53 protein-coding genes and 3 pseudogenes (1 of these 56 running past the window's edge) are annotated in these 56,447 nt (G+C 70.9%); 21 read left to right on the top strand and 35 right to left on the bottom strand.

Translation table 11 applies throughout. The features are described 5' to 3' along the window. From ACWD68_RS03140 to ACWD68_RS03110, 7 genes are all read right to left on the bottom strand, one after another. A protein-coding gene (locus ACWD68_RS03140) for an SNF2-related protein (protein WP_451804913.1) crosses the window boundary here: on the bottom strand, positions 1-177 show its 5' end (the start). 2,817 nt of this gene lie to the left of the window's left edge; the window shows 177 of its 2,994 coding nt (coding positions 1-177); it begins with the start codon at positions 175-177; the stop codon falls past the left edge of the window. Positions 178-303: 126 nt separating this feature from the next. Then, positions 304-885, bottom strand: a complete 582-nt coding sequence (locus ACWD68_RS03135; protein WP_451804735.1) for a sugar kinase — start codon at positions 883-885, stop codon at positions 304-306. Continuing rightward, a complete protein-coding gene (locus tag ACWD68_RS03130) occupies positions 882-2,066 on the bottom strand; it encodes an ROK family glucokinase (RefSeq protein WP_451804734.1) in 1,185 nt (394 codons plus the stop codon). The genes ACWD68_RS03135 and ACWD68_RS03130 overlap by 4 nt, the downstream gene beginning before the upstream one ends. A 129-nt stretch (positions 2,067-2,195) precedes the next feature. Then, positions 2,196-3,017: an ATP-binding cassette domain-containing protein gene (locus ACWD68_RS03125; protein WP_451804733.1), complete on the bottom strand. Its 822-nt coding sequence runs from the start codon at positions 3,015-3,017 to the stop codon at positions 2,196-2,198. Beyond that, positions 3,014-4,069 (bottom strand): ABC transporter permease, encoded by a 1,056-nt coding sequence (locus tag ACWD68_RS03120; RefSeq protein ID WP_451804732.1) that lies wholly within the window; start codon positions 4,067-4,069, stop codon positions 3,014-3,016. The genes ACWD68_RS03125 and ACWD68_RS03120 overlap by 4 nt, the downstream gene beginning before the upstream one ends. Further along, a complete protein-coding gene (locus ACWD68_RS03115) occupies positions 4,066-5,070 on the bottom strand; it encodes a sugar ABC transporter substrate-binding protein (protein WP_451804731.1) in 1,005 nt (334 codons plus the stop codon). The genes ACWD68_RS03120 and ACWD68_RS03115 overlap by 4 nt, the downstream gene beginning before the upstream one ends. A 293-nt stretch (positions 5,071-5,363) precedes the next feature. Beyond that, positions 5,364-6,101, bottom strand: a complete 738-nt coding sequence (locus tag ACWD68_RS03110) for a GntR family transcriptional regulator (RefSeq protein ID WP_451804912.1) — start codon at positions 6,099-6,101, stop codon at positions 5,364-5,366. 128 nt (positions 6,102-6,229) lie between these two features. Between ACWD68_RS03110 and ACWD68_RS03105 the strand changes: the two genes are divergently transcribed. Beyond that, positions 6,230-7,243 carry a Gfo/Idh/MocA family protein gene (locus ACWD68_RS03105; protein WP_451804730.1) on the top strand — a complete coding sequence of 338 codons (1,014 nt, stop codon included), beginning with the start codon at positions 6,230-6,232 and terminating at the stop codon, positions 7,241-7,243. Positions 7,244-7,446: 203 nt separating this feature from the next. On the opposite strand, the gene ACWD68_RS03100 is transcribed toward ACWD68_RS03105, so the two are convergent. The 4 genes from ACWD68_RS03100 to ACWD68_RS03085 all read right to left on the bottom strand — a co-directional run bounded on the left by ACWD68_RS03100 (position 7,447) and on the right by ACWD68_RS03085 (position 11,257). Continuing rightward, the gene (locus tag ACWD68_RS03100; protein ID WP_451804729.1) at positions 7,447-7,938 is read right to left on the bottom strand and encodes a hypothetical protein; all 492 of its coding nucleotides are present in this window, start codon (positions 7,936-7,938) and stop codon (positions 7,447-7,449) included. A gap of 31 nt (positions 7,939-7,969) precedes the next feature. Continuing rightward, positions 7,970-9,145 carry a cytochrome P450 family protein gene (locus ACWD68_RS03095; protein ID WP_451804728.1) on the bottom strand — a complete coding sequence of 392 codons (1,176 nt, stop codon included), beginning with the start codon at positions 9,143-9,145 and terminating at the stop codon, positions 7,970-7,972. 43 nt (positions 9,146-9,188) lie between these two features. Then, positions 9,189-9,860: a response regulator gene (locus ACWD68_RS03090; RefSeq protein ID WP_451804727.1), complete on the bottom strand. Its 672-nt coding sequence runs from the start codon at positions 9,858-9,860 to the stop codon at positions 9,189-9,191. 122 nt (positions 9,861-9,982) lie between these two features. Then, a complete protein-coding gene (locus ACWD68_RS03085) occupies positions 9,983-11,257 on the bottom strand; it encodes a sensor histidine kinase (protein WP_451804726.1) in 1,275 nt (424 codons plus the stop codon). A 179-nt stretch (positions 11,258-11,436) separates the two neighbouring features. On the opposite strand from ACWD68_RS03085, the gene ACWD68_RS03080 reads away from it, so the two are divergent. Continuing rightward, positions 11,437-11,643, top strand: coding sequence for a hypothetical protein (locus ACWD68_RS03080; protein WP_451804725.1), 207 nt, complete (start codon positions 11,437-11,439; stop codon positions 11,641-11,643). 94 nt (positions 11,644-11,737) lie between these two features. Here the strand turns inward: ACWD68_RS03080 and ACWD68_RS03075 are convergent, their stop codons facing one another. Then, complete coding sequence (locus tag ACWD68_RS03075) at positions 11,738-12,550, bottom strand: AIM24 family protein (protein WP_451804724.1); 813 nt, start codon at positions 12,548-12,550, stop codon at positions 11,738-11,740. A 133-nt stretch (positions 12,551-12,683) separates the two neighbouring features. Here ACWD68_RS03075 and ACWD68_RS03070 point away from each other — a divergent pair, with 133 nt between their 5' ends. Further along, positions 12,684-13,433 carry a 3-oxoacyl-ACP reductase family protein gene (locus tag ACWD68_RS03070; RefSeq protein WP_451804723.1) on the top strand — a complete coding sequence of 250 codons (750 nt, stop codon included), beginning with the start codon at positions 12,684-12,686 and terminating at the stop codon, positions 13,431-13,433. Between the two features lie 161 nt (positions 13,434-13,594). On the opposite strand, the gene alc is transcribed toward ACWD68_RS03070, so the two are convergent. Together alc and allB are read right to left on the bottom strand one after the other, a co-directional pair. Next, a complete protein-coding gene (gene alc / locus ACWD68_RS03065) occupies positions 13,595-14,725 on the bottom strand; it encodes an allantoicase (RefSeq protein ID WP_451804722.1) in 1,131 nt (376 codons plus the stop codon). Positions 14,726-14,852: 127 nt separating this feature from the next. Continuing rightward, positions 14,853-16,193 (bottom strand): allantoinase AllB, encoded by a 1,341-nt coding sequence (allB, locus tag ACWD68_RS03060; RefSeq protein ID WP_451804721.1) that lies wholly within the window; start codon positions 16,191-16,193, stop codon positions 14,853-14,855. Positions 16,194-16,526: 333 nt separating this feature from the next. Here allB and ACWD68_RS03055 point away from each other — a divergent pair, with 333 nt between their 5' ends. Next, positions 16,527-17,330 (top strand): IclR family transcriptional regulator, encoded by an 804-nt coding sequence (locus ACWD68_RS03055; RefSeq protein ID WP_451804720.1) that lies wholly within the window; start codon positions 16,527-16,529, stop codon positions 17,328-17,330. Between the two features lie 302 nt (positions 17,331-17,632). Here the strand turns inward: ACWD68_RS03055 and ACWD68_RS03050 are convergent, their stop codons facing one another. After that, complete coding sequence (locus ACWD68_RS03050; protein WP_451804719.1) at positions 17,633-17,929, bottom strand: DUF5955 family protein; 297 nt, start codon at positions 17,927-17,929, stop codon at positions 17,633-17,635. Between the two features lie 237 nt (positions 17,930-18,166). Between ACWD68_RS03050 and ACWD68_RS03045 the strand changes: the two genes are divergently transcribed. Beyond that, positions 18,167-18,766, top strand: a complete 600-nt coding sequence (locus ACWD68_RS03045; protein ID WP_451804718.1) for a nucleotidyltransferase family protein — start codon at positions 18,167-18,169, stop codon at positions 18,764-18,766. 246 nt (positions 18,767-19,012) lie between these two features. Beyond that, on the top strand, positions 19,013-20,647 hold the full coding sequence (aceB, locus tag ACWD68_RS03040; protein ID WP_451804717.1) for a malate synthase A: 1,635 nt from the start codon (positions 19,013-19,015) through the stop codon (positions 20,645-20,647). 7 nt (positions 20,648-20,654) lie between these two features. Here the strand turns inward: aceB and ACWD68_RS03035 are convergent, their stop codons facing one another. From ACWD68_RS03035 to ACWD68_RS03025, 3 genes are read right to left on the bottom strand one after another with little or no spacing between them, the layout of a single operon-like run. Next, positions 20,655-20,951 (bottom strand): SelT/SelW/SelH family protein, encoded by a 297-nt coding sequence (locus tag ACWD68_RS03035; RefSeq protein ID WP_451804716.1) that lies wholly within the window; start codon positions 20,949-20,951, stop codon positions 20,655-20,657. Next, positions 20,948-21,862: a HipA family kinase gene (locus tag ACWD68_RS03030; RefSeq protein ID WP_451804715.1), complete on the bottom strand. Its 915-nt coding sequence runs from the start codon at positions 21,860-21,862 to the stop codon at positions 20,948-20,950. Before ACWD68_RS03030 ends, ACWD68_RS03035 begins: the two co-directional genes overlap by 4 nt. A gap of 41 nt (positions 21,863-21,903) precedes the next feature. Beyond that, a complete protein-coding gene (locus ACWD68_RS03025) occupies positions 21,904-23,433 on the bottom strand; it encodes an IucA/IucC family protein (protein ID WP_451804714.1) in 1,530 nt (509 codons plus the stop codon). A 92-nt stretch (positions 23,434-23,525) separates the two neighbouring features. Here ACWD68_RS03025 and ACWD68_RS03020 point away from each other — a divergent pair, with 92 nt between their 5' ends. Genes ACWD68_RS03020 through ACWD68_RS03010 form a run of 3 tightly spaced genes read left to right on the top strand, consistent with a single transcriptional unit; the run spans position 23,526 to position 27,199 of the window. Further along, positions 23,526-25,040, top strand: a complete 1,515-nt coding sequence (locus ACWD68_RS03020) for an IucA/IucC family protein (protein ID WP_451804713.1) — start codon at positions 23,526-23,528, stop codon at positions 25,038-25,040. Positions 25,041-25,094: 54 nt separating this feature from the next. Further along, positions 25,095-26,357 carry a VWA domain-containing protein gene (locus tag ACWD68_RS03015; RefSeq protein WP_451804712.1) on the top strand — a complete coding sequence of 421 codons (1,263 nt, stop codon included), beginning with the start codon at positions 25,095-25,097 and terminating at the stop codon, positions 26,355-26,357. Then, positions 26,357-27,199 carry a hypothetical protein gene (locus ACWD68_RS03010; protein WP_451804711.1) on the top strand — a complete coding sequence of 281 codons (843 nt, stop codon included), beginning with the start codon at positions 26,357-26,359 and terminating at the stop codon, positions 27,197-27,199. Before ACWD68_RS03015 ends, ACWD68_RS03010 begins: the two co-directional genes overlap by 1 nt. A gap of 72 nt (positions 27,200-27,271) precedes the next feature. On the opposite strand, the gene ACWD68_RS03005 is transcribed toward ACWD68_RS03010, so the two are convergent. Further along, entirely contained in the window at positions 27,272-27,910 is a 639-nt protein-coding gene (locus ACWD68_RS03005; RefSeq protein ID WP_451804710.1) for a winged helix-turn-helix transcriptional regulator, read from the bottom strand. Positions 27,911-27,994: 84 nt separating this feature from the next. Here ACWD68_RS03005 and ACWD68_RS03000 point away from each other — a divergent pair, with 84 nt between their 5' ends. The 4 genes and pseudogenes from ACWD68_RS03000 (at position 27,995) to ACWD68_RS02985 (ending at position 31,570) form a co-directional block, all read left to right on the top strand. Next, positions 27,995-29,203 carry a pyridoxal phosphate-dependent aminotransferase gene (locus tag ACWD68_RS03000; protein ID WP_451804709.1) on the top strand — a complete coding sequence of 403 codons (1,209 nt, stop codon included), beginning with the start codon at positions 27,995-27,997 and terminating at the stop codon, positions 29,201-29,203. 111 nt (positions 29,204-29,314) lie between these two features. Then, the gene (locus ACWD68_RS02995; RefSeq protein WP_451804708.1) at positions 29,315-29,965 is read left to right on the top strand and encodes a histidine phosphatase family protein; all 651 of its coding nucleotides are present in this window, start codon (positions 29,315-29,317) and stop codon (positions 29,963-29,965) included. Positions 29,966-30,017: 52 nt separating this feature from the next. Continuing rightward, positions 30,018-30,653 (top strand): hypothetical protein, encoded by a 636-nt coding sequence (locus ACWD68_RS02990; RefSeq protein ID WP_451804707.1) that lies wholly within the window; start codon positions 30,018-30,020, stop codon positions 30,651-30,653. Between the two features lie 496 nt (positions 30,654-31,149). Beyond that, positions 31,150-31,570, top strand: a pseudogene (locus ACWD68_RS02985) (acyl-CoA thioesterase). Between the two features lie 33 nt (positions 31,571-31,603). On the opposite strand, the gene ACWD68_RS02980 reads toward ACWD68_RS02985, so the two are convergent. Then, positions 31,604-32,005, bottom strand: coding sequence for a winged helix-turn-helix transcriptional regulator (locus ACWD68_RS02980; RefSeq protein WP_451804706.1), 402 nt, complete (start codon positions 32,003-32,005; stop codon positions 31,604-31,606). 211 nt (positions 32,006-32,216) lie between these two features. Here ACWD68_RS02980 and ACWD68_RS02975 point away from each other — a divergent pair, with 211 nt between their 5' ends. Beyond that, positions 32,217-33,758, top strand: a complete 1,542-nt coding sequence (locus ACWD68_RS02975) for an MFS transporter (protein WP_451804911.1) — start codon at positions 32,217-32,219, stop codon at positions 33,756-33,758. Between the two features lie 81 nt (positions 33,759-33,839). On the opposite strand, the gene ACWD68_RS02970 is transcribed toward ACWD68_RS02975, so the two are convergent. Next, positions 33,840-34,478, bottom strand: coding sequence for a TMEM175 family protein (locus ACWD68_RS02970; protein WP_451804705.1), 639 nt, complete (start codon positions 34,476-34,478; stop codon positions 33,840-33,842). A gap of 219 nt (positions 34,479-34,697) precedes the next feature. On the opposite strand from ACWD68_RS02970, the gene ACWD68_RS02965 reads away from it, so the two are divergent. After that, positions 34,698-35,513: a chitosanase gene (locus ACWD68_RS02965; RefSeq protein WP_451804704.1), complete on the top strand. Its 816-nt coding sequence runs from the start codon at positions 34,698-34,700 to the stop codon at positions 35,511-35,513. Positions 35,514-35,643: 130 nt separating this feature from the next. Here the strand turns inward: ACWD68_RS02965 and ACWD68_RS02960 are convergent, their stop codons facing one another. From ACWD68_RS02960 to ACWD68_RS02930, 7 genes are all read right to left on the bottom strand, one after another. Next, on the bottom strand, positions 35,644-36,978 hold the full coding sequence (locus ACWD68_RS02960; RefSeq protein ID WP_451804703.1) for a nucleobase:cation symporter-2 family protein: 1,335 nt from the start codon (positions 36,976-36,978) through the stop codon (positions 35,644-35,646). A 462-nt stretch (positions 36,979-37,440) separates the two neighbouring features. Continuing rightward, positions 37,441-38,817 carry an 8-oxoguanine deaminase gene (locus ACWD68_RS02955; RefSeq protein WP_451804702.1) on the bottom strand — a complete coding sequence of 459 codons (1,377 nt, stop codon included), beginning with the start codon at positions 38,815-38,817 and terminating at the stop codon, positions 37,441-37,443. A 182-nt stretch (positions 38,818-38,999) separates the two neighbouring features. Then, positions 39,000-39,923, bottom strand: a complete 924-nt coding sequence (pucL, locus tag ACWD68_RS02950) for a factor-independent urate hydroxylase (RefSeq protein ID WP_451804701.1) — start codon at positions 39,921-39,923, stop codon at positions 39,000-39,002. A 5-nt stretch (positions 39,924-39,928) separates the two neighbouring features. Beyond that, positions 39,929-40,330, bottom strand: coding sequence for a hydroxyisourate hydrolase (gene uraH / locus ACWD68_RS02945; protein WP_451804700.1), 402 nt, complete (start codon positions 40,328-40,330; stop codon positions 39,929-39,931). Next, on the bottom strand, positions 40,327-40,842 hold the full coding sequence (gene uraD, locus ACWD68_RS02940; protein ID WP_451804699.1) for a 2-oxo-4-hydroxy-4-carboxy-5-ureidoimidazoline decarboxylase: 516 nt from the start codon (positions 40,840-40,842) through the stop codon (positions 40,327-40,329). The genes uraH and uraD overlap by 4 nt, the downstream gene beginning before the upstream one ends. 174 nt (positions 40,843-41,016) lie before the next feature. Beyond that, complete coding sequence (locus ACWD68_RS02935) at positions 41,017-41,385, bottom strand: helix-turn-helix domain-containing protein (RefSeq protein ID WP_451804698.1); 369 nt, start codon at positions 41,383-41,385, stop codon at positions 41,017-41,019. Then, positions 41,382-41,642 carry a hypothetical protein gene (locus ACWD68_RS02930; protein ID WP_451804697.1) on the bottom strand — a complete coding sequence of 87 codons (261 nt, stop codon included), beginning with the start codon at positions 41,640-41,642 and terminating at the stop codon, positions 41,382-41,384. The genes ACWD68_RS02935 and ACWD68_RS02930 overlap by 4 nt, the downstream gene beginning before the upstream one ends. Before the next feature lie 216 nt (positions 41,643-41,858). Between ACWD68_RS02930 and ACWD68_RS02925 the strand changes: the two genes are divergently transcribed. The 4 genes from ACWD68_RS02925 (at position 41,859) to ACWD68_RS02910 (ending at position 46,081) form a co-directional block, all read left to right on the top strand. Further along, entirely contained in the window at positions 41,859-42,698 is an 840-nt protein-coding gene (locus tag ACWD68_RS02925) for a TIM barrel protein (RefSeq protein ID WP_451804696.1), read from the top strand. 44 nt (positions 42,699-42,742) lie between these two features. Beyond that, positions 42,743-43,639, top strand: a complete 897-nt coding sequence (locus ACWD68_RS02920; RefSeq protein ID WP_451804695.1) for a 2-hydroxy-3-oxopropionate reductase — start codon at positions 42,743-42,745, stop codon at positions 43,637-43,639. A 311-nt stretch (positions 43,640-43,950) separates the two neighbouring features. Continuing rightward, a complete protein-coding gene (locus ACWD68_RS02915) occupies positions 43,951-45,408 on the top strand; it encodes a catalase (RefSeq protein ID WP_451804694.1) in 1,458 nt (485 codons plus the stop codon). Positions 45,409-45,850: 442 nt separating this feature from the next. Continuing rightward, positions 45,851-46,081 carry a hypothetical protein gene (locus ACWD68_RS02910; RefSeq protein WP_451804693.1) on the top strand — a complete coding sequence of 77 codons (231 nt, stop codon included), beginning with the start codon at positions 45,851-45,853 and terminating at the stop codon, positions 46,079-46,081. Between the two features lie 430 nt (positions 46,082-46,511). On the opposite strand, the gene ACWD68_RS02905 is transcribed toward ACWD68_RS02910, so the two are convergent. The 3 genes from ACWD68_RS02905 to gcl all read right to left on the bottom strand — a co-directional run bounded on the left by ACWD68_RS02905 (position 46,512) and on the right by gcl (position 49,302). Beyond that, the gene (locus ACWD68_RS02905; protein WP_451804692.1) at positions 46,512-47,036 is read right to left on the bottom strand and encodes an alpha/beta fold hydrolase; all 525 of its coding nucleotides are present in this window, start codon (positions 47,034-47,036) and stop codon (positions 46,512-46,514) included. After that, on the bottom strand, positions 46,952-47,419 hold the full coding sequence (locus ACWD68_RS02900; protein WP_451804691.1) for an alpha/beta fold hydrolase: 468 nt from the start codon (positions 47,417-47,419) through the stop codon (positions 46,952-46,954). The genes ACWD68_RS02905 and ACWD68_RS02900 overlap by 85 nt, the downstream gene beginning before the upstream one ends. A gap of 98 nt (positions 47,420-47,517) precedes the next feature. Beyond that, positions 47,518-49,302, bottom strand: a complete 1,785-nt coding sequence (gene gcl / locus ACWD68_RS02895; protein ID WP_451804690.1) for a glyoxylate carboligase — start codon at positions 49,300-49,302, stop codon at positions 47,518-47,520. A 203-nt stretch (positions 49,303-49,505) separates the two neighbouring features. On the opposite strand from gcl, the gene ACWD68_RS02890 reads away from it, so the two are divergent. Next, positions 49,506-50,453, top strand: coding sequence for a hypothetical protein (locus tag ACWD68_RS02890; protein ID WP_451804689.1), 948 nt, complete (start codon positions 49,506-49,508; stop codon positions 50,451-50,453). 45 nt (positions 50,454-50,498) lie between these two features. Here ACWD68_RS02890 and ACWD68_RS02885 read toward each other — a convergent pair whose 3' ends face one another. The 4 genes and pseudogenes from ACWD68_RS02885 to ACWD68_RS02870 form a co-directional block, all read right to left on the bottom strand. After that, positions 50,499-52,106 carry an AMP-binding protein gene (locus tag ACWD68_RS02885; protein WP_451804688.1) on the bottom strand — a complete coding sequence of 536 codons (1,608 nt, stop codon included), beginning with the start codon at positions 52,104-52,106 and terminating at the stop codon, positions 50,499-50,501. Further along, a pseudogene (locus tag ACWD68_RS02880) lies at positions 52,103-52,453 on the bottom strand (AMP-binding enzyme); the annotation flags it as partial. The pseudogene ACWD68_RS02880 and the gene ACWD68_RS02885, both read right to left, overlap by 4 nt. Before the next feature lie 129 nt (positions 52,454-52,582). Next, positions 52,583-54,424 (bottom strand): annotated as a pseudogene (locus ACWD68_RS02875) (recombinase family protein); the annotation flags it as partial. A 124-nt stretch (positions 54,425-54,548) separates the two neighbouring features. After that, entirely contained in the window at positions 54,549-54,713 is a 165-nt protein-coding gene (locus ACWD68_RS02870) for a hypothetical protein (protein ID WP_451804687.1), read from the bottom strand. Between the two features lie 473 nt (positions 54,714-55,186). Between ACWD68_RS02870 and ACWD68_RS02865 the strand changes: the two genes are divergently transcribed. Then, on the top strand, positions 55,187-55,375 hold the full coding sequence (locus ACWD68_RS02865; protein WP_451804686.1) for a hypothetical protein: 189 nt from the start codon (positions 55,187-55,189) through the stop codon (positions 55,373-55,375). The last annotated feature ends 1,072 nt before the right edge of the window (positions 55,376-56,447 follow it).

The following is a 56,447-nucleotide window of genomic DNA, read 5'->3' as shown; positions in this document are numbered from 1 at the left end:
GGGCAGCGGCGCGGGCAGGAAGACGGCGGCGAGCCGCACGGAGGGCGGCTGGTCGGGAAGCGGCCGCGCGGTGAGCTCCCGTGCCGGGGGGTCCGCCGCGTACGCGGAGCGTGCCCGTGCCGGGGGCGCACCCACGGAACGCACCCGCTCGGCCACCACGTCCACCCCGTCCCGCATACGCCCGGTCACCTCCCGCCCCTCGGTCGAATCAGTTGTCTTCGACTCTACGGGCGGGGTCTGACAATCGGCTCCCAGGGCCGCGCCGGGCGGGCGCGGGGGCGGAGGCGGGCAGTCCGGGGCGGGCTACGGGATCGTGCGCGAGACGACGTACACCATGGGGTGTCCGGGCTCGGAGCGGTTCACGACGATGTCCTGGGTGGGTGCGGGGTCCTTCTGCTTGTGGACGAGTCCCCACCAGGGGCCGGGCCCCGTGAACTCCCAGCCGACGACCTTCTGGTCGCGGCCGCCGATGGTGATGTCGCCCTTCTCCAGGGCGTCACGGCTGGTGCCGACGTCCGCGAGGAACTTGTCGAGGCCCGCCTCGTTCGTGCCGAACTGGACGTACAGCCGACTGGTCTTCCAGTTGTTCGTCTCGTAGTACGCGACGTCGGTGGACCTGCCCGGGATGGGCACCTGGTAGAGGCGGCGCTGGACGCGTGAGGGCCAGCCGGAGGTGAGGCCGGTCGCCGAGTACTTCTCCTCCTTGTCCTTGCCGCTGTTGCGGCTCTGGTTGGCGGAGATCACCAGGTAGCCGGCCGGTACGCCGATGAGCAGCACGATGATCAGCAGTGTCAGGGCGCGGCGGCGGAACTTGTGGCGCGGGTCCTCCGGCGGCCGCCGCGGCTCGTCCGGGGGCGACGCCTGGCGTGGCAGCGAGGCCGTCACAGCGACTCCTGGGTGGTGCGACGGGACTCGGCGTAGCGCTCGTACCGCTCGTAGCGCTCCACGCGGCGGCGCTTGGCGCGCCGGAAGCGGCGGGCGACCAGGCGCGCGAGGTCGGCGGCGCCGACCATGCCGGCCTCGGGGCCGAGCTGGGCGCGCGCGATCCGGGCCTCGGGGCGGTAGCCGCGGCCCGTGAGGTGCCGGCGGAAGGCCTCGCGCGCGGGGCCGATCAGCAGGTCGTCGGCCGCGCTGACACCGCCGCCGATGACGAAACAGGAAGGGTCGAGGGCGGCTGCCAGGTTGGCGATGCCGACGCCGAGCCACTGACCGATGTCCTGGAGGAGTTCGACGCACATGGCGTCGCCCTCGCGGGCCAGCTCGGTGATCATCGGGCCGGTGATCTCCCCGATGTTGCCCTTGACGTGCTCGATGATCCCGTACGCCACCGGGGAGTCGGCGGCGGCGAGCTCGCGGGCCTCGCGGACCAGCGCGTTGCCTGAGCTGTACTGCTCCCAGCAGCCGCGGTTGCCGCACGGGCAGCGGTGGCCGCCGGGCACGACCTGCATATGGCCGAACTCGCCGGCGACACCGAACTTGCCGCGCTTGACCTGGCCGTCCTCCAGGATCGCGCCGCCGATGCCGGTACCGAGCGTGATCATCACGAGGTGGTCCTCGCCGCGCCCGGCGCCGAAGCGCCACTCGGCCCAGGCGGCGGCGTTGGCGTCGTTGTCGACCAGGACGGGCACGGCGAGCCGCCCCGCGAGGCGGTCGCGCAGCGGCTCGTTGCGCCAGGACAGGTGGGGAGCGAACAGGATGCGGCTGCGCTCGGCGTCGACCCAGCCGGCCGCGCCGATGCCGACGGCGTGCACGTCGTGCCGGTCGGAGAGGTCCAGCACCAGTTCGACGATGGTGTCCTCGACGACCTTGGGACTCTTGGACTTGTCCGGCGTCTCGGCGCGGACCTTCTCCAGGATGTTGCCGTCGGCGTCCACGACGCCCGCCATCACCTTCGTCCCGCCGATGTCGATGCCGACGGTGGGGACGCGGGGTGCCGTCAGATGGGAACGGCGCTCGCGTGTCCCCACGGTCCGCAGGACGGTGGCCCGCGCGGAGCCCATGGAGGTGCCCCCTGCCCGAGCGGAGCCGAGAGCTCGGGGGAGCGCGAGGTCGCGGTAGGTGCTCATCGCGCCGATTCTGCCCTACGCCGCACCGGGGCCGCACCGTGGAAGCGCGGGGACGCGCGCGACGCGTGGGCCGCCTGCGGCCGGTCCCGGCCGGTCGCGGGAGCCGTAGGGGTCACGGCACGGCCCGCCTCACACGGCGCGGTTCTCCAGTTCGTGCCGCAGGTCGTCCAGCTCGCTCCCGCCCGCCATCTGGCGCGTCAGCTCGTCCAGCGTGATCCCGTCCCGGGTGTAGCTGCCCGACATGGTGCCGCGCTTCAGCAGGACGAAACGGTCGCCCACCAGGTACGCGTGATGCGGATTGTGGGTGATGAACACGACACCCAGTCCGGCGTCCCGTGCGGCGGCCACATATTTGAGGACCACACCGGACTGCTTCACGCCGAGGGCGGCGGTGGGCTCGTCGAGGACCAGGACCTTGGCGCCGAAATGGACGGCACGGGCGATCGCCACGCACTGCCGCTCGCCTCCGGAGAGGGTGCCGATCGGCTGGTCGACGTCACGGAGGTCGATGCCCATGCGCAGGAGTTCCGCGTGGGTCGTCCGCCGCATGAGGTCGACGTCCAGGTGCTTGAACGGGCCGAAGCCCTTCCGTGGCTCGGAGCCGAGGAAGAAGTTCCGCCAGACCGGCATCAGCGGAACGACGGCGAGGTCCTGGTAGACGGTGGCGATGCCCCGGTCCAGGGCCTCGCGCGGGGACGACAGCCGGGTCTCCTCGCCGTCGATGCGCAGCGTGCCCCCGTCGTGCTGGTGACGGCCCGCGATGATCTTGATGAGGGTGGACTTGCCCGCGCCGTTGTCGCCGAGCACGCAGGTGACGCCCCCCGCGCGAACTTCCAGCGAGACGCCTTCGAGGGCGCGGATATTGCCGTAGTACTTACTGACGTCGTCGAGCTCGACGAGCGCCGTGCCGTCCGTGGCGGCGGGTTCCTCGGTCGTCTTGTCCGTCGTCACTTCGTCGCCTCCGCGCGCTTGCGGACCCAGTGGTTGAGCAGGGTCGCGAGGAGCAGCATCACTCCCAGGAAGAACTTGAACCAGTCCGGGTTCCACTCGGCGAAGACGATGCCCTTGCTGACCATGCCGAAGATCAGCGCGCCGACGGCCGCGCCGACCGCGGAGCCGTAGCCGCCGGTGATCAGACAGCCGCCGATGACGGCCGCGATGATGTAGATCAGCTCGTTGCCGACGCCCTCGCCGGACTGCACGACGTCGAACGAGAACAGCAGGTGCTGGCCGGAGATCCAGGCGCCGAAGGCGACGCCCATGTAGAGGCCGATCTTGGTCCTGTCGACCGGGACGCCGACCGCGCGGGCCGCCTCCTCGCCGCCGCCGACGGCGTAGATCCAGTTGCCGACGCGGGTGCGCAGCAGGATCCAGGTGGCCACGGCGACCAGGACGAGCCACCACAGGATGGTGATCTTGAAGTCGACGCCGCCGATGGTGATCGTCGAGGCGAAGACGTCCTTGGCGGAGGAGAAGCCCTCCATGTCGGAGATCGACTTGGTGGAGACCGTTCCGCTGATCAGCTTGGTGAAACCGAGGTTCATGCCGGTCAGCATCAGGAAGGTACCGAGCGTGATGATGAAGCTCGGCGGGTCGGTACGGGTCAGCATCACGCCGTTGAAGACGCCGATGGCGAGGGTGGCGAAGAGCGAGACGACCACGCCGACCCAGACGTTCGCCGTCATCTGATAGCTGAACATCGACGAGATCAGCGCGGAGCTGGTGACCATGACGCCCGCGGAGAGGTCGAACTCGCCGCCGATCATCAGCAGCGCGACCGGGACGGCCATGATGCCGATGGTCGACGCCGCGTACAGGACGGTACTGAGGCTCGCGGCCCGTACGAAGCTGTCCGCGAAGATCGCGAAGAAGAGGAAGACCGCGACCGCGCCGACCACGGAGCCGAGCTCGGGGCGGCTCATCAGCTTGCGCAGGGGCGAGGTCCTCAGGAGCCGCTCGTCGGTCTTGGGGCCGGGCGTCGGCGCGGGTGCCGTGGCGGTCATCGGGTCCCCCGATCCGCGTACCGCTCCAGCTCGGAGGCCTGGTCCTTGGTGATGATCTGCGGTCCGGTGAGGACGGGCTTGCCGCCGCCGAGGACGTCCGCGTTGTACTTGTAGAGCCAGAGCAGGTCCACGGCCTCGTAGCCCTGGAGGTAGGGCTGCTGGTCGACGGCGAAGCCGAGGGTGCCGTCCTTGAGCCCGGCGGCCACCTTGGCGTTCAGGTCGAAGGTGTCGATCTCGGCCTTGCTGCCCGCGTCCTCCTTGGCCTTGACCGCGGTGTCCGCGAACGGCGCGCCGAGCGTGACGACCGAGTCGATGGACCCGTCGGCCTGGAGCTTGGCGCCGATGGACGACTGCACGTCGGGCATGCTGGTGCCCTGGACGTAGAGGTTCTGCACGGTGCCGTCGAACGTCTTCTTGACGCCCGCGCAGCGCTGCTCGTGGCCGACGTTGCCCTGCTCGTGCAGGACGCACAGGGCCTTCTTGCGGCCTCGCTTGTTCAGCTCCTCGCCGACCGCCTCACCGGCGATCGTCTCGTCCTGGCCGATGTGGGTGAGCGCGCCGAAGGCCTTCGACTCCTCGGAGCCGGAGTTCACCGTGATCACCGGGATGCCGGCCTTGCGGGCGCGCGCGACCGCGGCCTTCATGGCGTCCGGCTTGGCCAGCGACACGATGATGCCGTCGACCTTCTTGTCGACCGCGGCGTCCACGAGCTGTGCCTGCTGCTGGGCCTCGTCGTCGTGCGAGTACAGGAAGTTGATGTTGTCCTTGTCGGCGGCCTGCTGGGCGCCCTTCTGCACGATGTCCCAGAAGGTGTCGCCATCGCCCGAGTGGGTGATCATCGCGAAGGTCCACCGGGGTGTGTCCACCACGGCCCTGCCATGGGCCTCCGCCGCCTTGCGGGCGTCCTCGGCCCGCTTCCCGCCGGTGCTGCTGCATCCCGCGAGGGACACCGTCAGCGCCCCTGCCAGCGCGATGGTCACCCAGGTCCGAGTCCGTGCCACGAGGCCTTGCCCTTCTTGCCGTGCTCCTTGGTGCGCCGGGCCAAGGAGATCGGCCCGGGGGCCCTTCCGCGGGCCCTTCGGGGCCGGTGTCGAACCGGCCCAAACGACCAAGTATCGATCACGGGGATCATCCACCCGACCAGCGGGTCCCGCGCGCGGTGCACTTCAGGGGCGTGGCGGGGCCGTTCAGGTGGTGTCGACGGGGGCACTCGGAGGCCTGCGCACGAGCCCGTCAGGATCCGGGGACGTACCCGCCACGCCGGTCGCCGTCACGGCGCTCGCCGGCGAGCGGGTCACGGCCGTACGAGGAGCTGGAACTCGAAGGAGTACCGCGAGGCGCGGTAGATGTGGGAGCCGAACTCGACGGCGCGGCCGGTGTCGTCGAAGGTGGTGCGCTGCATGGTGAGCAGCGGAGCCCCGGCCGGTTCGCCGAGCCGTTCACCCTCCTCCGCGCTGGCCGCGCGGGCGCCGACGGACTGGCGGGCGCTGTGCAGGGTGATGCCGGCACCGCGCATCAGCCGGTACAGGCCGGTGGCCTCCATCCGGTCGCTGTCGAGTTCCAGCAGGTCGGGGGGCAGGAAGTTGCAGAGGTACGCCATCGGCTCACCGTGCGCGAGACGGAGCCGCTCGACACGGTGGACCTCGCTGTCCTCGGCCACCCCGAGGGCGGCGGCGACCTCGGTGGACGCCGGTTCGACGGTGTTGACGACCACCTGGGTCGCGGGACGCTGGCCCGCCGATTCCAGGTCGTCGTAGAGGCTGCTGAGTTCCAGGGGGCGCTTGACCTGGCTGTGCACGACCTGGGTGCCGACGCCGCGGCGCCGCACGAGCAGGCCCTTGTCGACGAGGGACTGGATGGCCTGGCGGACCGTGGGACGGGACAGGCCGAGCCGCGCGGCGAGCTCGATCTCGTTGCCGAGCAGGCTGCCCGGGGTCAGTGCTCCGTGCTCGATGGCGGCCTCGAGTTGCTGCGACAGCTGGAAGTACAGCGGGACCGGGCTGCTGCGGTCGACGCTGAGCTGGAGCGACACGGTCGGATCCACATCTGGTTTGGGCACGGCCCGAGCGTAGCTCCGGGAGATGTTGACGGGAAGTTGTGAAGTTCGATTGTCCGGACAAAGCATTGACAGCACGGCGGGTCGGCCCTCACTTTGTTCCCATGCGCATCGGACTCATCGGAGCGGGTCGTATCGGTACATTTCATGCGACCACTCTCAGCCGTCACCGTGAGGTCGGCGGCTCCCTCATCGTCACGGACGCGGACCCCGCACGGGCCCAGCGACTGGCGGACCGGCTGGGCGCGACAGCGGCGCCCAGCGTGAACGAGATCTTCACCTGGGGCGTGGACGCGGTGGTCATCACCGCCGCGACCTCGGCCCACTCCGAACTGATCGGTCGGGCAGCACGCTCCGGGCTCCCGGTCTTCTGCGAGAAGCCCATAGCGCTCGATCTGGCGGGCACGCTGTCCGCGCTCGCCGAGGTGGACGCAGCCGGAACGGTTCTGCAGATGGGATTCCAGCGCCGCTTCGACGTGGGCTACACGGTCGCCCGCGAGGCGGTGCGGTCGGGCCGGCTCGGCCGGCTGCACACCGTACGCGCGATGACGTCCGACCAGTCGCCGCCGCCGGCCGACTATCTCCCGCTCTCCGGCGGGCTCTACCGCGACTGCCTGATCCACGACTTCGACATGCTGCGCTGGGTCACCGGCCGCGAGGTCGTCCAGGTCTACGCGACCGGCTCCGACGCCGGGCCCGCGATGTTCCGCGAGGCCGGCGACATCGACACCGGCGCGGCCGTCCTCACCTTCGACGACGGCATGCTCGCGACGGCGACGGCAACCCGGGTGAACGGCGCGGGCTACGACGTCCGCATGGAGCTCTCCGGCGAACTGGACCAGATCACCGTCGGCCTGGACGACCGTACGCCGATCGCCTCGACCGAACCGGCCGGACCGCCGCCCGCGGACAAGCCGTGGACGGGCTTCCTGGAGCGCTTCGGCCCCGCGTACGAGGCGGAGCTCGCCGCGTTCGTCGAGGTGGTCCGCGGTGAGCGCCCGAACCCCTGCGACGGCCGCGAGGCGCTGGAGGCGCTGCGCATCGCCGAGGCCTGTGAGCTGTCGCGGCGCGAGCGACGCGCGGTCTCACCGGCGGAGATCCCGGGCGTCCGGGACTGAGGGAGGCGCGCAGTCCGCACCACTCCGCACCCAGAGACACGCCGCGTGTCAAAGGGGCCGACGGCGGGGATCAGGAGTACGACCGCAGGCCCCGGTGTGCGACCGCGGGGGCCGGGAATCGACGACCTCGGTGCTCGGGTTTAGGGCCGACAGCCCCTCACAGCCGTCGGCCCAAGCACGAGCCCCGGCCGCCGCGCGGTCGCTCATCCGAGCAGCCGCACGGCCGGGGTCTCCCGGTCGACGCCGAGCAGTCGGTCGCAGTGCTTGCACGTCAGCCGGTGCGGCCGCACCAGGTTGGTCTGGATGCTGCCGGTGCCCGACTCCTTCGCGTCCGGACAGTAGTAGGCGAGGGGCAGCCGCACCCAGGGGTGGCTGGTGGGCGCGGCGGCCTTGATGCCGTCGCGGGTGTCGGTGAAGGGCGCCCACCAGAAGTCGATCAGAGCCCGGACCGCCAGCCGCTCCGGGCCTCTCGTCGTGTCGAACCCCGTGAGCCTGGCGGCGGTGTGGTGGCGCTTGAATCCGCTGCGGCTTCCGGAGCACAGCGCCTGCTCGGCCCCGCGGTCGAACACCGTCGTCCGCCCGATCCGCTCACAGATGAAGCAGTCCAGGCTGAACTCCAACTGGGAGCGCCAGTAGAGCCGGTGGGAGTCCTCCAGGCCGGTCAGCTCCGCGGTGATCTCCGCCGTACGCAGCACGGTCCACGCTCCTCACGCGGCACCGGGCCGCTCACCAGCGCACCGGCATACGGCGCACGCCTCGCATCAGCATGCCGGGCAGCCATCCGCTCGGCGGTCCGTCGAGCGCCAGGTCCGGGCACCGATCCAGCAGGGAGCGGAGCGCCACGCGGGCTTCGATCCGGGCCAGCGGCGCGCCCAGACAGTAATGGATGCCGTGCCCGAAGGCGAGATGTCCGCGGGCCTCGCGCCGGATGTCGAAGCGGTCGGGCGCCGGATAGCGCACCCCGTCACGATCCGCCGCTGTGAGGCCGATCATCACCGCCTCACCGGACGCGATCGCCGTGCCGCCGATGTCGAGGGGCTCCGCGGCGTAACGGAAGGTCGCGTTCTCCACCGGCCCCTCGTAGCGCAGCGTCTCCTCGATCGTGCCGTCGAGGAGCGTCATGTCGGCGCGCAGTGCGGCGAGTTGGTCGGGATGGCCGAGCAGAGCCCGGACCGCTCCCGCGATGAGGTTGACCGTCGTCTCGTGCCCGGCGACCAGGAGCACGAACGCCATGCCGCCCAACTCCCGCGACGACAGCCGGTCACCGTCCTGCGCGGTGGTACGGATGAGCCCGCTGAGCAGGTCGTCCGCGGGACCCGTGCGCCGCTTAGACTCGATCAACTCACCTAGATAGGAAGCGAGTTCGACGAAGGCACGGTTCTCGCTCTCGGCGCTGGTGGGCGCGACCGCCTCCGTGGACAGCGCGCGGAAGGCGGCCCGGTCCGGCTCGGGCACCCCGAGCAGCTCGCAGATGACGGTCAGCGGGAGCGGATAGGCGAACGACTCGACGAGGTCGGCGCGGCCGCGCGGCACCATCGCGTCGAGCAGTCCGTCGGTGATCTCCTGGATCCGCGGGCGCAGTGCCGCGACCCGGCGGCCGGTGAACTCGCCCGCGATGAGCGTCCGCAGCCGGGTGTGCTGCGGCGGGTCGGCGACCAGCAGATGCTTGCCGATCAGCTCCTCGTCGAGGAACGTGACCCCGATCTTCTCCGCGTCCTTGGCCAGCCGCGGGTCGGCGAGCGCGGTCCGCGCCTCCTCGTACCCGACGACGAGCCAGGTCTCGTGGTGAACGTCCGGCGACGGCAGCCGCACCCGGTGCACCGGACCGAGCGCGCGCAACTCCGCGTAGACCGGGTGCGGGTTCTCGGTGAACCGCGCCCCGTACTCCCCCAGGTCGATCACGACTCCCCCTCCCGTCACCCCCACCAACGCCCGAGGGCCCCGATCAGTGCCCGCCCTCGTCCAGCAGTCCGGCGTCGTACGTCAACAGGGCGATCTGTACACGGTTGTTGAGATCGAGCTTGGCCAGGATCCGCGAGACGTGCGTCTTGACCGTGGCGACACTCATGAACAGTTCGGCGGCGATCTCCGCGTTCGAACTCCCCCGCCCGACGGCCACGGCGACCTCGCGCTCCCGCTCGTTCAGTCCAGCCACCCGTGAACGCGCCCCGGATCTGCGGGTGTCGAGGGAGGAACCCGCGGCGTGCTCCATCAACTGACGGGTGACGGTGGGCGACAGCACCGGGTCTCCGGCCGCGACCCGGCGCACCGCCGCCAGGATCTGCGCGGGCGGTGTGTCCTTGAGGACGAAGCCGGCCGCGCCCGCCCGCAGCGCGCGCAGCACCTGGTCGTCGGCGTGAAAGGTCGTCAGGACCACGACCTGGGGCGCCTCTTCGCGTCCGCGCAACCGCTCGGTTGCCGTCAGTCCGTCGACGGTCGGCATCCTGATGTCCATCAGGACGACATCGGGCCGGGTGCGGTCGACGAGTGCCTCCACCTCGCCACCGTCGGCGGCCTCACCGACGATCTCGACGTCCTCGGCGCCGCCCATCATGAGGGACAGCCCCGCTCTCACCAAGGGGTCGTCATCGACGAGCAGCACACGAATCGCAGTCATGGAATCCACCTAACCAGCTCCCCCAGCAGTCCATGGCCCCCTCCACCCCTACCCGACCCACCCACCGGACCCGCCCGGGAACCGCCGAGGCCCCGCATCCGAGAACCGCCGAGGCACCACCCTCACCCACCCCACGGCAACCACGCCCGAACCCGAAACCCCCCGTCCCCCACCACCCCGTGCTCGAGCCGCCCTCCCGCCAGAGTCGCCCGCTCCGTCAACCCGATCAGCCCCTGCCCGGACCCCGGCACCTTCGGCACCTCACCCGGCGGCGCGGGATGGGCGACGGTCACGGTCAAGCCGTCCCCGGCGGCCCCCCGCACCGTCACCGTGACCTCCGCGCCGGGCGCGTGCTTGCGGGCGTTGGTCAGCCCCTCCTGGGCGATGCGGTACGCGGTACGGCCGACGGACGCGGGCACCGCGGCCGGGTCGGCGACACGGTTGTCGAGAACGACCTTCGTGCCGGCGGAGCGCGACTCGGCGACCAGCCCGTCGAGCGCCGCGAGCGTCGGCTGCGGCCGCCCCGCGTCTTCGGAGTCCCCGGCCCGCAGCACCCCGATGATCTCGCGCAGATCCTGCAGGGCCTCGTGCGCACTCTCCCGGATGACCCCCGCGGCCCGGGCGACCTCCTCCCGGGGCGCGTCGGGCCGGAACTCCAACGCCCCCGCGTGCACGCTCAGCAGCGTGAGCCGGTGCGCGAGCACGTCGTGCATCTCGCGCGCGATCGCCTCGCGGGCCAGCCGCTGCGCCTGCTCGGCCCGCAGCGCCGCCTCGGTCTCGGCCCGCCGCGCCCGGTCCCGCAGACTCAGCATGAGCTGCCGCTTGGACCGGACGAACATGCCCCAGCCGACCAACGCCGAGGTGAGCAGAGCGGTGACGGCGACGGCGGCGAGGTAGGGCAGGTCCGGGTCGGGCCGCAGCCAGAAGAACGCCGGGATCAGCGCGAGCTGGACGCCAGCGACGCAGGCCACGTACCGGAAGGGCCGGTGCACGGCGAGGGTGAAGAGGGCGACCAGGCCCGCGCCGCCCGACGTGTTCGCGACGAGCCCGACCGGGATCATGGCAACGGCGAGCCCCAGCGGCCAGCGTCGGCGCAGCCAGACCGCCGCACAGGCGAGCGCGCCGATCCACTGGTCGGCGACGGCGAGGCCGTGCGGGGTGTTCGGGTCGTCGGTCAGGGTGTTCGCGGCCGCGAGGCCGACGGCGACGGCCAGCAGGAAGCAGCCGAAGTCGACGATCCAGTCGCGCACCGTGCGCCGCGGCCGTCCGGAGCGCCCCGCACGCTCCGCGTCGGGGTCGAGTTCCGCAACCACGGCCGAGGGCAGCAGCCAGCGTCGGCCCCGCAGGGTCGACGCGGGTACGTCACGCGGCGCGGGCGCCGGATTGTCACCACTCACGGTCGACAAATCTACGCAGCCGAACTCGCCGCCACCTCCCCGCGAGCACGGTCACCGACCAAAGTCGGCCCACTTCAGACTTTCGTCGGGCCGAGGGCGCGGCACCCCGCGACTTCGGTCGGACGGGCCTCGCCCCGCGGCCGATGTACCTGGGAGGTCCGCGGGGCGAGAGTCGTCCCATGAAGCAGATTCTGGAGGTGCTCGGTTTCATCGCGCTGGTGCAGGGCGCCCTCGGCATGGTCCAGGCGATCACCGGATGGCCGCACGGGTGGGGACTCGTGCAGCGGCTCGGGTTCCTCGACGGCTACGAGATCTATGCGAGCGCCGCCCTCCTCGTGCTGGCGTTCGCACTGTTCGCGGCCGCGGAGAGCCAGAAGCCCGGCTGACTTCGGCCACCGGCATGCCGGAGCGCGGTGGGAACGGCGCCCTCGGCGAAGAGGCGGCGGCCCGGCAGCCGCGTGAGCGTCGGTCGTGACCGGATCACCCCGCGTTGGTCGAGAAGAGGCCGCCCGTCGGGCCCTGCTTGTCGCCGCCCTGGGCCTTTCTCAGGGCGTTGGCGAGGCTCTCGATGGTGAGCGACTGGAGGATCACCCGTCCGTTGCCCTCCAGGGTGGCGAGCGACAGGCCCTCGCCGCCGAAGACCGCGTTCATCATCCCCTGCCGGTTGAGGCCTCCGATGCGCTGGATCCCGTACTGGATCCCCTCCTCGAAGGCGACGACACAGCCCGTGTCGACCTCGATGCGGCCGCCGAAGTCGGCCGGGTTCAGGTCGATGAAGTTGCCCGCGCCCGCGATGATCACCGTGCCCTGCCCGGTGAACTTCTCCAGGACGAATCCCTCGCCGCCGCTTCGTCCGGTCCGGCCGCCCTGGAAGGCGATCCCGAACCGCACGGTCGACTCCGCCGCCACGAAGGCGTCCTTCTCGGCGAACCACGCGCGCGTGCCGTCGAGCTCCAGGGCGCGCATCTCACCGGGCAGCACGCCCGCGAACCCGACGGTGCCCTCACCGCCTGTCGAGGTGAAGTACTGGAAGGCCAGGGACTCGCCCGCGAGGGCGCGCTGGCCGGCCTGCATGGCGGTGCCCACGGCCTGCCGCAGCATGCCGCCCATGCCGCCGCCACCGGCCTGCTGCTGGCCACCGCCGCCCGACGGCCCGGAGAGCCGCGTCTCCATGGTCACGTTGGTCGTCTTGAACAGGAACTTCCCCGCCTCGCAGTACACGGTCTGGCCGAGGCCCAGGTTGACCACCGCCATCTGCATGGCGGTGCCGACGATTTCTTGCTGAAGAGTCACACCAGAGGAACGCGGGAGGCGGAGCGAAGAGTTCCGCGCCATCGGGTGAGGCGGTGTGCCCGGTGCGGGCGCTGGTGAATTCGGTGTCCGTACGCCGCCAGCGCCGGACGCGTGCGACCGCTGGGATGGACACATGACTTCTCAAGGAACCATGAACGGCAAGGTGGCCCTCGTGACCGGTGGCAGCCGGGGCATCGGGGCCGCGACGGCCCTGCGCCTCGCCTGCGAGGGCGCGGACGTGGCCATCACCTATGTGCGGGGCAAGGAGGCGGCGGCCGACGTCGTACGAGGCATCGAGGCGCTCGGACGCAGGGGACTCGCCCTGTGCGCGGACTCCTCGGACGCGGTGGAGGCCGGCGGGGTCGCCGACCGGGTCGTCGCGGAGTTCGGGCGGCTCGACGTGCTCGTGAACAACGCGGGGGTGGGTGTCCTGGGCCCCTTGGACTCCCTGTCCCTGGCGGACGTCGACCGGGCGCTCGCCGTCAATGTCCGGGGGGTCTTCCTGGCCTCCCGGTCGGCCGCGCCGCACCTCGGGGACGGCGGGCGGATCATCACGATCGGCACCTGCATGACACAGCGGGTCCCCGGCCCCGGCGGAACGCTCTACGCGACGAGCAAGTCGGCGCTGATCGGCCTGACCAAGGCGCTGGCGCGGGAACTGGGCGACCGCGGGATCACCGCCAACATCGTCCATCCCGGACCGATCGACACGGACATGAACCCGGCGGACGGCCCGTACGCACCGGGCCAGGCCGCGATGACCGCCGTGGGCCGCTTCGGCGCCGCCGACGAGGTCGCGTCGATGGTCGCGTATCTGGCGGGAAGCGAGGCGGGCTACGTGACGGGGGCCGAGTTCGCGGTGGACGGAGGCCACGCGGCGTAGCGCGTGGGGCCGCACCCGGCCCCCGGCGCAGGCCCGCACCGGGAACAGGCCGACCCCGGGGCGGACTCGTCATGGCCCCGGAGCAGGCCGGCGGGAACCCCGACACGGCCTGTGACGCGGCACCAATCCGTCCGGCAACCGCGGCGACGGAGCCCGGAGGCTCAGCCGCCCAGCTCCTGGTGGCGTGCCACCAGGCGGGACGCGCCCTCCTCCGTCAGGGAGCCGAACAGGCGCAGGCGGGAGATGCCGCCGTCCGGGAAGATGTCCACGCGCGCGTGGGTGCCGACGACGGGTGCGGCCAGGGTGAAGCGGTGGTTGGTGTCGGGCTGCAGGCGGGTGCGCGGCAGGACCTCGGTCCACTCCCCCTCGTCGCCGTTCTTCACCGACACCGAGGCCCACCCCGCGCTGTTGCCCTTCAGGTACGCCGTGTCGATCTCGAGGGCGCGGATCTCGGACTGGGCGACGAGCCGGTAGCGGATCCAGTCGTTGCCGTTGTCGCGGCGGCGGCGCGTCTCCCAGCCGTCGTCCATCTTGCGGGAGCGCCCCGGCTGGATCGTGTTGGTGGCGGGTGAGTAGAAGAGGTTGGAGGCGTCCTCCGCCTGTCCGCCGTTCTCCAGGGCGACCACGTCGAAGGTGCCGAGGGCGGACAGCCAGCGCGGGTCGGGCACGACCTCGCCGTACACACGCAGTCGCGCGATGCCCCCGTCGGGGTGCTGGTTGACGCGCAGGTGGGTGAAGCGCTGCTCGACGGAGACGGCGAATCCGTTGGCCGCGTGACCGCCGACCGCGGTGCGCGGTACGAGGGTCGTCCACTTCACGCCGTCCGCGAGGAGTTCCTCCGGAGACGGCGAACCGGGCACCGACGCGCCCTCGACCGACACCGCCTGCGGGTAGTTGCCGCGGAAGTGGGCCGTGTCGACCACGATCCCGCGGATCACGCCGGGGGCGCCGAGGCGCACCAGGGCCCAGTCGCGGTCCTCGGCGGTCGGCCACGGGTGCTCGGCCGAGGCGCCGCGGCGCCGCCGGGTCTCCCAGCCGTCCATGATCTTGCCCTTGTGGCCGAAGTGCTCGGGGTCGAACTCGGCGGCCGCGGACACGAGGAGGTTCTCGCGCTGGGCGAAGAACTCGTCGTTGGCTGCCACGACCCCGGCGCCGAGCTGCCGGTCGGCGAGGTTGGCGTACTGGGTGAAGGGGAAGTCGGCGGTGCGGTAGTCCGCGTACGGGTCGCCGCCTCCGTAGGGGTTCGCGTCTCCGGTGAAGGTGGCCAGAACGGTTGGGCGCTGCGCCGTCACGATGATCGATCTGCCTTTCGGGGTCGGCCGTTGCGGGTGCGGATGCGGTGCGGGTGCCGGAGTGCGGTGCGGCGGTCCGTGGTGCGGATCAGTGGGTCGGTGCGGGTGGGTCGGTGAAGGTGCGGGGTTATGGGTGGCGGGTGAGGAGGTGGCCGGTGGGCTCGGCGAACCGGCCCTCGGCGACGATGCGTTCGCCGCGCAGCCAGGTGGACTTCACGACGCCGGTGAGGGTCCTGCCCGCGTAGGCCGTCACCCGGTTGCGGTGCTGGAGCGCGGCGGGATCGACGGTGAAGGTCTCGTCGGGGGCGAGCACCGCGAAGTCGGCGTCGCGGCCCGCCTCGACCGAACCCTTGCGGTCGCCGAGGCCGACCAGCTCGGCCGTGCGGGTGGACATCCAGCGGACCACGTCCTCCAGGCCGTGGCCGCGCCGCCGGGCCTCGGTCCAGACGGCGGACAGGCTCAGCTGAAGTCCTGAGATGCCGCCCCACGCGGTCGCGAAGTCGTCCGTCTTGAGGTCGGCGGTCGACGGCGAGTGGTCGGTGACCACGCAGTCGATCGTGCCGTCGGCCAGCGCCTGCCACAGCAGGTCCTGGTTGGCGGCCTCGCGGATGGGTGGGCAGCACTTGAACTCGCTGGCGCCGTCCGGGACTTCCTCGGCGGTCAGGGTGAGGTAGTGCGGGCAGGTCTCCACCGTGAGCCGGACGCCCTCGGCCTTCGCGGCGGCGATCAGCGGGAGCGCGTCGCTCGACGACAGATGCAGCACGTGCACGCGCGCGTCGAGGCGCTTGGCCTGCGCGATGAGACTCGCGACGGCCGTGTCCTCGGCGTCGCGGGGGCGCGAGGCGAGGAAGTCGGTGTACCTCCGGCCGCCCTTCTGCGGGGCGGACGCCAGGTGGTGCGGGTCCTCGGCGTGCACGATCAGCAGGCCGCCGAAGCCGGCGATCTCGGCGAGTGACCGGGCGAGCTGGTCCTGGTCCAGTTCGGGGAACTCGTCGACTCCGGAGGGCGAGAGGAACGCCTTGAATCCGAAGACTCCGGCATCGTGCAGGGGCCGCAGGTCCTTGACGTTGCCGGGGAGCGCGCCGCCCCAGAAGCCGACGTCGATGTGCGCCCTGGAGCGGGCGACGTCCTTCTTCGTACGGAGGTTGCCGACCGTCGTCGTCGGCGGGAGGGAGTTGAGCGGCATGTCGATCAGGGTGGTGATGCCGCCGGCGGCCGCGGCGCGCGTCGCGGTCCAGAAGCCCTCCCAGTCGGTGCGGCCGGGGTCGTTCACATGGACGTGGGTGTCGACGAGGCCGGGCAGCAGGACGTCGTCGCCGAAGTCCTCGAGCCGGGCACCGGGCGGCACCTCGGTGTCGTGCGGCAGCACGGCCGTGATCTTCCCCTCGGCGACCGCGACCGAAGCGGCGCGCGTCCCTTCGGGAGTGATGACGCGCGTCGAGCGCAGTACCAGTTCGACGTCGGACACCCGGACCCCTCTCTCTGCCGCCGTTGAATCCCGCCGCCGGTTTACTTCCACGTAACGAAATTCAACGTTCTGTTGAAGGAGTCTTCACTCCGGCCCTCGTGCCGTCAAGGGTTCACTTCTCCACTCTGCCTCCGACCTGCCCGGCTCTGGATGTTTCCACAAAGTGGAAGTAGAATTCCGACAAGCAGAAGGTGGTTGTGCACAACCGGGGAGTCGACCGACTGCCGGGTAGGCTGCGTCTCTGCCCGCCCGCCACCCGCCACCGCCCCGCTCGAGACGCTTCGGGTCACCCTCTCGATCCTCTCGATTCTGCGCCCCGAAAGGACCGCCGCCGTGCCGCCGTCCAGCGCCAGCACCACCGACGCCAAATCGTCCGCTCCGAGTGGCGGTGTCCAGTCCCTCGAGCGCGCCTTCGATCTGCTGGAGCGCATGGCGGACGCCGGGGGCGAGGTCGGCCTGAGCGAGCTCTCCGCGAGCAGCGGGCTGCCGTTGCCCACCATTCACCGGCTGATGCGCACCCTGGTGGCCTGCGGATACGTACGCCAGCAGACCAACCGCAGGTACGCGCTCGGCCCCCGTCTGATCCGCCTCGGCGAGTCCGCCTCCCGGCTGCTCGGCACCTGGGCCCGCCCCTACCTGGCGCGCCTGGTCGAGGAGACCGGCGAGACCGCGAACATGGCGCTGCTCGACGGGGACGAGATCGTCTACGTCGCCCAGGTGCCGTCCAAGCACTCCATGCGCATGTTCACCGAGGTGGGCCGCCGGGTGCTGCCGCACTCCACGGGCGTCGGCAAGGCGCTGCTGGCCCACACTCCGGACGCCGAGGTGCGCGCGCTGCTCTCGCGTACCGGGATGCCCGCCGCGACGGAGAAGACGATCACCACGCCGGACGGCTTCCTCGCCGCGCTCGAAGAGGTGCGCCGGGCCGGCTACGCGATCGACGACAACGAGCAGGAGATCGGCGTCCGCTGCCTGGCCGTCTCCGTGCCCGATTCCCCGACCGCCGCCGCGATCTCGATCTCCGGTCCGGCCGGCCGGGTCACCGAGGCCGCCACCGACAAGATCGTGCCGGTGCTCCAGCAGGTCGCGGCCGAGCTGTCGGAGGCCCTGGCCAGCTCGGGCCCCGGCGCCGCCTGACCGGGGCACCGCTCCCGGGCCCGCAAGAAAGGTCCCGGGCCCGGCTGGGTTCGACCCGGCAGCTTCGACGAGTTCCTCCAGGTGGCCGTCCGCCATCTCCCGCACTGCACCGCGCCCGCCTCGCCGAGGTGGGCGCGGTCCGCGTCCGGGCGAAGCCGGGCGTGGACTCCCGCACGTCGGCGGTGGTGACGGTCACCGGGCGGGGTGTCCTCCGCGGGCGGGGCCATGACGGGGCCGGAAGCGCGGGGACCGGACGGGCCCGACGACGTTCCCGTCCGGGCGGGCGCGGTGCCCGCCCGTGGTCAGCGACGGCTTCGGTGCGGGGGTTCTCCGAAGAGTTCCACCGCGGTGCGGACGTCCGCGAGGCGGGTCGCCAGGGCACTGACCGAGCCGATCGCGCCCGCGACCAGGAGGAGGGAGCGGCGCAGCCGGGGGATCTCGGGCCGGCCGGCGGCGGCCATCGCGGCGAGGGCCGCGAGCTCGTCCTCGGCGATGCCCCGGTCGGGGAACTCGGCCGGATGCGCGGCGAGTTCACGGCGCAGCCGGGAGACGGCGGTGCGCAGTTCCGCCACCCTCGGGTCCTCGTCGCTGCCGGTCACTGGCCTCTGCCCCAAGCTCCGCAACACAGCTCTCCCTCTGGCACGCCGTTGTGCGTCGGTCCTTCTCGTGTCGGCCCCAGCTCCCCATGGCGGTGGTCGGGCGCCGGGGGACGCGGGCCAGTAAACGCCACCTGATGCGATGGGCGCCACTGCGCGGACCGAAATCGAGCCCGGCGGCACCGGGGTGACGGCCCGGGTTCCGGAGCACGCTCCGGCCCGGTCGGGTATGCAGGGGACATGACGGAGAACACGGACGAGGTGGTCGGGCTGTTGCTGGCCGCAGGCGGCGGGCGGCGCCTCGGGGGCCGCCCCAAGGCACTCCTGCCGCACCGGGGACGACCCCTCGTCGAACACGCGGTCGGAGTACTGCGTGACGGCGGCTGCACCCGTGTCCATGTCGTCCTCGGCGCCCGGGCCGATGCCGTACGGGAGCGGGCGTCGCTGGCCGGGTGCGTCCTCGTGGACAACCCGCGATGGGAGGAGGGCATGGGCTCCTCGCTGCGGGCGGGGCTCGACTCGCTGGCGGACTCGGGGGCGCTGGCCGCGCTGGTGTCGCTGGTCGACCAGCCGGGGATCGGCCGGGAGGCGGTGGCTCGAGTGCTCGCCGCGTACGCCTCCCCGCTGTCGCTCGCCGCGGCGGCGTACGACGGCGAACGCGGCCATCCGGTGCTCTTCGGGGCCGGCCACTGGGCCGGGATCGCGGCGACCGCCACCGGCGACCGGGGCGCGCGCGCCTATCTGAAGGCCCACCAGGACGCGGTCACCCTCGTCGAGTGCGGGGATGTGGCGCGGGCGTACGACATCGACACGGAGGCCGACCTGATCCACCTTGAGTGAGCGGGGTGGCACCGAGCGCCACCTTCTGTCGACCCGGAGAATCTCGACATCAACAAACCATTGAACTTCCACCATGAGGAAACTAGTATCCACTGTTCAGAAGCGCCCCGCCGTGTCGAGGGCGCCCGGCGCCATCCCCGCGCCCCGTGGCACCGGGTGCCAGGCGCGGTGACGCCGCCCGTGGTTCGCTCGCACGGTCCGTATGCAGCTCGCCCGCACGTAGCTCGCTGAAGGAAGTGACACCTCATGTCCGCACCAGCGCCGTCCCCGCTGGCCATCGTCGACGCCGAGCCCCTGCCCCGGCAGGAAGAGGTCCTCACCGACGCGGCCCTCGCCTTCGTGGCCGAGCTGCACCGGCTGTTCACGCCCCGGCGTGACGAGCTCCTCGCCCGCCGCGCGGAGCGCCGCGCCGAGATCGCCCGCACCTCCACGCTCGACTTCCTCCCGGAGACCGCCGCGATCCGCGCCGACGACTCCTGGAAGGTGGCCCCCGCTCCGGCCGCGCTGAACGACCGACGGGTCGAGATCACCGGCCCGACCGACCGCAAGATGACGATCAACGCCCTCAACTCCGGCGCCCGGGTGTGGCTCGCGGACTTCGAGGACGCCTCGGCACCCACCTGGGAGAACGTCGTCCTCGGTCAGCTCAACCTGATCGGCGCGTACACCCGCAGCATCGACTTCACCGACCCGAAGTCCGGCAAGTCGTACGCTCTGCGGCCGGACGACGAGCTCGCGACGGTCGTGATGCGGCCGCGCGGCTGGCACCTGAACGAGCGTCACCTCGTCGCCGCCGACGGCACGCCCGTGCCCGGCGCGCTGGTCGACTTCGGCCTATACTTCTTCCACAACGCGCAGCGGCTGCTCGACCTCGGCAAGGGCCCGTACTTCTATCTGCCGAAGACGGAGTCACACCTCGAAGCCCGCCTGTGGAACGACGTGTTCGTCTTCGCGCAGGACTACGTCGGCATTCCGCAGGGCACGGTCCGCGCGACCGTCCTGATCGAGACGATCACGGCCGCGTACGAGATGGACGAGATCCTCTACGAACTCCGCGACCACGCCGCCGGGTTGAACGCGGGCCGCTGGGACTACCTCTTCTCCATCGTCAAGAACTTCCGTGACGGCGGGACCAAGTTCGTCCTGCCGGACCGCAACGCGGTGACGATGACGGCCCCGTTCATGCGCGCGTACACCGAACTCCTCGTCCGCACCTGCCACAAGCGCGGCGCGCACGCGATCGGCGGCATGGCCGCGTTCATCCCCTCGCGGCGCGACGAAGAGGTCAACAAGGTCGCCTTCGAGAAGGTCAAGGCCGACAAGGACCGTGAGGCGGGCGACGGCTTCGACGGCTCGTGGGTGGCCCACCCCGACCTCGTCCCGATCGCGATGGCCTCCTTCGACGCCGTTCTCGGCGACAGGCCGAACCAGAAGGACCGGCTGCGCGAGGATGTGTCGGTCGCGGCCGGTGACCTCATCGCCATCGACTCGCTGGACGCCCGGCCGACGTACGACGGTCTGGTCAACGCCGTGCAGGTGGGCATCCGTTACATCGAGGCCTGGCTGCGCGGCCTCGGCGCGGTCGCCATCTTCAACCTCATGGAGGACGCCGCCACCGCCGAGATCTCGCGCTCGCAGATCTGGCAGTGGATCAACGCCGGTGTCGTCTTCGAGCACGACGGAAGGACCGTGGCCGCCACCCCGGAGCTGGCGCGCGAGATCGCCGCGCGGGAACTCGCCGACATCCGCGCCGAGATCGGCGAGGAGGCCTTCGCGGCCGGCCGCTGGCAGCAGGCGCACGACCTGCTCCTGAAGGTCGCGCTGGACGAGGACTACGCGGACTTCCTGACGCTGCCCGCCTACGAGCAGCTGACCGGCTGACCCGGCCTCAGTGCGGCGGTCCGTCCGCGTGTCTGTCCGAGTGGCCCAGGGACCTCTCCGGGGCCACTCGGTCGCGGACGAGGCGCTTGACCGCCGTGGGCTCGGGGAAACCCTGCTCGCGGCGGTCCCAGACCACCTCGTCGTTGACCCGGACGACGAAGACGCCGCCTGTACCGGGCTTGAGGGACAGCTCGTCGAGCTCCGCCTCGAACGTGGTGAGCAGTTCCTGCGCCAGCCAGGCCGCGCGGGGCAGCCAGCGGCACTGGGTGCAGTACTCGATCTGGACCCGCTGGACTTCTGTCATCCGAGATGCACCGACCAATCCTGTTCCGCCGCCGGTTTGCCGTGCAGGTCCGGAACCCGTTTGAGCCAGTCGGGCCGCCCCCGCTGGGTCCGCTCCGCGCGATCCGCGTCCTCCGCGGCGAGCTCCTCGCGGCTCGGGAAGTCCGTGGGCAGCCAGGCCGCCGAGGCCCGGACGCGGGCGAGGAGATAGCCGACGTACGCCTCGCGGACCGCGTCGGGGCTCGCGAAGCCGGGCTCGTCCGTGAGCCAGGGGTCGGGCACCTCGGCCAGAACCGCGCGCAGGAGCTCCTCGGTCACGCGGGGCGCGAGCTCGGCGTCGGCCGCGCGGGTGTCCGGGTGGTGGCCGCCGAGCGCGTGGCTCCGGAAGTCGTACGCCTTCTCCGGCGACGAGGCGTCCCAGCGGTGGTGGAAGACGAGGGCGGCGCCGTGGTCGATCAGCCAGAGCCGCGGCGGCGCGATGCCGAAGGTGGGCCAGACCATCAGGTTCGAGCTGTGCACCGTGCGGTCCACATTGACCGTCAGGGCGTCCAGCCAGATCACCTTGCCCGCCTCCAGCGGGTCGACGGGGAAGGTCCGCGCGATCTCCGGCGTGAAGTCCTTCGCGCCCGGCAGATAGTCCATGCCGAGGTTGAGTCCGGCACTCGCCCGGAGCAGGTCCTGGACCTCCTGGTGGGGCTCATGCCCGCCGACGGCCGGATCGAAGTGGACGAGGACCAGCTCGGGGAACCGCAGCCCGAGGGCGCGGGCAAGCTCACCGACGATGATCTCGGCGACCAGCGCCTTGTGGCCCTGGGCGGCACCCGTGAACTTCACGACGTAGGTCCCCAGGTCGTCGGCCTCGACGACTCCGGGCACGGAGCCGCCCGCCGTCAGCGGGGTCACGTATCGAACAGCGGTCACGTCGCGGAGCACACCTGACACTGTAAAGCAGCTGATCGCTCCGCCCCCGGGCGTCAGGGGCGGACGAGGGGGTTCGGCAGGGGCACGTACCGCGCGTCCGCGCCGTCCGCGCCCGTCCAGCGGAGCAGCAGATTGGTCTTGCCCGGGAGAGTGGGCGAGGAGAGCAGCGCGGCGATCTCGGGGAGGTCGCGGTCCGCGCCGTGACGGTGGAGTTCCCGTCGTACGGCGGGCCAGGGCTCCGCGCCCGGGAACCGCTCGGCGAGGAGGGCGGCCAGCTCGGCGAGGTGGTTGACGATCAGGCAGTAGACGAGCCGTTCCCAGCCGGCCGCGCGGCTCACCCCAGGCAGCAGTTTCACTCCCTCCGCGTCCCGGAACAGGGCCTGGACGGGCATGCCGGCACCGTCCACGGCGACCAGGGTGTTCTGCACGTGGGCCTCGACGACGACTCCGTGGCGCCCGAACGCCTCCAGCACCGGGGGCACCACCTGGCGGAGGTACGCGGCCCACCAGGCCCAGGGCTCGGTGAGCCTGTCGAGCGGGCTGCCGTCGAAGCCTTCCACCAGGGCGGCGGCGAGCAGCGGGGTGGTGCCGGGGACGAGGTGGTCGCGCAGTCCGTCGCGGACCAGGACGGCGAGTTCCTCGAAGGCGAAGTCGGCGGTGCGGTAGCCGCGGTCGCTCAGCCAGGCCGCGGAGCTCCGCGCGGCGGCGAAGGCGGCGGCGGTCGCGGCGTCGGTGGCGCGCATCTTCAGCAGATCGTGCTTCCACAGCCGGCGGATGTCGTTGGTGATGCGCACATCAAGGCTGAACTTGACGAACAGGTCGTCCTCGGGGGCGTAGAGCGTGCGAATGGCGGCCGTCGGCCACAGCGGGCGGGCGGTGCGTCCGACGCGTACGAGCCGGCCGTCCGCGAAGGCGTCCCGGATCGCCGGGCGGTCGCCGGTCAGGTCGAGCTGCCAGGGGTGGGCGGGCAGCAGCCGGTAGCCCGGCGGGGCCTCGCCGAGTTCGTCGAGCGCCGCCGTGTCGCCCTCCTCGACGACCGCGTCCGCGCGCACCGCGAGCAGCTCCAGCGGGAAGCGGGCGTAGGCCTCGGGGGCGTACGGCAGCCAGCCGGTGGCCGGGCCGCCGCCGCGGGTCTTGGGCGCCGGGTGGTACGGGTGGCCCATGACCAGGGACTGCTCCGAGCGCAGGTACGGGTCCTCGGGCGGCGACGTGCGGGCACGGGCGCGGAGGAGGGCCGCGACCACGTCCCTGCTGTCGGTCATCTCGGCGGGCAGTTCGGAGCCGGCCTCTCCGGTGGACCGGCGCAGTTCCTCGGCCGCCAGCGCGACCAGTTCCCGGTGGGTGAGCCGGTGCCAGGTCCCCTCGGCGTACACCTCGGGCTCGACGGGCCGCCGCGTCCCGCGCACCCGCAGCATCCGGCCACCGGCGCGGAGCCGGTGGACGCCCGGTTCCGGTGTGGGCTCCGCCAGTTCGCGAAGGAGACAATTGAGCAACGGCGCGGCGGCGTACGCGTCGGCGGCCTCGTCCATGTCACCCCCGGTGACGTGGGGGAACACGGTCGGCATGAAGTCCACGCGATCCATCCGGTCCATTCGATCCATACGGTGCACTGGTGATCAGTATGTCTGCCGCGGCGGACGAACTCGACGCAGTCCCGTACCCAAGGAGCCCGCCTGTGCACCGTCCCTCCACGCCCGACACCGAGGCCGCGTTCGCCGAGGAACTGAGCGTCGTACGACCCGATCTGTCGGTGCCGTACGCGGAGGCCCTGCCCGGCGCCCGGGCGGCCGTACTGACCCGGTTGTGGCGCGCGCTGGCGTACGAACCGCTGCCGTGGATCGCCCGCCGCGAGACGGGCCGTGACGGCCTCGCGCTGCGTCTGACGGACGGCCGCCGGCTGCACGGACCGCACGCCGACCCGTACGCCACCTCCGCGTACGTGACCGAAGTGCGGCTCGCCGAGCGGACGTACGATCGTCCGGAGGTGCTCGTCGACGCCCTCGGTGTACCGCACGGTCCCGCCTTCGCGGCCGAACTCGCGCACAGCGTCGCCTCCATGGCCCTGTCGCGGGCGGACCGGGCGGCGTCCTGCCGCGCCCCTGAGGCGCCCGAGGCGAGCTGGGTGTGGGAGCAGCGGATCGTGGACGGGCATCCGTATCACCCCAACTGCCGTGCCCGGCCGGGGTTCTCGGTGGCCGAACAGCTCGCCTACGGGCCGGAGCACCGGCCGTCGGTGGAGTTGGGCCTGGTGGCGGTGGACGGCGGTCTCGTCACGGGCGAGTGGCCGAAGTGGCTGCGGGAGGGGGAGCGGGTGCTGATCCCGGTGCATCCCTGGCAGACCGCCCATGTACTGGACGTCCCGGTCCAGGAGGGTTTCACCGCCCACCCGTTGATGTCCCTGCGGACCCTCGCGGTGCCGGACGGGCCGCATGTGAAGACCGCTCTCAGCGCCAGGCTGACCTCGTCGGTGCGGGACATCTCGGTGTACTCGGTGGAGACGGCGGAAACGGTCTCGGCGTTCATGGAGGGGATGACGGCGGGCCTGGACGTGCCGCTGCACATCACCCGCACCCTCGGCGCGGCCACCGCCGGCTTCCCCGATCTCGCGGCGGTGGTGCGGGAGTCCCCGGACGGCTACACGGATGCGGGCGAGACGTGCGTCCCGGTGGCCGCCCTTCCGCTGACCCTGCTGCCCGAAAAGGCCTCCTGGCTGGCCGAGTTCACCCGCCTCGTCCTCACAGCGGGGCTGCGGCTGCTGGAGCTCGGGGTGGCCCTGGAGGCACACGGGCAGAACCTGCTCGTGGTCCTCGACCGCGCCGGCTCCCCCGTCCGGCTCGTCTACCGCGACCTGGCCGACATCCGGGTGAGCCCCGCCCGGCTTGCGCGCCACGGCATCCCGGTCCCCCGGCTGTCCGGACGTATCGTCACGGACGACGAGACCGCGCTGCGCCGCAAGCTCTTCGGCTCCCTCGTCGGCGGCGCGCTGGGCGCGACGGCCGGCTCGACAGCCGCGCTGCGCGAGGCCCTTGAAGCGGTGGCACCGGATCTTCCGCGCACCGCGGACCTTGCCGCGCTCCTCGGCGAACCGCTCCCCGCCAAAGCCCTGACCTTGATGCGGCTGTCCCCCGAGACCCCCGGTGACCTGTGGACACGGCTCCCGCAGCCGCTCGCGGGACCCGGCTCGTCATGAAGCGGGACACCTCTCGTTTTTACGCGCGGCACCTTTGATCAATAGGATCCGCCGATGATCACAAGACAACGGCTGGCGGCGGGCGTCTGCGCCCTGCTCGCCGCCCTGGCCGCCGGGATCGCCTTCCCAGCGGGAGCGGTCGCCGACGAAACCACGGCGACCGCTCCCAAGGTCGAACTCCTGCTGGACGTCAGCGGTTCGATGCGGGCCCGGGACATCGACGGCGAGTCGCGGATGTCCGCGGCCAAGCAGGCGTTCAACGAAGTGCTCGACGCGACGCCCGAGGAGGTGCAGCTCGGCATCCGCACCCTCGGCGCCAACTATCCGGGGGACGACCGCAAGACGGGCTGCAAGGACACGGCCCAGCTGTATCCGGTGGGGACCCTGGACCGCACCGAGGCCAAGACGGCCGTCGCGACCCTCAGTCCGACCGGCTGGACCCCGATAGGCCCCGCCCTGCTCAAGGCGGCAGACGACCTCGAAGGCGGTGAGGGCACCCGTCGCATCGTGCTGATCAGCGACGGCGAGGACACCTGTCAGCCGCTCGACCCGTGCGAGGTGGCCCGCGAGATCGCGGCCAAGGGCATCAACCTGACCATCGACACCCTGGGGCTGGTCCCCAACGTCAAGATGCGCAAGCAGCTGAGCTGCATCGCCGAGGCCACCGGTGGCACGTACACCTCGGTGGAGCACAAGGAGGAACTCAGCGACCGCGTCAACCAGTTGGTGGACCGTGCCGCTGATCCGGTGGTGAAGCCGGTGGCCGTGGAGGGGACCGACTCGTGCACCGGCGCGCCCGCCGTCAAGTCGGGTCTCTACACCGACCGCGAGGAGTTCGCGCAGCACCGCTGGTATCGCGTGGAGGTCCGGCCGGGCCAGGAACTGCGCGCCTCGGTGAGCATCGGGGCCGACCGTCAGGTCAACCCCGACTATGGGGTGTTGCTGCGTGCCGTCACCACGCACGGCCGGGAGATCGTGCGCGGCGAGGCGGCCGGGAACGGCCGCACCGACGTCGTCTCGACGGGTCTGCGTTATCCGAAGGCCGAGAGCGACGACGAGGACGCGGCCGCCGAGGTCGTGTGTCTCCAGGTCGCCAACTCCTTCTCGGCGGCGGCGGGCGTGAAGACCGGGCCCGGACTGCCGCTGGAACTGACCGTCGACGTCGTCGACGGCCCCGACCAGGCGAGTGACGTGGCCTCCTTCGGGCTCGGACGCGGCTGGTGGCTGCTCGGCGCCCTGGTGCTCGCCGGCTTCCTCGCGGGTGTGCTGTGGGGCTGGATCTCGCGCTGGCGGTTCGCGGTCTGGAGGACCAACTGATGCGTATCCGACGTGTGCTGAGCACCGCCGTGCTTCTCGCGGGGGTCGCCGCGGCGCCCGCGCTGCTCGGAGCGGCCGCTTCCCCGGCCGTCGCCGACTCCTCGCCGTCCGCGAGCCCGTCGGACGACGGCGCCGCGCCCACCGAGGCCGGTACGTCTTTCCGTACGGCGACCGAGATCGAGCAGGGCCTGCAGGCCACCGCCAGCGGCTCCACGGGTGACTACCTGTACTGGTCGTTCCCCGCGGACGCCGGGCAGCGGCCCACCGTGAAGGCGACGGTGAAGCTGCCCGAGGCGTCCAAGCGCGCCTCCTCCGAGACCTGGCAGATCGATGTGTACGACGGTCTGCGGCGCCGTCAGGCCTGCCAGTACGGAGCGCAGACCCGGACGGCGGCGACGGACGCGGCCTCCGTGGAGCTGTCCTGCACCCTGCGCACCGTCCGCGCCTGGTCGGAGACCTGGGCCAACGACCCGCTGCCGGGCACCTATTACATCCGGCTGACCGCCACCGGTCTCGGGGCGGCCGACCTGGGTCTGCCGGTGAGCACGGAAGTCCGGGTGGATTCCAAGGACATCGGCGGTTCGGCCGCGGTCGACGGCTCGCTCGCCAAGCCGTTGGTGCCGGGCATCGCCACGACCGCCGAGAAGTCCGACGAGGAGTCCGACTCCGCGACGGCGGCGCTGTCCTCGCTCGAACCCGACGACGGCTGGACCTCCGGCTGGTGGTCCGACCGCTGGGTGTGGACCGCGGTCGGCGGCATCCTCGCGGCTCTCGCGGGCATCGGCGGATACGCGCTGACGCGGGGCACCGGACGGCCTTCCCGGATTCCGCCGGGCGCCTGACCCGTACGGTCGCAGAGGCCCGCCGCGCTCCCCGTCCGGGAGCACGGCGGGCCTCTGCCGTCCCGCCCGGTGTCAGACCTCGCGCAGGGCCTTGGCCAGGGGGCCGTCGCCCGTCACGCCGACGCTCCGCTCGCGCAGGGCGTCGAGCAGTGTCAAGGTCCCCCGGCTCACGGCCTCGCACGTCGGCGTGTCCAGCGTCAGCCGGGCGTCCGGCTCCCGCGGGGCGATCCCGTCCCCGTAGAGCGGTCCTTCCTCGGCGCCCAGCCACACATGGAACCGGCCCTCGTCCAGGTGGACTTCGACCAGCCCCTCCCCCGCTCCGGCGGCGTCCAGCCCCCGCAGCAGCGGCAGCGCGAACCAGTGCGCCCGTACGGCGTCGGTGGGCCGCCGCTCGCCCAGCGCGGGCGCGCCCCACTCCCCGAGCGCCTGGAGGACGGGCAGCAGCTCCCGCCCGCGAGAGGTGAGTTCGTAGACATAGGCCGCGCCGGGAGGCGGCAGGCGCCGCCGGGTGGTCAGGCCGTCGCGCTCCATGTCCTTGAGCCGGGAGGCGAGGACGTCGGTGCTGACGCCCGGCAGATCGGCGTGCAGATCGGTGTAGCGGCGCGGTCCGCCGAGCAGTTCGCGGACGATCAGGAGGGTCCACCGGTCCCCGACCGCGTCGAGGGCACGGGCGGCGGAACAGTACTGGTCGTAGCTTCGGCGCGGTGACATGCGACGCAGTCTAGCTATCTTGTTGGACTTTCCAAGCTTCCACTTGGTAAAACCAAGCAACACCACAACCGGAGGGCGCAGCGCATGGAGTTCCGGCAGTCCAGCAAGCTCAGCGAGGTCTGTTACGAGATCCGCGGCCCGGTCATCGAGCACGCCGACGCACTGGAGGCGGCGGGCCACAGTGTGCTGCGCCTCAACACCGGCAACCCCGCCCTCTTCGGGTTCGAGGCGCCCGAGGAGATCCTCCAGGACATGATCCGGATGCTCCCCCGAGCGCACGGCTACACCGACTCCCGAGGCGTCCTGTCCGCCCGCCGGGCCGTCGCCCAGCGCTATCAGGACCGGGGCCTGGACGTCGGCGTGGACGACGTCTTCCTCGGCAACGGTGTCTCGGAGCTGGTCTCCATGGCCGTACAGGCCCTGGTCGAGGACGGCGACGAAGTCCTCATCCCCGCCCCGGACTTCCCGCTCTGGACGGCCGTCACCACCCTCGCCGGCGGCAAGGCGGTGCACTACCTGTGCGACGAACAGTCCGACTGGTACCCGGACCTGGAGGACATGGCGGCGAAGATCACCGACCGGACCCGCGCGGTGGTCATCATCAACCCCAACAACCCGACGGGCGCGGTCTATCCGAAGGCGATCGTCGAGGGCATCCTCGATCTCGCCCGCCGTCACGGGCTGATGGTGTTCGCCGACGAGATCTACGACCAGATCCTGTACGACGACGCCGTGCACCACTCGGCCGCGGCCCTCGCCCCCGACCTGGTCGTCCTCACCTTCTGCGGTCTGTCGAAGACGTACCGGGTCGCCGGGTTCCGTTCCGGCTGGCTGGTCGTCACGGGCCCCAAGCAGCACGCGCGCAACTATCTCGAGGGCCTGACTATGCTGGCCTCCATGCGACTGTGCGCCAACGCTCCGGCTCAGTACGCCATCCAGGCCGCGCTCGGCGGCCGCCAGTCGATCCACGAGCTGACCGGGCCCGGCGGCCGGCTCCGCGAGCAGCGCGACCGCGCCTGGGAGAAGCTCAACGAGATCCCCGGCGTCTCGTGCGTGAAACCAAAGGGCGCGCTGTACGCGTTCCCGCGCATCGACCCCGCGGTGCACCCGATCCACGACGACGAGAAGTTCGTCCTCGACCTGCTGCTGCGCGAGAAGATCCAGGTCGTCCAGGGCACCGGCTTCAACTGGCCGCGCCCCGATCACTTCCGCATTCTCACCCTCCCGCACGCCGACGACCTGGACGCGGCGATCAGCCGGATCGGGCGGTTCCTGAGCGGGTACCGGCAGTAGGGAGCCGGGGGACGCCGGTGGGCCGACCGGAGGAGCCGGTGCTGCGGTCCCGGGCGGCCGGTGTCACCGTACGAGGGACAGCAGCTGACGCAGGGACGGAAGGGCGCGGCGATGGGTGACCTGCTCCTCGTACGGCACGGTGAGACCGCATGGTCGATGTCCGGGCGGCACACCGGGTCGACCGATGTCCCACTGACCGACAACGGCCGCGAGCAGGCACGCCGGCTCGGTCCGCTGATCGCCCGGCACCACATCGCGGCGGCGTTCGTCAGCCCGATGCGCCGGGCACGGGAGACGGCCCAGCTGGCCGGGGTCGTCGGCGCCCACGTCGACGCCGACCTCTCCGAGTGGGACTACGGCGGGTACGAGGGCATCACGACCGTCGAGATCCACCGGGAACGGCCCGACTGGTTCCTGTTCACGGACGGTGTCACGGCCGGGCCGCCCGAGCACCCCGGGGAGAGCCCGGACGAGGTCGGGGCACGCGCCGAGCGGATGCTGGCCAAGATCGACGCGGCGCTCTCCGAGTCGGAGGGCAGCGTGGTCGTCGTCTCGCACGGCCACTTCCTGCGGGTGCTGACCGCTCGGCGGCTCGGACTGACCGCCCAGTCCGGCGCCCTCTTCCAGCTCGCCACCGGGACGATGAGCCGGCTGAGCACCGAGCACCGGCGGCATGTGGTGGCCGGATGGAATGTCAGACCCGACGCGTACTGTTCCCATGGACCGCTCTCCCCGGCGGACGAGGGGGCCCAGGCGCCCTGACCCGCGGCGGGGGGAGCGCCGTGACACCGCCGGGTGGCGGAGGGAGCGCGCCGTGACACGACCACCGACCGCCGCACAGCGTCGCGTCATCGATGCCGCCGACCCGGTGACCGGGCGGCTCAGGGGCACCGAGGCCCAGCTCGCCGCACTGGTGGCGCGGGGGCTCGCCTTCCGTCATCCACGGCCCCCGCGCGACCACTTCCTGACGCCGGCCGGGCATCGGCTGCGTGAGGCGTCCGGGACGCCCGAGCCCGCCGGCGCCGCCGAGCCGTCCGCTCCGGCGGCGTCCGGGGTGTTCGCGGCGCGGACCGGCGGCGAGGAGGGGGCCGGGACGGGCCCCGCGCGGCTGCGGGAGGTGCGCAGCGCCTGGCAGGGACTCCTGGAGCTGCGCCGGATGACCGCTCCGGACGGCGCGACCGACCGTCCTTGCGCCTGGGAGCGTACGCATCTGGTGCAGGCCGCCGCGCTCGCGCTGGAGGCGGCGGGGCACCGGCCCGCCGGAGCGGTGGGCGGCGGGTACCGGGTGCGGGCGACTCCGCAGCCGGAGGCCGTCGCCGTACGTGAGCCGGACCCCGAGGCGCTGCGGGCCTGCGCGGCCACCCTGGAGAAGGCGGGCTGGCAGGCCGGCGAGCACACGGAGCCGCGCACGGGCGCCCGGTACGTTCTCGCCTCGCCCCGGCGGGCGTGAGGCGCGCGTGCACGGACCCCACCCGGGCACGCCGGACACCCGCGACGGACCGTGAGGCGCCCGGGTGCCGGAGGGTGCACGGGAGCCGAAGGTGCACAGGAGCCGAAGGTGCACGGGTGCCGGAGGGTGCACGGGAGCCGAAGGTGCACAGGAGCCGAAGGTGCACGGGTGCCGGAGGGAGTGCGGGAGCCGGAGGTGCACGAGAGCCGGAGGGAGTGCGGGAGCCGAAGGTGCACGAGAGCCGGAGGGAGTGCGGGAGCCGGAGGGAGTGCGGGAGCCGGAGGGAGTGCGGGAGCCGGAGGGAGTGCGGCACAAGGGAGTTGATCGAGCCCCGCCCGCGTGGAGTCGTCCGGAAGGGGCGCGGCCCCGTGGCCGGAGCCTCGGGAGCCGTCGCTGCGGTTACTGTCGTGGCGGCCGCCGCATCAGCCGAAGCCGCTGTCGCGTTGCAGCCGCCGAAGCCGTTGTCGCTGTCGTTGTCGTTGTCGAAAGGAAAGTCGTGGCAGAGCCGTTTTCCGTCCCCGTGACCGTTCGTGGGTACGAGACCGATGTGCAGGGGCATCTCAACCAGAGCGTGTATCTCCAGTACGCCGAACACGCCCGCTGGTCGGTACTCCAGGCGGCCGGGATCAGCCAGGCGGTCCTGGCGGCCCGGGGCGTGGGCCCGGTCGCGCTGGAGACGACCATCCGCTACCGGCGCGAACTGCGGGCCGGCGACGAGGTCGAGGTGACGTGCACCTTCCTCTGGGGCGAGGGCAAGAGTTTCCGTATCGAGCAGACCATCAGGAAGACCGACGGCACGGTGGCGGCCGAGATCACGGCGGTCGGCGGGCTGATGGACCTCGGAGCGCCGCCTGGTGTCCGGCCCGCGGGACGCCTTCAAGTCACTGGCGGCCGACCCGGGCCCGATGGGTCTCTGACCTCACCGGGCCGCTCCGCCACGCGTTTCGCGGCTACGCGTCGAGCAACTCCGGCCGGTGCTCGGCGTCGTAGGCCGCGCGGGACTCGGCGATCGCCACACGGTGCCGCTCGGCCCAGTCGGTCAGGGAGAGCAACGTCACGTGCAACTCACGTGCCACCGGGGTGAGTTCGTACTCGACCTTCGGCGGCACCGTGGGATGGACGGTGCGGGTGACAAGGCCGTCGCGCTCGAGATTGCGCAGGGTGAGGGTCAGCATGCGGCGGCTGATCCCCTCGATGCTGCGCTCCAGTTCGGTGAAACGGATCGGGCCGTGCGCGGCGGCCACGATGATCAGCACGCTCCATTTTCCGGCGACCCTGTCAAGAACCTCGCGGACCGGGCACGCCTGCGCGAGCACTGCCTGCGAGGTAACACCGGTGTTCCCCTGGGACATCGAAGTGCCTCCTTATGCCGGTCTCCATGGTCACTGACGATGTACCCCGTTACAAGTCGTGCACCAAGGAAGGGCGTCCATGGAATCGATACGGTCCATGGAGGACACGGAGGCCACCGTCATGCAGTCCCGGACCGAGCCGGCGAGTTCGCCGACACCACGAACCTACTCCCGGTGGGCCTCGCTCGTCGTCCTGTGCGCGGGCACCCTGATGACGATCCTGGACGGGAACATCGTCACCGTCGCCATGCCCGCCATCCAGAGCGACCTCGGCTTCTCCGCTCCCGGGCTCGCCTGGGTCGTGAACGCCTATCTGATCCCGTTCGGCGGACTGCTGCTGCTCGCGGGCAGGCTCGGCGACCTGGTGGGCCGCAGGCGGATGTTCGCGGCGGGGCTCGCCGTGTTCACCGCGGCGTCGGTGCTGTGCGGGGTCGCCGACGGTCAGGGCATGCTGGTCGCGGCCCGCGCCCTCCAGGGCGTCGGTGGGGCGATGACCTCGGCCGTCGTCCTCGGCATGCTCGTGGCCCTCTTCCCCGAGCCCCGCGAACAGGGCCGCGCCATCGCGGTGTTCAGCGCCGTCGGCGCCGCGGGCGGGGCGCTCGGCACCTTCCTCGGCGGCGCGCTGACACAGGCTCTCAACTGGCACTGGATCTTCCTGATCAACCTGCCGATCGGCGTGCTGGCCTGGGTCGCCGCGCTGCGCGTCCTCGCCCCGGACAAGGGAGTCGGCCTCGGCAGGGGCGCCGACTATCCCGGCGCGGCCCTGGTCACGGGTGCGCTGATGCTGACGGTGTACACGATCGTCGGCTACGGGGAGCGGGGTCTCGGCGGCACAATCGCGCTCGGCGTACTCGCGGTCGCTCTCTTCGCCGGATTCACCGTGCGCCAGACACGGACCGCCCGCCCCCTGCTGCGGCTGCGACTGCTGCGCTCCCGGACCCTGACGAGCGCGAACGGTGTGCAGATCCTGATGATCGCCGGGATGTACGGCTTCCAGTACATCGGCGCGCTCTACCTCCAACGCGTTCTGGGTTACGGCGAGTTGCTCACCGGTACGGCGTTCCTGCCCGCGCCGATCGCCATCGGGGTCCTGATGCTGACCCTGTCGGCGCGCACGATCGCCCGCTTCGGTCCGTACCGGGTCCTGCTCGCCGGACTCGCCCTCATCACAGCGGGCATGGCCCTGCTCAGCCGGGCCCCGGTCGACGGCTCGTACGCCGCCGACGTGCTGCCCCCGCTGCTCCTGCTCTCCGCGGGATTCGCGGCCGCGATGCCCGCGGTGACGGGGCTCGCCATGTCCGGCGCCCGTCAGGAGGACGCGGGTCTGGCCTCCGGGCTCTTCAACACCACGCAGGTGGTGGGCGGTTCACTGGGTCTCGCCGTACTGACGACGCTGGCCGCGAACCGCACCGAGCGGCTGACCGGCGCGGGCGAGCACGTCGTCGCGGCGACCGCGGACGGCTACCGGCTGGCCTTCACGGTGGCCACCGCCGTCGCGGCCACGGCTCTGGCACTGGCCGCCGCCCTCCTGCGCCCCGGCAACGGCTCCCCGACCGCCCCGGCGGAGGAGGCACCCGAGACCGGCGGCACGCCCGATGGGCGGTCTCCGGCAGGCACGGAAGGGCGGCCAAAGACGTCGGACGCGACCACGAGGAAGGCACCGGGCACGATCCGGCCGGAGACGTCGGACATGCCCGCGCCGGACGGAGCCGCCACAACCGCCGGACTCACCCGCGCGAACACCCTCGGCTGATCCCCCGCGGGCGCGATCGGCCGCGGCCGCCCCTGCGGGCACACCGCCCGCGGCGACCCTCATCGGTCCGATCCCGCCGGCTCATCGGTCCTCTTGCGCCGACCCGTCCGTGCCGGGTGTACGGAGCGGCACCGGCACCTGGTTGAAGCCGTAGTAGATCGCGAGCAGCCCGTGCGCCGCCAGGGTCAGCGGCGCCGAGACGAAGGACAGGGCGACCGCCGCCGGATAGGCGAGGGAGCCGAGGGCGAAGCGGACCCGGGTGCGCCGGGCGCCCTCCAGGTCGACGCGGCTGTCGAGAAGGCGCCCGGTGCGGGTGAGGTGCCACCACACGGCCTGGAACGCGAGGGCCATGGCGACCATGACCAAGCTGTAGACGGCGGCGGCGACATGGGACGGCCCGCCCTCGCGCAGGTACTCCGCGACCATCGCCGTCGGCCAGGGAATGGCCGCCACCACCATCAGCAGGAGCAGGTTCAGGAACATCAGGGTGCGGTCGACCCGGGCGACGTAGCTGAAGACCTGGTGGTGGTTGATCCACATGATGCCGATCACCAGAAAGCTGACGACGTAGGCGGCGTAGGAGGGCCATTGCTCCCCCAGCGCGTGCCACAGACCGCCGTGCTCACCGACCTCGGGGACCTTGATCTCCAGGATCAGCAGCGTGATGGCGATGGCGAACACACCATCGCTGAAGGCCTCCACACGGCCCGACTCGTTCATGACCGACTCTCCCCGTTGTGACCGCGTCCGCACGTGATTCTCGTGCGACTTCTGTGCCGTCCGTGCCGTTCATGCGCTCAGACCGTAACCCGACGCGGCTCGACAGGCAGCCCCGAAGCGTCAACTCGCCCTCGCCCAGCGGGTATACGTCGCCTGCAATCTCTGGTAGGAAACTTTCCTAACAGTACGCGGCAGCATCACTCCCCCATCGGAGGTACCGTGCACACCCCCCACATAGGCACATCGCGTCGCACCCTGCTCACCCTGATCGGAGCCTCATTGGTGGCCGGCCCCCTCATCGCCACCCAGACCGCCACCGCCGCCCTGGCAGGCCTGGACGACCCGGCGAAGAAGGAGATCGCCATGAAGCTGGTCTCCAGCGCGGAGAACTCCTCGCTGGACTGGAAGGCGCAGTACAAGTACATCGAGGACATCGGCGACGGACGCGGCTACACCGCCGGGATCATCGGCTTCTGCTCGGGCACCCACGACATGCTCGACCTCGTCGAGCTGTACACCCAGCGCAAGCCCGGCAACGTCCTGGCCAAGTACCTGCCCGCACTGCGGGAGGTCGACGGCAGCGACTCGCACGAGGGCCTGGACCCCGGCTTCCCCGCCGACTGGCGCCGGGCCGCCCAGGACTCGGCGTTCCAGCAGGCGCAGAACGACGAGCGCGACCGTGTCTACTTCAACCCCGCCGTGCGGCAGGGCAAGACCGACGGCATCGGGGTCCTCGGGCAGTTCACGTACTACGACGCCATCGTGATGCACGGCGACGGCGGCGACAGCACCAGCTTCGGCAGCATCCGGCGGCGCGCCCTGGCGAGGGCCAGGCCGCCGGCCCAGGGCGGTGACGAGGTGACGTATCTGAACGCCTTCCTCGACGCGCGCGTGTGGGCCATGAAGCAGGAGGAGGCCCACTCCGACACCAGTCGGGTCGACACCGCGCAGCGGGTCTTCCTGCGCAACCGCAACCTGAACCTCAACACACCGCTGGACTGGAAGGTCTACGGCGACAGCTTCCACATCGGCTGACGGGCGCGGAACGGGCGGAGGGCGCGGCACGTACTCGGTGCCGCGCCCTCCGTGGTCCCTTCACCAAGTCCGTTCACCCAGGGGGCCGTTGGGCCCCGAAGGCGGTTCAGGGCGGCGGTGCCCGCCCGTCTCAGTGGGCCGGTACCGCCTTGAGGTCCTCGCCCGCCTCCATGGGGTGGGTCACCTCGCCCGCGTTCTCGCGTCCCCTGCCGAGGTGGTTGAAGACGAGGTTGAGGACGACGGCCGCGACACAGCCCGTGGAGATCCCGGAGTCGAGGACGATCCGTACGGTCCGGGGGAACGCGTGGTAGAACTCGGGCGCGGTGATCGGGATGATGCCGACCGCGAGGGAAACGGCCACGATCAGCACGTTGTTGTCCTTCTCCAGGCCCGCCCTGACCAGGGTCTGGATACCGCTGGCCGCGACCGAGCCGAACAGGACGACACCCGCCCCGCCGAGCACCGGGCGCGGTACGACGGCGATCAGCGACGCGGCCATCGGGCACAGTCCCATCAGCACCAGGAAGCCGCCACCGGTGGCGACGACGTACCGGCTGCGGATCCTCGTCATCGCCACAAGGCCGATGTTCTGGGCGAAGGCACTGCACATGAAGCCGTTGAAGAGCGGGCTCAGGGCCGAGCCGAGGGTGTCGGCGCGCAGTCCGGCCGCGATGGTCCTCTCGTCGGCGGGGCGCTCCACAATCTCGCCCAACGCCAGCATGTCCGCGGTCGATTCGGTCATCGAGACGACCATCACCACGCAGAGCGAGAGGATCGCGGCGAGCTGGAACTGCGGGGCACCGAAGTGGAACGGCGTCGGGAAGCCGACCAGGTCCGCGTCGGCCACCGGCCCGAAGTCCGTGACGCCGAAGGGGATCGCCACGAGTGTGCCGGCGACCAGGCCGAGCAGGACCGCGATCTGCTTGACGAAGCCGCGGGTGAAGCGGCGCAGCAGCAGGACGATGACGAGGGTCACCGCCGCGAGGCCCAGGAAGGTCCGCGAACCGTAGTCGTCCGCCGCGGGGTTCGGGCCCTGCGCCCAGCCGAAGGCGACTGGCAGCAGCGAGACGCCGATGAGCGTGATCACGCTGCCGGTGACGACGGGCGGGAAGAAGCGGACGGCCCTGCTGAAGACGGGGGCCGCGATGAATCCGAGGACGCCGGCGACGATGACCGCGCCGAAGATGATCGGCAGGGCGTCGCTCTTGTCCCTGGCGGAGGCTGCGACCGCCGTCATCGGTGCGACGCCGGCGAAGGTGACGCCGTTGACGAAGGGCAGCCGGGCTCCGATCTTCCAGAAGCCGAGGGTCTGGAGGAAGGTGGCGAGCCCCGCGGTGAACAGGCAGGCGCCGGTGAGGAAGGTGAGTTCGGTGGCGGAGAGACCGACCGCGGCGCCGACGATCAGGGGCGGGGCGACGACTCCGGCGTACATGGCGGCCACGTGCTGCAGTCCGCTGGCCGCCATCTTCAGGGCGGGCAGCTTCTCGTCGACCGGGTGCTTCGACCCGATGGCCGCTCCGGCTGGTCCAGGTGCTCCGGGTGTTCCGGGTGTTCCGGTCTCTCCGGTCGATCGGGGCGCTCCAGTCGATCCGGTCTCTCCGATCGATCGGGTCCCTCCGGTCGATCCGGCTTCTCCGGTCGATCCGGCTTCTCCAGTTGGTCGTGCATCGGTGCTGGGCTCGGGCTGGGCGGCCACGGCGGCTCCTCCGGTCGGGTACACGTCGTCGTGGACGTGGGTGTCAGGGAGGTGATGCGCGGTCGTGCGGGACCGGGACGATGACCGTCGCGCGGACACGGCGTCCGCGCGGCGGGGACCGTTCCGGGGCGCGCACGTCCATGCACGCCCCGGCTACGGCCGCCGTGGACCCCGCTCGGGTCCACGGCTACCGGCCGAGGGCCGTCCCCCTCGGCCGGAGTTCTTCGGTGGTCAGGCCCGCGCGGCGATCCGCGCCAGGCGCTGCGCCTCGTCCCGCGTGGAGCGGGCGATGGCGTCCTCGTCGACGTTGAGCAGGCGGCTGTTCTCGACGACCGCCTTTCCGTTGACGAGCGAGAGGGTGACCGGGGCGGCGGCGCCGAAGATCAGCGCCGTCACCGGGTCGGCGATCGAGGCGTGCGCCAGGGTGTCGAGCTTCCACAGCACCAGGTCGGCGAGCTTGCCCGCCTCCAGGGAGCCGATCTGGCTCGCGCGGCCGAGGACCTGGGCGCCCCCGTAGGTGCCGAGACGCAGCGCCTGACGGGCGTTCAGGGCAGCCTCGCGGTGGGCGCCGAGCCGGTTGATGAGCAGGGCGTTGCGCAGCTCGGTGTGGAGTTCCCCCGACTCGTTGGACGCGGTGCCGTCGACGCCGAGGCCGACCGGCACGCCGGCCGCCAGCATGTCGGGGACCCTCGCGATCCCCGCGGCCAGCCGGGCGTTGGAGGAGGGACAGTGCGCCACGCCTGTCCTCGTACGGGCGAAGGCGGCGATGTCGGAGTCGTTCATGTGGACGCAGTGCGCCATCCACACGTCCTCGCCGAGCCAGCCGGTCGACTCGAAGTACTCGGTCGGACCCATGCCGAACAGTTCCTTGCAGAACTGCTCCTCCTCCACGGTCTCCGAACCGTGCGTGTGCAGCCGTACGCCCTTGCGGCGGGCCAACTCGGCGCCCTGCTTCATGAGTTCGGTGGAGACGGAGAAGGGGGAGCAGGGCGCGACGGCGACCTGGGTCATGGCGTCGAAGGAGGCGTCGTGGTGTTCGTCGACGGTCGCCTCGGTGGCGGCCAGTGCCCCTTCGAGGGTCTCGACGGCGAAGTCCGGCGGCAGTCCGCCGTCCTTCTCGCTGCGGTCCATGGAGCCGCGGGCGAGGGTGAACCGGACGCCTGTCTCGCGAGCGGCCCGGATGATGGCGCCGGACAGGTCGCCGGAACCCCTGGGGAAGACGTAGTGGTGGTCCATGGCGGTGGTGACGCCGCCGCGGGCCATCATGGCGAGGGAGCCCTGGGCGGCCGCGTAGGCCATCCGCTCGTCGATGCGCGCCCAGGTCGGGTACAGCGCGACGAGCCAGTTGAAGAGGTTGTGGTCCGTGGCGAGGCCTCGGGTGATCCACTGGTAGAAGTGGTGGTGGGTGTTCACCAGACCGGGCGTTGCCAGATGGCCCGTGCCGTCGATGCGGCGGACCACGTTCTCCAGGATGTCGGGGGCCTTTCCGGGGCCCACCGACTCGATCCTGTTGCCGGCGACGACGATGTGTCCCGAGGCGTACTCGGTGTCGCCCGCGTCCACGGTCGCGATGGCGCAGTTCTCGATGACGATGCGCTGGACTGCCACGGCGGTTCCTCGTTCTTCCCATTGGCGGACGGACCCGGGGGCCGAGCGGGGTGACGACCGGGTCCGTGGTGCTGTGGTTGCGCAGATGCCCCCGCTCTCCCCCTGGGACTTGACGCCGGCGCACGCGTCGGGGGTACAGCGGCAGTTCCGCGGGGCGGTCCGTGCGGACCGCCGGTGCGGTACTACAGGTTGGTGAGGTCCACCGGGATGTGCGGCTCGCAGCCGTCCCGCAGGATGGTGGCCTCGATGAGCCCGTACGGACGGTCGGCCGCGAAGTAGACCTCGTTGTCGTTCTCGAGGCCGAACGGCTTCAGGTCGACAAGGAAGTGGTGCTTGTTCGGGAGCGAGAAGCGGACCTCGTCGATCTCGCTGCGGTTGTTGATGATCCGCGAGCCCATTTGGTACAGGGTCTGCTGGAGCGAGAGGGAGTAGGTCTCGGCGAAGGCCTGGAGCATGTGCTTCCTGACCTGGTCGTAGGACTTCTCCCAGTTGGGCATCTTCTGCTCGTCGCCGGTCCAGTTGAAGCGCCAGCGGCCGGAGACCTGGGTCGCCAGGATGCGGTCGTACGCCTCCTGGAGCGTCGTGTACTTGTCCTTGACGTAGCCCCAGAACTCGGAGTTCGTCGAGTTCATCACGACGAGGTCCTTCAGGCCCGAGATGACCTCCCAGGTCTCACCGTCGTAGGTGATCTGGGTGACGCGGGTCTCCTGGCCCTTGCGGACGAAGGAGTGCTTGACCTCGTCCGCGCCGATGAACCGGGAGTTGGCTTCCGAGGTCTCAATGCGCTCCCAGGCGTACTCCTCGATACGGATGCGTGCCCGCTTGATCGGCTCCTGGCTGGTCACGAAGTGCCGGGCCAGATGGATGCCGAACTGCTCGGCGGACTCGATGCCGTGCTCCTTGGCGAAGGCGTACACCGTGTTCTTGGTGGTGTCCGTCGGCAGGACGTTCGCGTTGGAGCCCGAGAGGTGGACCTCCTGCATGTCGCCGCTCAGCGCGACGGACACGTTCAGGTCCTTGATGTGGTGCGTGTCGCCGTCGCGGGTGATCTTGACGACGCGGTTCTCGGCCTTGCCGTACTGGTTCTGTCCAAGAATCGTGGGCATGTCTGCTAGCTCCCTCGGTAAACGGAGTAGCCGAACGGGTTGAGCAGCAGCGGTACGTGGTAGTGCTCGCCCGGCCTGACGGCGAAGGTGATGGCCACCTCGGGGAAGAACGTCTCGCTGTCCCGATTCGCGGGGGCGTCCTGCTGCGCATCGGCTTGCTGTGTCGCTGAATCCGACTCGAAGTACGCCTCGACCGCGAAGTCGAGCCGTACGTGGGTCGTGCCCTCCGGCAGGGCCGGAAGGTCCTTGCACCGGCCGTCCGCGTCGGTCGCGGAGCCGCCGAGCGCCTGCCAGTGCCCGGCACGCCCGGCGCGGGCGGCGAGCTGGACGGCGACGCCCTCGGCGGGGCGGCCGACGCTGGTGTCCAGGATGTGGGTGGACACGGAGGCGGTGGTGTCGGTGCTCATGCCTCTTCTTCCTGTACGAGATGGCCGAGCCGGATGCGGTTGATCTTCCCCAGTTCGACGCGGACGATCTCGCGCTCCTGCCCGGCCGAGTTGCCGATCCGCTCCTTGACCGCGTCGCGCATCTGCTCGCCGGTCCGGCCGGTGGCGCAGATGAGGAAGACGTGGCCGAACTTCTCCTGGTAGGCCAGGTTCAGTTCGAGCATCTCCTCCTTGAGTTCCTCGGAGGCGCCGGCCATGCCGCGCTGTTCCCGGGAGGAGGCCGGATCGCCGGGCTTCGGGCGCCCGATGGGCGGGTGCCCGGCCATCGCCTCGGCCAGGTCCGCGTCTGTCAGCTCGGCCATGGCGGCGTCGCTCGCGGCGTACAGGTCCTCGGCGGTGGCGCAGGGGCGGGCGGCGAGCAGCTGTTCGGCCCATGCCCGGGAGGCGCAGGCCTCGTGCAGGGTGGCGAAGGCCGCACGCTCCTCCAGGGCGTTGAAGCGGGCGAGGCCGCCAGGTGTCGTACTAGACGTCACGGGAGCCTCCGTGGCCTTGTGCTGGACGGGCTGCGGATTAGCTAACGCCCTCGGAAACACCACGTCAACACTTTGTTGAAAACTTCGGGTTACAAAAACCGCCGCCCGATCGAGCCGGACGGCGGCGGGTGACGGCAGCGGGACCCCGGCCGCCCTGAGACGCGTTTTCGCTGGTCAGGTGCCCTTTTCGCGATTCAGGTAGTTGTAGACGGTGAACCGGCTCACGCCGAGCGCGCTCGCCACGGTCTCCACACCGTGCCGCACGGAAAAGGCCCCGCGCGCTTCCAGTATGCGCACGATCTCCTGTTTGGCCTTGCGGTCGAGCTCGGCGAGCGGCTTGCCCCGCTTGCGCTCCAGGGCGGCGAGGATGTGGTCGAGCGAGTCGGCGAGCTGGGGCAGGCGCACGGCGACGACGTCCGCGCCCTCCCAGGACAGCACGACATCGTCGACGCCGGCCCGCTCGGGCGGCAGCAGTTCGCCCCCCATGGCGTCGACCAGCGGCTTGACCGCAGCGACGAAGGGGTCGCCCCCGGTTCCGGTCACTTATCACCCTCCCCGGCGGCGCCCACGACGTTCACCTGGAGGGAGACCCGGGTGGCGCCCGCCTCCAGAGCCCTGCGCAGCAGATCGTCGACGGCGGTGAGCACGGCGTCCGCGCCACCCTCCGCGGTGTTGCCGAACGGACCGACGTCCACGGCGTCCAGCTCGGCCGCCTCGATGACCTCACGGGCGACCAGCGCGTGCCGCGGCGCCTCGTCGAGGTCGAAGGGCTCGGTCGTGAACTCCACTCTCAATCGCACGGGCTCAACCTACTGCGCGCCGCGGACATCCCGGCAGCCCCCTCGGGCCCGCGCCCGCCACAGGGACGGCTTCACCCTCGGCGCCCCCTTGACAAGCTCCGACACCCGACGGCAATCTTCCATTAAGCAGAAACGAACTTCCGCAATACGGAATCACTTCGAACCGCCGGCCCGGCCGCCAGCACGGCCGCCAGTACGGAAGGGAGCGCCGAACCCATGGGATTCGCGGACCAGCGCTTCAACGTCAACCTGTCGATCCTCTTCACGGAACTCCCGCTCCTGGAGCGCCCCGCGGCCGCCGCCGCGGCGGGCTTCACCGCGGTCGAGCTGTGGTGGCCCTGGGTCGACTCCCCCGCTCCCGAGCAGTCCGAACTCGACGCCCTGAAGAAGGCGATCGAGGACGCGGGCGTCCAGCTGACGGGGCTGAACTTCTACGCCGGGCAGCTGCCCGGCCCCGACCGGGGCGCCCTGTCGATCCCCGGCGAGGAGTCGGAGAGGTTCCGCGCCAACATCGACGTGGCCGCCGGCTTCGCCCGGTCGCTGGACTGCAAGGCGCTCAACGCCCTGTACGGCAACCGCGTCGAGGGCGTGGACCCGGCCGAGCAGGACGCGCTCGCGCTGGAGAACCTGGTCCTCGCGGCCCGGGCCGCGGACCGGATCGGCGCGATCCTTCTCGTCGAGACCCTCAACCGGCCGGAGTCACCGCTCTACCCACTGGTGACCGCCCCGGCCGGCGTCGGCATCGTCGACAAGGTCAACCGGGCGACCGGCCTCGGCAACGCCAAGTTCCTCATGGACCTGTATCACCTCTCCATGAACGGCGAGGACCTGCCGCAGGTGATCGCCGCCCACGCCGACCGGACCGGCCATGTGCAGATCGCCGACAACCCCGGCCGCGGCGCCCCGGGCACCGGCACCCTCCCGCTGGAGGAGCTCCTCGACCAGCTGGCCAAGGCCGGTTACGCGGGCTGGGTCGGCCTGGAGTACAAGCCGGGCGACCGGCCGAGCGCGGAGGCCTTCGACTGGCTGCCCCCCGCTGCCCGAGCCGCCCGCTGAGCGGCACCCCGAACACGCAGCAGAGATCTCAGAGAGGCACCCTCATGAGCAACGGCAATCTCCCCAAGGTGGCCTGGATCGGTCTCGGCATCATGGGCTCGCCCATGTCGGAGAACCTGATCAAGGCCGGGTACGACGTCACCGGCTTCACGCTGGAACAGGACAAGCTGGAGCGCCTGGCCGCCGCGGGCGGCACCGCCGCCGCTTCGATCGCCGAGGCCGTGCGTGACGCCGACGTGGTGATCACGATGGTGCCCGCCTCCCCGCAGGTCGAGGCCATCGCGTACGGCCCCGACGGCATCCTGGAGAACGCGAAGTCCGGCGCGCTGCTGGTCGACATGTCCTCGATCACCCCGCAGACCTCGGTCGACCTGGCGAAGGCGGCCGAGGACAAGGGCATCCGCGTCCTCGACGCCCCCGTGTCCGGCGGCGAGGCCGGTGCGATCGAGGCCGTACTGTCGATCATGGCCGGTGGCGGGCAGGCCGACTTCGACGAGGCGGAGCCGATCTTCGAGGCGCTCGGCAGGACCATCGTGCTGTGCGGCCCGCACGGCTCGGGCCAGACCGTGAAGGCGGCCAACCAGCTGATCGTCGCCGTGAACATCCAGGCGTGCGCCGAGGCCGTGGTCTTCCTGGAGAAGTCCGGCGTGGACCTCAAGGCCGCGCTCGACGTCCTCGGCGGTGGTCTCGCGGGCTCCACCGTGCTGGCCCGCAAGAAGGACAACTTCCTGAACCGCGACTTCAAGCCCGGCTTCCGCGTCGACCTGCACCACAAGGACATGGGCATCGTCACCGATGCCGCCCGCAACGTCGGCGCCGCACTGCCCGTCGGTGCCGTGGTCGCCCAGCTCGTCGCCAGTCTGCGCGCCCAGGGCGACGGCGGCCTGGACCACTCCGCGCTGCTGCGCGCGGTCGAGCGCCTCTCCGGCGCCAAGATCTGAACCACGGCCGGAAAGCGGCCCGGGACCGGCGGAGAGCCCGCCGACGACCGGCCGGGCCTTGCCCGGAGTCCTCAAGCTTCCGGACTCCTCGAGCTTCCGGGCCCACCGACTTCCGGCCCCTCGATTTCCGGGCCGCGGCGGCGCTGACACCTGTCCTGTCGCGCCCAGGCGCCGCCGCGGCCCGGATCTGTCTTCAACAAACTGTTGACGCTGAGTTCGCCCCGAACCTAGGCTCCACCAAGCGGTAGATGTCCACATAGCGGAAGAGGATTTCCGCTGATCCCGCTGCCCTCTCGTACGGAAGGTCCACGATGTCGAAGCGCGTGCTCACGACCGAGTCCGGCGCCCCTGTCGCCGACAACCAGAACTCCGCCACCGCCGGCGCCGGTGGCCCGCTCCTCCTCCAGGACCAGCACCTCCTGGAGAAGCTCGCCCGGTTCAACCGCGAGCGCATCCCGGAGCGGGTGGTGCACGCCCGCGGCTCCGGCGCCTACGGCTACTTCGAGGTCACGGACGACGTCACCGGTTTCACCCACGCCGACTTCCTGGACACCGTCGGCAAACGCACCGAGGTCTTCCTGCGCTTCTCGACCGTCGCCGACAACCTCGGCGGGGCGGACGCCGTCCGCGACCCCCGGGGCTTCGCGGTGAAGTTCTACACCGCCGAGGGCAACTACGACCTCGTCGGCAACAACACCCCGGTCTTCTTCATCAAGGACCCCATCAAGTTCCCCGACTTCATCCACTCCCAGAAGCGCGACCCGTTCACGGGCAGGCAGGAGCCGGACAACGTCTGGGACTTCTGGGCGCACGCGCCCGAGGCCACGCACCAGGTGACCTGGCTGATGGGCGACCGGGGCATCCCGGCGTCGTACCGCCACATGAACGGCTACGGCTCGCACACCTATCAGTGGACGAACGCCGAGGGCGAGGCCTACTTCGTCAAGTACCACTTCAAGACGAACCAGGGCGTCCGCAGCCTCTCCACCGAGCAGGCGCAGGAGCTCGCGGGCAAGGACCCCAACTCCCACCAGACGGACCTGCTCCAGGCCATCGAGCGGGGCATGAACCCGTCCTGGACGCTGTACGCGCAGATCATGCCGGCGGCCGAGGCGGCGGAGTACCGCTTCAACCCCTTCGACCTCACGAAGGTGTGGCCGCACGCGGACCATCCGCTCCAGCGCGTGGGCCGGCTGGTCCTCGACCGCAACCCCGACAACGTCTTCGCCGAGGTCGAGCAGGCCGCGTTCTCCCCGAACAACTTCGTTCCGGGCATCGGCCCCTCCCCCGACAAAATGCTCCAGGGCCGCCTGTTCGCCTACGCGGACGCGCACCGCTACCGCCTGGGCGTCAACCACACGCAGCTCGCGGTGAACGCGCCGAGGGCCACCACCGCGGACAACTACGGCCGCGACGGCCTCATGGCGTCCAACGCGCAGGGCCGGGCCGCGAAGAACTACGAGCCGAACTCCTACGACGGCCCGGCCGAGACCGGCCGCCCGCTGTCGGCCCCGCTCGCGGTCACCGGGCACACCGGCACCCACGAGGCGCCGCAGCACACCAAGGACGACCTCTTCTTCCAGGCCGGCGAGCTGTACCGGCTGATGTCGGCCGAGGAGCGGTCCCGGCTGGTCGCGAACATCGCGGGCGGCCTCGCGCAGGTCTCCCGCGACGACGTCGTCGAGAAGAACCTCGCCCACTTCCACGCCGCCGACCCGGAGTACGGCAAGCGGGTGGAGGAAGCGGTCCACGCCCTGCGCGAGGACTGAGAACCCGACTCGCGTACCGCCCTCGACGGGAGGTCGGGACGGTACGCGCAGCCCGCGGTGGATCGAGCGGCCCGGATGAGGGGTGGCCGCGCGACAGGACCGCGGGCGAGGCAAGGACCGCGGCGGCATGCGAGCCAGTGCGGTGGTCAAGGTCCCGGGACCCGCTTCTCGACCTGAGGGAAGAGGCGTCACGGTTCCGTCGCATCCGCCGCGGTCCAGGCCACATCGGCCCACCAGGGCCCGCCCGCTCCGTCCGGCGGCGCGAACGTACTGTCGCGCCCAGCCTCGCGCCGTCGGACGGCAACAACCCATGCCTCACCGGCGGAGAGCCGGGTACGGACGGTCCCGTACCCGGCGCTCCGCCGTGCCGTGCGCGGAGGACCGGCCTCCGGGTGCGGATTCCGGTCATGCGCAGCAGCCTGGGAGCATGGAGGCTGACGGCATGGAATTTCCCAGGATCGTGGTGCACACACCGGGGCTGGACGGATCGCGGCGGGTCACCGAGGGCGACCGGGCGCTCGGCATCGCGTACCACCTCGACGACGTGGTCGAGATCCTGCGCCAGGCGGACGTCGACCTCGACGCGATCGAGGTCGAGGAGAGCGACATCATCGAGTGGCAGGGCGGCGGCCCCGACGACTGGCCCGGCCTCTCGGAGCACACGGGTGGCTGAGGTCGAGGGCCGCGGGCACCTGCCGGGCCGCGAGCGGAAACGGGCGGTAAACGGGCTCCAGACGTACGCAAGCGGGCGTAGAGGGCCTACGGAACCCTCAAATCAACCTCTGAACACTGCCCCAGGGGCTTCTCCTGCCGCCGGATGAGGCACATTCTCGGCACACGGGGCCCGCCGGCACGGGGGCGGCGGGTCCCGAACGGGGGAAGCACGGGGGCACGGGGGAAGCACCATGAGTGGGAGCGCGGCGGTCGGGCCAAGGCCTCGGACCGTCGCGCTGCTGCGTGAGGGCCCCACCGGGCCGTGAGGGTCACCGCGCTCGCCGCGCGTCCGCGGGGTGCCGCGGTGGCGGTCCGGACCGGCCTCGGCGGTCCGGCGGAGCACGGGCCGCCCCGGGACGACGAAGGTGGCGGAGGCGGCGGCATCGGCCTCACCGGCGACGGGGCCTGCTGGGGCTCCGGACGCGGCTCGTACCGACCGCCCGCGGGTCCTTCAGGAACGGCAGGACGTGCCGCAGGAAGAGGCCCGGGCGTTCGTTGTACGGCTCGTGGGCCGTGGGCAGCAGAACACTCAACGTTCCTGCGGGGAGCATGCGTTGGGCGCGGCGGCCGTCGAGGAGAGCGGGGACGACCGGGTCGCGGCGCCCCCAAAGGAGCAGGATCGGCAGATCCAGGGCGGCGGGGTCCGCGAGGCCGAACTCCGGGGCGGCGAGACCGCGCCAGACGGCGCAGTGCACCGCCAGTCTCCGCTCGTCGTGGGGCAGTTGGCGGACGCGGGCGTACGTCTCCCGCGCGCTCGGCGTGCCGAGCCGGCCCAGATAGGCGCGGGCCAGCGGGACGACCAGCCGGCGGGCTCGGGCGGGACGGCCCATCACCTCGCGGCAGAACCAGCGGGTGAACGCGGTGTGCCGGGTGAAGCCCGCCGGGTCGACCAGGACGAGCGCGACGACCGGCACGGCGCGGGGCCTTCGGCGAGGCGGCAGGCGACATAGCCGCCGACGCTGTTGCCGAGCACGGCGACCTCCCGCACCCCCTGCTCCTCGGCGAGCGCGTCGAGCACCCGCTCCGCGACCTCCACCAGCCCCTCGGGAGTGACCCGCCCGGGTTCGGGCGCGGTGGAGTCGCCGTACCCGGGCCAGTCCACGACGAACGTGCGGTACCGGTCGGCGAGGGCGGGCAGCACGGCGTCGAAGTCACGGCCGTCCCCGGGATTGGCGTGCAGAAGCAGCAGGGCGGGCGCGTCGGGCGGGACGGAGGTCCCCTCCGGCCGGGCGCCGGGATACGGGGGGAAGCAGCGTACGGCGATGTCGCCGAGGGGGGTGGGGACGGTCATCCGCATGGGGCGAGCATGCCGGACCCGCCCGCGCCTGGGAACAACGCGAGAGGGCGGCCCATCCCCCGGGGTGGGCCGCCCTCTCGCGCGAACGAGCGCCTTCGTCAGACCTTCAGCGTCCGGATCGAGGTGGGCGCGTGGCCCGGCTCGGTCGCGATCTCCTCGAACTCCACGACGTTTCCGATGTCGTTCGTCCTGCTCATGGCGATGTTGGTGACGCGCTCCAGGATCGCCTCGACGACGACCGGGACCCGGAACTCGGCGGCGAGCTTCTTGGCCTGCTCGAAGGCGGCGCCGAGTTCGCTCGGGTCGGTGACCCGGATCGCCTTGCAGCCGAGGCCCTCGACGACCTTGATGTGGTCGACGCCGTAGACGCCCAGCTCGGGGGAGTTGATGTTCTCGAACTCGAGGTTGACCTGGAAGTTGATGTCCAGGCCGATCTGCGCCTGCCGGATCAGGCCCAAGTAGGCGTTGTTCACCAGGACATGGACGTACGGGATCCTGTGCTGGGCGCCGACGGCCAGTTCCTCGATCATGAACTGGAAGTCGTAGTCGCCGGACAGGGCGACCACCTGCGCGTCCGGATCGGCCTTGGCGACGCCGAGCGCGGCCGGGATGGTCCAGCCGAGCGGGCCCGCCTGGCCGCAGTTGATCCAGTGGCGGGGCCGGTAGACGTGCAGCATCTGGGCGCCGGCGATCTGCGAGAGGCCGATGGTGGAGACGTACCGGGTCTCCGGGCCGAAGGCCTTGTTCATCTCCTCGTAGACGCGCTGCGGCTTGATCGGGATGTCGTCGAAGTGCGTCCGGCGCTGGAGGGTGGCCCTCTTCTCCTGCGCGGAGGCGGCCCACCCGGAACGGTCGGGGAGCCTGCCCGCCGCCTTCAACTCCCTTGCCACCTCGACGAAGAGCTCCAGAGCGGCCTTGGCGTCGGAGGCGATGGCGTAGTCGGGCGCGAAGATCTTGCCGAGCTGGGTGGGCTCGATGTCGACGTGCACGAACTTCCGTCCGGCCGTGTAGACGTCCAGCTTGCCGGTGTGCCGGTTGGCCCAGCGGTTGCCGATGCCGAGGACGAAGTCGGACTCGAGGAAGGTCGCGTTGCCGTAGCGGTGCGAGGTCTGCAGGCCCACCATGCCGGCGTTGAGCTCGTGGTCGTCGGGCAGGACACCCCAGCCCATGAGCGTCGGCACGACCGGGGTGCCCGTCAACTCGGCGAACTCGACGAGGAGTTCGGCCGCGTCGGCGTTGATGACACCGCCGCCGGCCACGATCAGCGGACGCTCGGAGGCGTTCAGCAGCCCGATCGCCTTCTCGATCTGGGCGCGGGTCGCGGCCGGCTTGTAGGCCTGGAGCGGTTCGTAGGTCTCGGGGTCGAACTCGATCTCGGTGAGCTGGACGTCGATGGGCAGGTCGATGAGGGACGGCCCGGGGCGCCCGGAGCGCATGAGGTGGAACGCCTGCTGGAACACGCCGGGAACCTGCGCGGCCTCCAGCACGGTGACGGCCATCTTCGTCACGGGCTTGGCGATCGACGCGATGTCGACGGCCTGGAAATCCTCTTTGTGGATGACCGCGGTCGGCGCCTGGCCGGTGATGCACAGGATCGGGATCGAGTCGCCGGTCGCGGAGTAGAGGCCGGTGATCATGTCGGTTCCGGCCGGGCCCGACGTACCGATGCAGACGCCGATGTTGCCCGGGTGCGTACGGGTGTAGCCCTCCGCCATGTGCGAGGCACCCTCGACATGCCGGGCGAGGGTGTGGCTGATCCCGCCGGACGCCTTGAGCGCCGCGTAGAAGGGGTTGATCGCCGCACCCGGGACGCCGAACGCGGCGCTGACGCCCTCGCGCTTGAGGATCTCGACTGCCGCGCGGGCAGCGGTCATACGAGCCATGGAGTACTCCTGCTTCGGCTGTCGGATTCCTGCTCCCGTCGCGCCCCGCGGAGAGCTGAACTTCCGTATTGCGGAAACTAACTTCTACTATCTGGAAATAATGTAGGCGCCGGAGCAAGGAGCGTCAAGGGTGGGCCCCGCGACGGATCCGGCCGGTGGACGTCACGCCGTTTCGCTGCCGGACGCCTCCCGGCAGGAGGACGATGGACGCGCTGACCCGACGTGACCTCCTGGAGTGGGCCATGGCCGAGAGCGTGCCGGTGCGGTGCCCGGCCTGCCGCCGCGAGCACCTGTACACGGCTCCGTCCTATCCCTGTGTGTGCGGAGCGCCCGTGACGACAGCGCTCGACCGCCTCGCGGAGCCGACGCCCGTCACCCATCGCGCGTGGGACGAGGACTGGGCCGAGGTCCGCTGCGAGGCGTGCGGCCGCGAGACCGAGTGGCCCCGACCGGAGCTGGGCTGCCCCTGCGGAACGACGCTGCGGATTCCGGTACGCGGGGTGCGAGCCGTCCACCGGCCGGGCGGCGCGGAGACGGCGCCGGGCGCCACCGACACCACGGAACGCGACGGCACCGACGCATCGGCGCGGGGCGGCGACGAGGCCGGCCACCGGAACGCCGCCGCGAGGAACCGCCGTAACGGCGACGAGTCCGGTCCTCCTGACGGAGGCGGAAACAGGCTCGCGGACGGCGAGCGGGAACAAGGTGCCGGGGCGAGTGCGTCGACGGGTGCGGGGCGGCGGATCGGGCGTGACGTGTCCCCCGCCCGCCGACCGGCGTTCCAGCCGGTAACCATCCGCACGGCCCGCGACGCCGTCACCGCGGCCGCGCTGTATCTGCGCTGGCTGGGCTACCGCGACATCCGGCGCGCCGACCAGCGGCCCCCGTCCGGGATCGGACTCGCCGCGCGCGGCATCCTGGCCCAGGTGGCCCCCACCGTACGGCCGGCCTCGCTGCGCGACGTGGAGTGCCTGTGGCTGACGGCCATGACGGAGTCGGCGGAGTGCGCGTTCTTCTCCCTCGCGGGCTACGCCGACGACGCCCGCGCCCGCGCCGACACCCTCCGCGTCCCCCTGTTCGTCCTTGACCTCACGGGCACCCCGCAGCCGGTGAACAGCCCGGCCGACGACCTCATCGCCGTCACGGGCTGACCACCGGCAGGGCATGCACGGGTACCGGCACCGGCACGCGGGGGCCTACTCCGCGTACGTCTCCCGCAGTTCGATCTTCCGCACCTTCCCCGACACCGTCATCGGGAAGGACTCAAGGACGCGCAGCCGGCTGGGGATCTTGTAGTGCGCCAGCCTGCCCTCGCAGAAGGCGCGCAGCTCGTCCAGGGTGAGGGGGTCGGCCGGATCACGCGGGATGACGCAGGCGAGCACTTCCTCGCCGTAGCGCTCGTGCGGGATGCCGACCACCTGGACGTCGGCGATCTTCGGATGGGCGTACAGGAACTCCTCGATCTCGCGGGGGTAGATGTTCTCGCCGCCGCGGATGATCATGTCCTTGATGCGGCCGACGATCTCCACGTAGCCGTCCTCGCGCATCATCGCCAGGTCCCCGGTGTGCATCCAGCGCCCGGGGTCGACGGCCTCGGCGGTCTTCTCGGGTTCGTTCCAGTAGCCGAGCATGACGCTGTATCCGCGGGTGCACAGTTCTCCGGCGCTGCCGCGCGGTCGGGTCACGCCGTCAACCGGGTCGACTACCTTCACCTCCAGATGCGGCAGGACCCGGCCGACCGTGCCCGTGCGGTGTTCCAGGTCGTCCTCCCGGCGGGTCTGCAGCGAGACGGGCGAGGTCTCCGTCATGCCGTAACAGATGGAGACCTCCTCCATGTGCATCTCGGCGACCACCCGCTTCATCACCTCGACCGGGCAGGGCGAGCCCGCCATGATGCCGGTGCGCAGGGTGGACAGGTCGTACGTCGCGAAGTCGGGGAGGTTCAACTCCGCGATGAACATGGTGGGTACGCCGTAGAGCGACGTGCACCGCTCCTGCTGCACGGCCTTCAGTGTCGCCGCCGGGTCGAACGACGGGGCGGGGACGACCATGCAGGCGCCGTGCGAGGTGGCGGCCAGATTGCCCATGACCATGCCGAAGCAGTGGTAGAACGGCACGGGGATGCAGATCCGGTCCTGTTCGGAGTAGGCGATCAACTCACCGACGAAGTAACCGTTGTTGAGGATGTTGTGGTGGGAGAGCGTGGCCCCCTTCGGGAAACCCGTCGTCCCCGACGTGTACTGGATGTTGATGGGGTCGTCGCAGGACAGCTCGCTCGCGCGGACGTGGAGGTCCTCGTACAGGTCAGGGGTTCCGTGCCTCAGCAGCGCGTCCCAGCTCGGATCGCCGATGTAGACGGTCTCCCTCAACCGTGGGCATCTGCCCCGCACTTCCTCGACCATCGCCCGGTAGTCGCTGGTCTTGTGGCTGAGGGAGGCGAAGAGCAGCGAGATGCCGGCCTGGCCGAGGACGTACTCGACCTCGTGGGTGCGGTAGGCCGGATTGATGTTCACCATGATCGCGCCGACGCGGGCGGTGGCGTACTGGACGAGGACCCATTCCGGGCAGTTGACCGCCCAGATGCCCACCCGGTCGCCCTTGGCGATGCCAGTGGCGAGCAGCGCGTACGCCAACTCGTCGACGGCGGCGCCGAACTGCGCGTACGTCCAGCGGCGCCCGGACGGCACGTCGACGAGCGCCTCACGGTCCGGCCAGGCCCGTACCGCGCGGTCGAGGTTGGCCCCGATGGTGTCGCCGAGCAGCGCCGTGCCGCTCGTCCCGTGTGCGTACGACTGCTCACTCACCGGAAGTCCTCCTCGCGGTACTCGGCGTCCGAGCCGGCGGCCGTGGCCTCGCGCAGCTCGATCCGGCGGATCTTGCCGGAGACGGTCTTGGGCAGCTCGCCGAACTCCAGGCGGCGGATGCGCTTGTACGGCGCGAGCACCGAACGCGCGTGCTCGAAGAGCACCTTGGCGGTGTCGGGGCCCGGCTCGTACCCGGCCGCGAGCACGATGTACGCCTTCGGCACGGCGAGGCGCAATTCGTCGGGTGCCGGGACCACGGCGGCCTCGGCGACCGCCTCGTGCTCCAGGAGCGCGCTCTCCAGCTCGAAGGGCGAGATCTTGTAGTCGGAGGCCTTGAAGACGTCGTCGCCCGCCGGATTATCTTGGTGAATCAGGAGGCGGGGGTCGACGCGCCCCTCAATCCGCAGAGGCGGAAGCACCACGCTGTCCGCCGCCGGAATGCCGGGGAAGTCCGCCAAAGCGTCCATGAGTTCCTCCCACGTGCCGTTGCCGTACCACCGCTTGAAGATACTGGCGACATCGCCGTACTCCAGGCTCTTCCACGCACAGCCGCTACGAGCCTTCGTGAAGATGGCGTCAACGAGAGCGCGGGGATTGCTGGCGCGACGCCCCTTCGGCTTGTGGATGACGCGGTTGGCGACGGCCCACGCCTCATCGGTCAGTGTGGGCACCACTCGTTCGCGCTCGCGAAACCAGAGGCTGATCAGGTCGCCCTTGCGGGTCTTCCGGCGAGGAACCGGGCCGAGGACCGTGACCTTGAGGTTGAGGAGGTCGATGATGTCCTCCCTCTGTCGGGCATCCATCGCGTGGAGATGGGCCTGGGCGATCTCGGAGAGCCGCTGAAGGTCCTGCGCACGGGCGACGTTGTTGTCCATCTCGGCTTGCCAGGCGACTGCCTCGCGCTTGAGGTCTTCCAGGCTGGCAAGCTCCGTCTCAAGTTCGCGCGTGGCACGCTCGATGGCTTCCTGGGTCGCCTGCTTGTCGAGACCCCGACGCCCGCACCTTGCCGCCGTGGCAGCCGTGGTGGCGTCGATGGCGAATTCCTTCTCCTCGATCTGCTCGCCGAGTTCGTCGATCCGGGCCGCGTAGTCGACACCGTTGCTCTTCACCATCTCGACCCAGGCATCGGCCATGCCGCGAAGCCTCTCGGGGTCTTCGAGCATCGCGCAGATCTCGTCCCAGACCCTGCTCTCGAGAGCCGCGGCATCGATCTGCATGCATGTCCGGCACTCCTGCTCGCTGCCCCTCCGCTTGGTCAGCCGGCCGGTGCAGCGGTACGCGCGCTCCCTGTTGGCCGTGGCTCCGCCCCAGCTCACTCCGGTGAAAACGTTGCCGCACTCGCCGTAGACGTGCCTGCTGAGCGGATGGGTGACGCCTTCCGCGATGCTCGGACCGCGTGACGTCCTGGCGAGTGCCGTGTTGAGGAGCGTCAGCTCTTCCTCGGAGAAGATGGGGTCAAGCTCGATGGTCACCGTGGCGCCGTAGAGAGGCTTGCCGTCCGGCCCCAGCTTTGTCTTGGAACTCTCGGGGTCACGGAAGACGCGCTTGGCCTCCTGGACGGCGCGGCCGATCAGGACGTGGCGGAGGGAGCCTCTCGGCCAGTAGTCCTTGGTAGGGCCGGGAACACCTTCGGCATTGAAAAGGTCTTCGACCTCCGCCGGGTTCTTCCCTTCCTGGACGATGTACCTCCAGGCGCCGTGCAGGGTGGGGTACGCCTCGTGTTTGTCCCCGGTGTCGAGGATGAGGCGGCTCTCTCCACGCTTGCCCCGGTTCTCGATGATGTAGCCGTAGGGGGCTACGCCGCCGTCATGGCCGCCGAGTTCGGCCTTCTCCTGTCGGCCGCCTTGGGTTCGGTCGCGGATGGTGATGCGCTCGTCTTCGGCGCGGTCGGCTTCCTTGCGCATGCGCGAGCGGCCGGTTTCGGTTGTGTTGTCGTAGTCACCGCGGACGATGGCGACGGAGATTCCGAGGTCTTCGAGCTTCCACACCCAGGGCCAGAAGGCGCGGTCGCGTCGGCCGATGGCCCGCTCCTCGGACACGACGACCACGTCGAAGGGTCGCGGCCCTTGCTGGGCATCGGCTATGAGGCGCTTGAGGGCGGGGCGCTCATTGTGGTCGAGGCTGCCGCTGTACCCCTCGTCGGCGTAGCTGCCGACGTACTCCCAGCCCTTCTTGGTGATGTGGTTCTTGGTGCGCTTGCCGGTGTAGCTGATGCCGTAGCCCTTTTTCTGCTCCTCGGTGGAAACTCGAAGGTAGTCAACGGCGCGCAAGGTATCGACGCCACTGCCAGCTCTGGCAACGACGTCGATGTTGGACATGAGACTCTGTGGCACGTCATGTCTCCCTGAGACTGACAGAGTGACCCCGGCCCGCGTCGCAAGCTGCCAGGGTCACTCGTGTTTCTGGGGACCTTACCGACTTATGGTGGTTTTTGACTGGGAGTTAGCCAGCTTTTGCCTGGTCACCCGCGGCGTGAGGGAGGAAGGGAAGTTCGAGGAGCTTCGGGTAGGCGCCGGGGTCGGTGTGCTCTGCGGGGGTCCAACGGACTTCTACGTCCGGTGCCCGGTTCTTCCGGTGCAGCGGGATGGCGTTGACCCGCTTGTCCATTCCAGCTCCTTGCGCGGCGTGCTCTGAGGTGTGAGCCGCCGGCTGGGCACGCCGACTCGATGTCGGGCGGGCAACCCAACTTGTTGCTCAACTTGTTCCACAAGCCTTCGAGAGGCAACCGGCCACCCCTCAGTGACTTTGCGTGGTCTCGCGGTTGCGCTATGCTCCCTGTCGCGGCGCACCGCATCCGGAGTGCCGATGTTTTTAGGAAACGAGACAGAGCCTGTCCCGGCAGTCGGTGGCTGCCGTTAGTAGGACAGGTAAGACATGAGTGGGCTGCGGCAGCGCGACCCGCTCCGAACCGAGTACGCCTCTGCGTGCGTACACGCTGCCCGAAGTTGCGTTACCTGAGTTCTGTCGCCACCGGGCAGGTCTCAACCAGCGACCCATACAGTCAGTGGGGTGGCTCGGTTGAGAGCTGCCCTTCCGGGACTTCTCGACCTGCCACCTCTCAGGTGAAAGGAAGAGTCGACGTGAGTGGCAAGGCGGGTTGGTTGATCGCGGTATTCGCGCTCGCCATGGCGGCAGGTCTTCTGGGCGGCATCATCGCTTGGACCTGCGGCGGAGACACGGGGGTCACGCTGGGTATTGGCGTCGCCGTATGGGTGGGTACAGGCGGCCTCGGCCTCGGGGCCTGTGCACTGATGTGGCCGACACGGTAACGGGATGTCCGCGAGTCACGGCGGTGCCTCTTCTCCAGCCAGCAGACCGGCGAGACTGGTGCTGTCCCTGGCGAGAGCGGGTGCTACTCTCGCGCGACGCCTTCCCGTTTCTCTTGCTGACACTTGAGTAGGTAGGTGAAACGGCCCCCGCTTCGGCGGGGGCCGTTTGTCGTCCTACCGCTTCCGGCCATGGACAACGGAGGTCCGGCCGTGGATCACGTCGTCGGCGGTACGAACGCCGTGAAGACGCACACTCCCCATACAGGGGGCTCTCCGGTATCTTCGGTAATCGGAAAGTAGCGCCAGGGGGAGAGTAACCCGGCCTCGGCAGCGATGGATGTCGAGTGGGCTGGGCCGTTCAAGGGCTCGACGTCGCCCGATACAGAATGACGTCAGTGCGTGACCGAGGTCCTGACCCATCGGCAGCAACCTCAACCGAAGCAGCCCATATTTGCGGGGTGGCTCGGTTGAGAGCTGCCCTGCTGGGACTTCTCGACCTGCCGCCCTCCCCTAGCAGGGAAGGGAACAGAGGTGAGTACTCCCCTCGTTCAGCGATCGAAGGCGCCGTGGGTCCTCGTTGTGCTCCTGGGCGCGATGGTCGTAGCGCTTCTGGCCGGCGTTCTCGGTGCCGCCCTTGGTACCAGCGCAGCCACTGCGGTCGCCTGGGCCGGCGCGACGTTCGTTGCCGTCGCCAGCCTTGGCTTCGCAACGTTGATGTTCATCTGGAGCACCTAGTGCCGGATTCCTCATTGGATGTACACATCTCGGCGTCGCAGTAGGCGTGTTGGTGATGCGGGTCTGCCCCATACTCAGGGCCGGGCTCGGGCGTTGAGCTGGGATGTTGCGAGGCGGGTGGCGTGTTCGATCTTGGCGAGCCCGGCGAATGACTGGCTGGCGAGGGTGGGGCGAATCGATAGATTGATCACGACTCGATACGCGCCCTAGCGGCAATGCCGTTGCTTTACGGGTCTGGGGCGGGTGGTTGGGGTCGTTTGATGTGGATGGCTTGGGTGCCGGCGTGGGTGGGTTGGGGCCAGGTGTGATGCTCGGCCCGTTTGAGCCAGTAGTTGGA

Source organism: Streptomyces sp. NPDC005141, assembly GCF_053599975.1.
The sequence above is the reverse complement of the archived record's forward strand: the minus strand, read 5'-3'. Positions and strand labels throughout refer to the sequence as shown.

What these genes read in the sequence shown, in the direction of transcription:
- ACWD68_RS03130 (WP_451804734.1), bottom strand. Translation starts at nt 2,066, where the DNA reads ATGAGCACCTACCGCGACCTCGCGCTCCCCCGAGCTCTCGGCTCCGCT.
- ACWD68_RS03120 (WP_451804732.1), bottom strand. Translation starts at nt 4,069, where the DNA reads ATGACCGCCACGGCACCCGCGCCGACGCCCGGCCCCAAGACCGACGAG.
- ACWD68_RS03105 (WP_451804730.1), top strand. Translation starts at nt 6,230, where the DNA reads ATGCGCATCGGACTCATCGGAGCGGGTCGTATCGGTACATTTCATGCG.
- ACWD68_RS03090 (WP_451804727.1), bottom strand. Translation starts at nt 9,860, where the DNA reads ATGACTGCGATTCGTGTGCTGCTCGTCGATGACGACCCCTTGGTGAGA.
- ACWD68_RS03080 (WP_451804725.1), top strand. Translation starts at nt 11,437, where the DNA reads ATGAAGCAGATTCTGGAGGTGCTCGGTTTCATCGCGCTGGTGCAGGGC.
- ACWD68_RS03070 (WP_451804723.1), top strand. Translation starts at nt 12,684, where the DNA reads ATGACTTCTCAAGGAACCATGAACGGCAAGGTGGCCCTCGTGACCGGT.
- ACWD68_RS03045 (WP_451804718.1), top strand. Translation starts at nt 18,167, where the DNA reads ATGACGGAGAACACGGACGAGGTGGTCGGGCTGTTGCTGGCCGCAGGC.
- aceB (WP_451804717.1), top strand. Translation starts at nt 19,013, where the DNA reads ATGTCCGCACCAGCGCCGTCCCCGCTGGCCATCGTCGACGCCGAGCCC.
- ACWD68_RS03035 (WP_451804716.1), bottom strand. Translation starts at nt 20,951, where the DNA reads ATGACAGAAGTCCAGCGGGTCCAGATCGAGTACTGCACCCAGTGCCGC.
- ACWD68_RS03025 (WP_451804714.1), bottom strand. Translation starts at nt 23,433, where the DNA reads ATGGATCGCGTGGACTTCATGCCGACCGTGTTCCCCCACGTCACCGGG.
- ACWD68_RS03015 (WP_451804712.1), top strand. Translation starts at nt 25,095, where the DNA reads ATGATCACAAGACAACGGCTGGCGGCGGGCGTCTGCGCCCTGCTCGCC.
- ACWD68_RS03010 (WP_451804711.1), top strand. Translation starts at nt 26,357, where the DNA reads ATGCGTATCCGACGTGTGCTGAGCACCGCCGTGCTTCTCGCGGGGGTC.
- ACWD68_RS03005 (WP_451804710.1), bottom strand. Translation starts at nt 27,910, where the DNA reads ATGTCACCGCGCCGAAGCTACGACCAGTACTGTTCCGCCGCCCGTGCC.
- ACWD68_RS03000 (WP_451804709.1), top strand. Translation starts at nt 27,995, where the DNA reads ATGGAGTTCCGGCAGTCCAGCAAGCTCAGCGAGGTCTGTTACGAGATC.
- ACWD68_RS02995 (WP_451804708.1), top strand. Translation starts at nt 29,315, where the DNA reads ATGGGTGACCTGCTCCTCGTACGGCACGGTGAGACCGCATGGTCGATG.
- ACWD68_RS02980 (WP_451804706.1), bottom strand. Translation starts at nt 32,005, where the DNA reads ATGTCCCAGGGGAACACCGGTGTTACCTCGCAGGCAGTGCTCGCGCAG.
- ACWD68_RS02975 (WP_451804911.1), top strand. Translation starts at nt 32,217, where the DNA reads ATGACGATCCTGGACGGGAACATCGTCACCGTCGCCATGCCCGCCATC.
- ACWD68_RS02970 (WP_451804705.1), bottom strand. Translation starts at nt 34,478, where the DNA reads ATGAACGAGTCGGGCCGTGTGGAGGCCTTCAGCGATGGTGTGTTCGCC.
- ACWD68_RS02960 (WP_451804703.1), bottom strand. Translation starts at nt 36,978, where the DNA reads ATGGCGGCCAGCGGACTGCAGCACGTGGCCGCCATGTACGCCGGAGTC.
- pucL (WP_451804701.1), bottom strand. Translation starts at nt 39,923, where the DNA reads ATGCCCACGATTCTTGGACAGAACCAGTACGGCAAGGCCGAGAACCGC.
- uraH (WP_451804700.1), bottom strand. Translation starts at nt 40,330, where the DNA reads ATGAGCACCGACACCACCGCCTCCGTGTCCACCCACATCCTGGACACC.
- ACWD68_RS02925 (WP_451804696.1), top strand. Translation starts at nt 41,859, where the DNA reads ATGGGATTCGCGGACCAGCGCTTCAACGTCAACCTGTCGATCCTCTTC.
- ACWD68_RS02920 (WP_451804695.1), top strand. Translation starts at nt 42,743, where the DNA reads ATGAGCAACGGCAATCTCCCCAAGGTGGCCTGGATCGGTCTCGGCATC.
- ACWD68_RS02915 (WP_451804694.1), top strand. Translation starts at nt 43,951, where the DNA reads ATGTCGAAGCGCGTGCTCACGACCGAGTCCGGCGCCCCTGTCGCCGAC.
- ACWD68_RS02910 (WP_451804693.1), top strand. Translation starts at nt 45,851, where the DNA reads ATGGAATTTCCCAGGATCGTGGTGCACACACCGGGGCTGGACGGATCG.
- ACWD68_RS02900 (WP_451804691.1), bottom strand. Translation starts at nt 47,419, where the DNA reads ATGCGGATGACCGTCCCCACCCCCCTCGGCGACATCGCCGTACGCTGC.
- gcl (WP_451804690.1), bottom strand. Translation starts at nt 49,302, where the DNA reads ATGGCTCGTATGACCGCTGCCCGCGCGGCAGTCGAGATCCTCAAGCGC.
- ACWD68_RS02890 (WP_451804689.1), top strand. Translation starts at nt 49,506, where the DNA reads ATGGACGCGCTGACCCGACGTGACCTCCTGGAGTGGGCCATGGCCGAG.
- ACWD68_RS02870 (WP_451804687.1), bottom strand. Translation starts at nt 54,713, where the DNA reads ATGGACAAGCGGGTCAACGCCATCCCGCTGCACCGGAAGAACCGGGCA.